Genomic DNA, 46538 nt, shown 5'->3' with positions numbered 1-46538 from the left:
GTGCAATCAGTGCCGAAGCTTCCTGTTGCGAGGTGGCGTATATTACGCTTTCCTCCTTCGGAGTCAACTTCTTTTTGAGAAGTTTTTTCCGGCGGTTCAGAACTTCCTGAACCTTTCAACACGCTGGCCTGTAAGCCGTTGTTCCGTGTCGATGGAGGCGCATTATAGGGAGCCGCTTCGGGAACGCAAGTGGAAATCTTAAATTATCTTCCACTTGCTTAAAGTTCACCCGCAATGCTGCATTTTAAGACTGTTTGATGCGTGCAGGCAGCTCTTTCAGGCTATTGAGCACCCAATCCGCTGCGCTTTCACCTTCTGCAGTGACCGGTTTACCGCTACGAACTAACACTTTTTTACCGACTCCGGCAGCAGCAGCGGCCTGCATGTCTTCAATTTTATCGCCAACCATATAAGAAGCCGCCATATCAATGTTCAGCTCTTGCTGCGCGGACAGCAACATGCCCGGCTGTGGCTTACGACATTCACACCGTTGACGCAGCTCTTCTACTATTGCTTCCGGGTGGTGCGGACAGAAAAAGATGCCATCCAGATCGACATCACGATCGGCCAGCGACCAGTCCATCCATTCGGTAAGCTGCATAAACTGATCTTCACTGAACATGCCGCGGGCAATACCGGACTGGTTCGTCACCAGCACCAGCGCAAAGCCCATCGCCTTCAGCTCACGCATGGCGTCGATAGCACCGTCGATAAACTCAAAGTTATCGATTTCAGAGACGTAACCGTGATCGACATTAATAGTGCCATCACGATCGAGAAAAACTGCCGGAACCTTATTAGCCACTGACTTACTCCTGATAAAGATTTGCCGTCGATTATCGCATGATTAACAGAATAAGGAGAATGGGCGTTTGGGCGACTGAGATTGATTTAGACGTCTGGATGCCTTAACATCCACATCAACACCCTTTTAGTGCGGATACACTAAACTGGACACCACGGACAACACCCACCGCGATAATAAATAAATCAATGATTAAACTTTCCCATATCACCAAAGTGTTCCAGCAGGGTACACGCACCATCACCGCGCTGACCGACGTCAGCCTTGAGGTGCCTGCCGGACAAATTTATGGCGTTATCGGCGCTTCTGGTGCCGGTAAAAGTACGCTGATTCGCTGCGTTAACCTGTTAGAACGCCCGACATCAGGCCAGGTGCTGGTTGATGGCCAGGACCTGACGCGCCTGTCCGCCGGTGAACTGACGCTGGCACGCCGCCAGATTGGCATGATCTTCCAGCACTTTAACCTGCTTAACTCGCGCACGGTGGCCGGTAACGTCGCGCTGCCGCTGGAGCTGGGCAACCTGTCCAAAGCCGATATCGCTCAGCGTGTGACTGAACTACTGGAACTGGTTGGCCTTGCGGATAAACGCGATGCCTGGCCCGCTAACCTCTCCGGCGGACAGAAACAGCGCGTGGCGATTGCCCGTGCGCTGGCCAGCAACCCGAAAGTGCTGCTGTGTGATGAAGCCACCAGCGCGCTGGACCCGGCAACCACCCGTTCGATCCTCGAGCTGCTTAAAGACATCAACCGGCGTCTGGGCATTACCATTCTGTTAATCACCCATGAGATGGACGTGGTGAAACGCATCTGCGATCGGGTGGCGGTGATCAGCAACGGCCAGCTGATCGAGCAGGACACGGTAAGCGAAGTGTTCTCTCACCCGAAAACCCCGCTGGCGCAGCAGTTTATCCAGTCAACGCTGCATCTGGACATTCCGGAAGACTATCTGCAGCGCCTGACCCCAACGGCAACCGGCGGCAAGGTGCCGCTGCTGCGCATGGAGTTCACCGGTCAGTCGGTGGATGCCCCGCTGCTGTCGGAGTCCGCGCGTCGGTTCAACGTTAATAACAACATTATCAGCGCGCAGATGGATTACGCCGGCGGCGTGAAGTTCGGCATTATGCTGGCCGAGATCCATGGAGAGCCGCAGGACACCGCAGCGGCCATCGCATTCCTGCATGAGCATCACGTAAAGGTAGAGGTATTAGGTTATGTCTGAGGCAATGATGTGGTTAATGGGCCGCGGCATTTGGGAAACCCTGATGATGACCTTTGTCTCCGGCTTCTTTGGTTTCGTACTCGGCCTGCCGGTCGGGGTGCTGCTGTACGTGACGCGTCCGGGGCAGATTATCGCCAACCCGGCGGTGTATCGCGTGCTTTCGGCAACGGTCAATATCTTCCGCTCTATTCCGTTTATCATCCTGCTGGTCTGGATGATTCCGTTTACCCGCGCCATTGTCGGTACCTCGATTGGCCTGCAGGCGGCGATCGTGCCGCTGACCGTGGGTGCCGCGCCCTTTATTGCGCGTATGGTGGAGAACGCGCTGCTGGAACTGCCGGGTGGCCTGATTGAGGCCTCACGCGCGATGGGTGCCACCCCGCTGCAGATCGTGCGCAAAGTTTTACTGCCGGAGGCGCTGCCGGGTCTGGTCAATGCCGCTACTATTACTCTGATTACTCTGGTGGGCTACTCGGCCATGGGCGGCGCGGTCGGTGCCGGCGGGCTCGGGCAGATTGGTTATCAGTACGGCTACATCGGTTACAATGCCACGGTGATGAACACGGTATTGGTTCTGCTGGTCATTTTGGTGTATTTAATTCAGCTCTGTGGCGATCGCATCGTTCGTGCGGTTACTCACAAGTAAACATAACGGTAAGTTCTCTCTATTTAAGGAAGGGATATGTCTTTTAATCTTAAAACGTTTGCCGCCGTTGGCGCGCTGATCGGCTCACTGGCACTGGTGGGTTGCGACCAGAAGGCCAAAGATCCAAACCACATTAAAGTGGGTGTGATCGTCGGTGCAGAGCAGCAGGTTGCTGAAGTGGCGCAGAAAGTGGCCAAAGATAAATACGGCCTCGACGTTGAGCTGGTGACCTTTAACGACTACGTGCTGCCAAACGAAGCGCTGAGCAAAGGTGACATCGACGTTAACGCCTTCCAGCACAAGCCTTACCTGGATCAGCAGATTAAAGACCGCGGCTATAAGCTGGTCTCCGTCGGTAACAGCTTCGTCTACCCGATCGCCGGTTATTCGAAGAAAATCAAATCGCTGGATGAACTGAAGGCCGGCGATCAGGTGGCTATCCCTAACGACCCGACTAACCTTGGCCGTTCACTGCTGCTGCTGCAGAAAGTAGGTCTGATCAAGCTGAAGGATGGCGTGGGCCTGCTGCCAACCTCGCTGGACGTGGTAGAGAACCCGAAAAACCTGAAGCTGGTTGAGCTGGAAGCCCCTCAGCTGCCGCGCTCGCTGGACGATCAGCAGATCGCCCTGGCGGTGATCAACACCACTTACGCCAGCCAGATTGGCCTGACTCCGGCAAAAGACGGCATCTTTGTTGAAGACAAAGACTCTCCGTACACCAACCTGATCGTGGCCCGCGAAGATAACAAAGACGCGGAAAACGTGAAGAAATTCGTGCAGGCCTATCAGTCTGACGAAGTGAACGACGCCGCGAACAAAGTGTTCAACGGCGGCGCAGTGAAAGGCTGGTAAGTTCAGCCGACGGGCGGCTCCGGTCGCCCGTTTCTCTTTCTCCTCTCCCCTTGCCTGACCGATTCCCTGCGACTCCTCCGCTCTCTGCTTGTTATTTCCCTGCTGGCTTGGTTCAATAACGCCACTTTTTACTGAACATAAGGATTCCCCATGCGTGCTTTGCCGCTTTGTCTGTTAGCGTTCGCGCTGACAGGGTGCTCACTGGTGCCTAAACCTTACAAACCGGTCACCCCGCTGCCGCCGTCAACGCAGGCAGAGCCGGAACGCACCAAAACGGCTCCGCGCCCTGCCCCGGTGAAGCTCTATACCGATGCTGCGGACCTGGTCAGCAAACCGTTCCGCGATCTGGGTGAAGTCTACGGGGAAGACTGCCAGAGCAGCGCCCAGGACTCGCCGCCGAACCTGGCGACCGCGCGTAAGCGGCTGCAGGTGCGTGCCTCCGGCATGAAGGCCAACGCGGTGCTGGTACACAAGTGTGAGATCGTCACCTCTGCTCCGGGTTGCTACCGCCAGGCGATTTGTCAGGGCTCAGCCCTCAACGTTGCCAAATAAACGCTCCTGCGCGGGCGACCTCTTTGCGTGGCCGGCCTCCTCTCTGGCAGGCCACTTCACCGCATTCAGCCATGACGAGTAAAGCCACTATGTCCACTTTTTCCTTCCAGCAGATCGGCACTATTCACTCCCCGTGGAAGGAGAAATTTGCCGTGCCCAGACAGCCCGGCCTGATTGCCGACGGCGGCGGCGAACTGCGTTTGCTGCCCCCCTATAATCAGCCGGATGCGGTCAGGGGGCTGGAGGCGTTCAGCCATCTGTGGCTGGTGTTTGTTTTCCACCAGACGATGGCCGGTGGCTGGCGACCGACCGTACGCCCGCCACGCCTCGGCGGCAACGCGCGCATGGGCGTGTTTGCCACCCGTTCCACCTTCCGGCCGAACCCGATCGGCATGTCGCTGGTCGAGCTGAAGGGCATCCGCTGCGAACAGCAGCAGGTGATCCTCGAACTGGGCAGCCTTGACCTGGTCGACGGCACGCCGGTGATCGACATCAAGCCCTACCTGCCGTTTGCCGAATCGGTGCCGGACGCGCGGGCCGGTTTTGCCCAGCAGGCACCCGCTGCCGATATGCCGGTCATCTTTACCCCGTCAGCACGCGAGCAGCTGCACGGGCAGCTGGCGCGCTACCCGCACCTTGAACGCTTTATCAGCCAGGTGCTGGCGCAGGATCCGCGTCCCGCTTACCGCAAGGGCGAAGAGCCCGACCGCGAATATGCCGCCTGGCTGCTGGACTTTAACGTGCGCTGGCGGGTGACCGCTGCGGGTACCGAAGTCACCGGCATCGATCCGCGTTAATTTTACCGGACATCTTTTGACTCACCGGTCACGCTGTTACACTAGCCGCCAGGATTTTGACACCCTATTTTACCCCCTGGTGAATTCAGCCAGCCTGCGGCCGGCCAAATGACCGATCGGGGGTAGTAGCTTTCCGTTTATATGGAACCTTAACTCATGCGTACTACTCAATACCTGCTCTCCACCCTTAAGGAGACCCCTGCCGACGCCGAAGTGATCAGCCACCAGCTGATGCTGCGCGCCGGGATGATCCGCAAACTGGCTTCCGGTCTCTATACCTGGCTGCCAACCGGCCTGCGCGTGCTGAAGAAAGTTGAAAACATCGTGCGCGAAGAGATGAACAACGCTGGCGCGATTGAAATCTCCATGCCGGTGGTTCAGCCTGCGGACCTGTGGCAGGAGAGCGGACGCTGGGAGCAGTACGGCCCGGAGCTGCTGCGCTTTGTCGATCGCGGCGAGCGCCCGTTTGTGCTTGGCCCGACGCATGAAGAAGTGGTCACCGATCTGATCCGTAACGAACTCAGCTCCTACAAGCAGCTGCCGCTGAACCTGTTCCAGATTCAGACCAAGTTCCGTGATGAGGTGCGCCCGCGCTTTGGCGTGATGCGTTCACGCGAATTCATCATGAAGGATGCGTATTCGTTCCATACCACCCAGGAATCTCTGCAGGAAACCTACGACGCGATGTACCGCGCCTACAGCCAGAGTTTCAGCCGCATGGGCCTCGACTTCCGCGCGGTGGATGCAGATACCGGCTCGATCGGCGGTAGCGCCTCGCATGAGTTCCAGGTGCTTGCCCAGAGCGGTGAAGATGACGTGGTGTTCTCAACCGGTTCCGACTATGCGGCCAACATTGAGAAAGCCGAAGCCGTCGCGCCGGCCGCAGGCCGCGCTGCTCCCGCGGAAGCGCTGAGCCAGTTCGCTACCCCGGACGCCAGAACCATCGCCGAACTGGTGGCCCAGTTTGGCCTGCCGGTGGAAAAAACCGTGAAAACGCTGATGGTGAAAGCCACCGCAGAGAGCGGCCATACGCTGGTTGCGCTGCTGGTACGCGGCGATCACGAGCTGAACGAAATCAAAGCTGAGAAGATTGAGATCGTTGCCGCCCCGTTAACCTTCGCCACCGAAGAAGAGATCCGTGCGCTGGTTAACGCGGGTCCGGGTTCACTCGGCCCGGTCAACCTGCCGATGCCAATCGTCGCCGACCGCACCGTTGCAGCGATGAGTGACTTCAGCGCTGGCGCCAACATCGACGGCCAGCACCTGCGCGGCATTAACTGGGAGCGTGACCTGCCGCTGCCGCAGGTTGCGGATATCCGTAACGTGGTGGAAGGCGACGCCAGCCCGGACGGTCAGGGTACCCTGCAGATTAAACGCGGTATCGAAGTGGGCCATATCTTCCAGCTCGGCACCAAATACTCGGAAGCGATGAAAGCCACAGTTCAGGGTGAAGATGGCCGCAACCAGGTGATGACCATGGGCTGCTACGGTATCGGGATCACCCGCGTAGTGGCGGCGGCCATTGAGCAGAACCACGACGAGCGCGGCATTATCTGGCCGGCGGCGCTGGCGCCGTTCCAGGTAGCGATCCTGCCGATGAACATGCACAAGTCGTTCCGCGTGAAAGACCTGGCCGAAGAGCTGTACGCTACCCTGCGGGCGAAAGGGATTGATGTGATCCTTGATGACCGTAAGGAGCGTCCGGGCGTGATGTTTGCCGATATGGAGCTGATTGGCGTGCCGCACAGCATCGTGATTGGCGAGCGCAACCTCGACAATGAAGAAGTTGAATACAAAGCGCGCCGCAGCGGCGACAAACGCATGCTGAAAACCAGCGAAATCGTTGATTTCCTGGCCGGCGAACTGGGCGTTTAAGCCCGTTCGCTACGCATCAGCCACCGCCTGAGGCGGTGGCTTTTTTTTGCCGCAAGCTAATCGCCCTTCACGCGCCCACGCAACGATTTAGTCGCTGACTGACGCGCTTTGCCTTCCAGCCGGCGTTTTTTCGACGCCAGGGTTGGCCGCGTTGCCCGCCGCGTTTTCTCCACTACCGTCAGCTCCTGAATCAGGTTCTCCAGCCGCTTCATCGCCGCCTCGCGGTTCATCTCCTGGCTGCGGTACTCCTGCGCTTTGATAATCACCACCCCGTCCGGGGTGATCAGATGGTGGCTGGCGGCCAGCAGGCGCTGCTGATAGAACTCGGGCAGGCTGGAGGCGCGGATATCAAAGCGCAGGTGGATAGCGGTTGAACTTTTATTCACGTGCTGACCACCGGCACCCTGCGCGCGGATCGCGGTAATCTCGATTTCGGCATCGGGAATGGTGACGCTACGTGACAAAATAATCATCTGAGCTTCCCGTTTTCCAGCCACTGCTCAAAGGTGATTTCCAGATGATGCGTGTCATCCGACAGCCAGATGGTGCCGTCCTGAATGGTGGCCTGCAGCGTCATGGAACGCGAAGCCAGCGTGGTCAGGGCGCTGAGCTGTTCATCGTTCAGGTAGCGTACCGTCAGGTTGTCGTGTTGCGTCAGCCTGTTCTGATGCTGCTGCCACCACGGCTGCGCCGCACGCCAGTTATAAGCATACAGCCAGACCTGCTGTGAGCGGCTACAGCCTTTTTTGATGCGACGCTCGTCCGGCAGGCCAAGGTCAATCCACACGTCAATGCCGTTGTGATCGTTAAGCTGCCAGAGTTCCGGCTCGTCTTCGGCGCTCAGGCCGCGGGTGAAGCTCAGCCGTTCGTTGGCGTGCACCAGCCAGGCCAGCAGCCGCAGCATCAGACGCTCTTCCGTTTCCGAGGGGTGACGGGCCAGCGTCAGGGTGTGATCGAGAAACACGTTGCGGTCCATATCCGCGACGTTAACCGTGGCTTTGTAAATCGTTGCTTTCAGTGCCATAAGGATCCTTATCGTCGTTGCCGGCTATTGTACCTGATGCACCCGTAAATCACCTGTCGGCTGGCTGATTTCCCATAAATGGCTGTGCTATAGTCGGAGAATAGCCAGAGAAAAAGCTGAAGGAGGTACCTGTGCAACAGTATTGTGAGTTAGTTCGCCGCAAATATGCCGAGATCGGCAGTGGCGCTCTGGGGTACGTGCCGGATCCGCTGGCGTGCGCTTTGAAAGCACTTGATGAGGTAGCGGCCAATCCTGAGCTACACTCTTCCATCAGGGAACAGGCAGCCTTTGCTGCCGCCAACTTATTGGTGAGCGACTATGTTGACGAATGAAGCCTACACCCCGATCAATTGCGATGATTACGACAACCTGGAGCTGGCCTGCCAGAATCAGTGGCTGCTGGCGCTGGAGCTGAAGGACGGTGAAAAGCTGAAGGCGAAAGCCAAAGATATGGTCTCGCGTAAAAACGTGGAATATCTCAGCGTTGAAGAGGCGGGGAGCCTGCGCGACCTGCGCCTCGATCATATCGCCAGCTTCAGCCACCCGGATCTGGGCACCATTGTGGTCAGCGAATCCGACTAACCTGTGCTGCACGGATAGCAACGGGGCGGATGATTATCCGCCCCGTCTGTTTTCAGGGCTGCAACCCGGCGTAATACGCGGCCAGGTCGGCCAGATCCTCATCACTTAATCCCGCCACAAACGCTTTCATCACTTCCGCCTGCCCGCCGCTGCGCCCGCCGGACTTATAGGCCTGTAACGCCAGCTCCAGATAGGGTGCCGGCTGTCCGGCCAGGTTCGGATAGATCGGCGCGACCGCCTTGCCCTGGGCTCCGTGGCAGGCCAGACAGCGCGCCGACTTCTCCTGCCCGCGGCTGGCGTCGCCAGCGGCCAGTGCCGGCAGGCTGGCGGCCAGCAGCAGGGTTAATATCATCTTCATCATTGCTCTCTTAAGGTTACCGGCGCCAGCGGATCTGCCAGGCCGTTGCGACGGACTGCGGCTCGGCTTCACGGGTAATAAACAGGCCCGCGGCGGCCATCAGGCAATCGCCATAAAAAATCAGCGGGATGCGTTCGCGCTGCCAGGGCGGCACCGCCAGCTCCTGCCACAGCTTTTTCAGCGGACGGCTGCCGTTGCGCCCGACGATATGAAAGCGCCCCTGCGCCTGAAAACGCACGCTGACCGCCTCACCAGGCAGCGGTGGGCGCAGGAGAAACAGCACGTCGCCCGGCGGCAGAATATTGCCCGCCGCATCTCCGGACGACAGTGAACCACAGGCATCTGCTGCGGCGAGTGCCGGCAACGTGCCACCACTACCTGACGCGGCCAGCCACGGCCTGGTTACGTCATCAACCGGCAGCAGCGCGATGTCTGTCTGCTGCGCTTCTGGCACCGGCTGGCCGTCCTGATTTAACTGGCTGCCATCCTGCGCCTCCGGCTGCGGGCCAGGCAGAAGCTCACCCAGCCCCCCCGGCAGCGGCAGCGGCTTCCAGGGTGCCGGCCACGGCAGCATCACGTCGCTCACGCTGGCGAGCAGCGGCAGCCAGTACAGCCGTTCGCGAAAGCGGCGCACTTCCGCCTTGCCGATACGCAGACGCGGCTCGGCGTCGGGACGGGCACAAACCACCTCCTGCCACAGTTTTTGCAGCCCGGCGCGCGACGGCATGCCGCCCTGGCAACGGGCAATCCAGCGCCGCATCAGCGCAGAGCGCCGCGCTTCGCTGAGCGATAGCAGCGGTACCACGTCGAGGCTGCCGTCGGCGGCCACCAGCGCCTGTAGCGACTCCGCCAGCAGCTCGTCCAGCAGTTGCTCCTGCTCGCCACATAAGGCCGCGCTGCGCGCGCTGGCGGCGGCGAAGTGCGGCCAGCGCGAGGCCAGCAGTGGCAGCACCTGCAGGCGTAAGAAGTTGCGATCGTAGCGCGGGTCCTGATTGCTCTCATCCTCAATCCAGCACAGCTGGTGCTCCGCCGCCCAGCGCTCCAGCTGACCACGACTTTGCGCCAGCAGCGGTCGCAGGTGACGATGTTCGCCCAGCCGGCCCTCCAGCGGCATCGCCGCCAGCCCGGCCGGGCCGCTGCCGCGCTTCAGCGCCAGCAGCAGCGTTTCGCTCTGATCGTCCTGATGCTGCGCGGTGAGCAGAGTTTCTCCAGGCTTAAGCCGCTGCCGCAACGCCTGATAGCGCGCCGCGCGCGCTGCCGCTTCCACCCCGCCTTCGCGGACGTCCAGCTGCACCCTGACCACCTCGAGCGCCACCTGCCACTGCGCACACTGCTGACGGCAGTGCTCTGCCCAGCCATCGGCATGCGGGCTAAGACCATGGTGGATATGCACCGCACGCAGCCGCAGTTCAGGCCGCTGCCGGCGCAGCAACACCAGCTGATGCAGCAGCACGCTGGAATCAAGGCCGCCGCTGTAGGCCAGCATCACAGCCTGTTCGGCCACCAGCAGCGGTTCAAGATGGGCAAGAGCGGACATGAGATTACCTGAACAGAGTGCGTGAATCGTCGGATGATTGCTTAACCCTCGCGGGGTGAGGGTTAAGGCGCTCTATTCTATGCCTGATACAGCTCTAACGGCAAACCGTCAGGGTCGCTGAAGAAGGTAAACAGCTTACCGGTGAGCGGATCGGTGCGCACCGGCTCACAGGACACCTGATGGGCGGTCAGGTGGGCAATGGCCGCATCCAGGTCGGTGACGCTGAAGGCCAGATGACGCAGGCCGCAGGCTTCCGGGTGAGACGGCCGCGCGGGCGGGAAAGGAAACGAGAACAGCTCAAGGGTATAGGCACCGTTCAGCGCCAGATCGCCTTTCCACGAGTCGCGCGCTTCGCGGTAAACCTCGCCCATCAGCGTGAAGCCAAGAATTTTGGTATAGAACACCTTACTGACGTGGTAATCGCTGGCGATAATCGCCACGTGGTGCACCTTCGTTAACGTTAAACCCGACATGTTAGCTCCTTACAACGGATAGTCAGCCCCCTGCCGCGCGCAGCGCCAGAGGGGCGGTATGACAGCATCTTACGCCAGCGGGCCCTGCCGCAGTACTCGCACCTGATACTCGCCCTCCTCCGTCAGGGTCGCACCGTGGATGTCGGTTTCAAAGCCCGGATACTGCTCGCCGATACTGCACAGCATTAACAGGAAATCGAGCACCGCGCGGCTCTCTTCGGTGATCGTCTCACCCGGCATCACCAGCGGCACCCCCGGCGGATAGGGCAGGATCATATTGGCCGACACCCGCCCGATCAGCTGGCCGATCGGCACCGTTTCCACGTTGCCCTTGATCTGCTGCTGGAACATCTGGTGTGGCGTAAGTCTCATTTCCGGCAGCATAGCGAAGGCCTTTAACATCAGGCGCGGCAAATCATGCTGGCGGATCAGGCCATGGATGCCCGCCGCCAGCGTCTGAATGCGCATGTTGCGGTAGAAGTCAGGGTCTTGCGCATAGAGATCCGGCAGCATGTTCTTCACCCGCAGGTTCAGGTCATAAGCACGTTTAAACTCGGTCAGGCCGCGCAGCAGGCTCATCGCTTTAGTTTTATCAATGCCGATGCTGAACAGGAACAGCAGATTATACGGGCCGGTTTTCTCCACCACGATGCCGCGCTCGTCGAGGAACTTCGCCACCAGCGCGGCCGGGATCCCCTCACCGCTCATCTCACCCAGCTCGCTCATGCCGGGGGTGAGGATCGTCACCTTGATCGGATCGAGGTACATATGATCGGCATCCGCATCGCGGAAGCCGTGCCACTCCTCCTCACCCGGCTGGATCGGCCAGCAGGCAGGCTGATCGATGCCGTCCGGCTGCCAGATATCGAAGAACCAGCCCTCTGACTCTTCACGCAGCCGCTGGACTTCGCGGCGGAAGTGCAGCGCCCGTTCCACCGAACGGTTAATCAGCCGCCGCCCCGGGTTGCCGCGCAGCATCGCGGCGGCGGTCTCAATCGACGCGACGATGGCATAGTTGGGCGAGGTGGTGGTATGCATCATATAGGCTTCATTAAAGGTCTGCTCGTCGTAATCCCCCTTAATGTGGATCAGCGAGGCCTGTGAAAATGCCGCCAGCAGCTTATGGGTCGACTGGGTTTCATAGATCACCTTACCCGGCGTGCGTTCGCCGCTCATGCCGCTGAGCCCCTGATAGATCGGATGAAAGTTGGTATAGGGCACCCAGGCCGAGTCAAAGTGGATCGAAGGCACCTCCAGCGTCTCTTTGATGTAGCGGGTGTTGTAGAGCAGCCCGTCATAGGTGGAATTAGTGATCACGGCGTGCACCGGCCAGCTGGCGCGCGGCGTTTCTGCAACCTTAAGCGCGATACTTTCTCGGGTAAATTCGCGTTTCGGAATGCCGCCGAGGATGCCCAGCGCGTTGCGGGTCGGTTTCAGCCAGATCGGCACAATATCGCTCATCATCAGCAGATGGGTCAGCGACTTATGGCAGTTCCTGTCCACCAGCACGGTGCTGCCCGCCGGGGCGGACACCATGCCGACGATCTTGTTTGAGGTCGAGGTACCGTTAGTCACCATATAGCTCTGCTCGGCGCCGAAGGTGCGGGCGATATACTCTTCCGCTTCCAGATGTGGCCCGGTGTGATCGAGCAGCGAACCGAGCTCGGTGACCGAGATCGAGATATCGGCCTTCAGCGTATTGGCACCGAAGAAGTCGTAAAACAGGCAGCCGACCGGGCTCTTCTGGAAGGCGGTGCCGGCCATATGTCCCGGCGTGCAGAAGGTGTATTTTCCCTCTTTGACGTAGTTAAACAGCGCCCGGGTCAGCGGCGGCGTAATGGTCTCCAGATACTCATCCGTATACTGACCAATGTGCTGGGCGATATCTTCGGCGGCGTTCAGCGCGTACTCAAAGAACCACAGCGTCATGCGCATCTCGTTGATGCTGACGTCCATCGTTGAATGGGTGTTGATAAAGGCGTAAAGCGGCAGGTACTCGTTCAGCTGGTTCAGTTCACTGCACAGCTCGAGGCTGTACTCATCCCAGTCGAAAATCACGCCGCAGATGCGGGGATTATGCTCAACCAGCTTAATCAGCCCGCTGGCCTCCTGCAGCCAGATGGTCTGAAAACCGCGGGCTTTTAACGCGGCGTCCAGTTCACGGATCGGTTCATCTTTATAGAATGCGTTATGCGGCCCGACGATCGCGATGATATTCAATGCTTACCTCCATGCGCCGCGGGCAAGCCCTGCCCGCGGCGATTAAAAAGGCTAAGCATAGCGGATCGTCGGTTGCTCTGCTCAGCCGTTGGGGTAGGCCTGGGCGATGCGCGTCTGGGCGGCCATCGACAGCTGTGCCGCCACGTCCTGCAGCACGTAGAGATCGCGGCGGCGCGTCCACGGCTGTGCCGATCGCCGATCATACCAGCGCGGCAGCGCGATCCCACGCGGGGCAAAGCCGTGGATCCGGCGCCCACGGCAGGTAATGATGCAGCGTTTAACGTGATCGTGATGGCCAATGATGGCAGCATTGCCCGCCAGCGTCGGATCGTTAGCAAAGTGGTTTTTCAGAATCGTCTCCACCACGCCGTCGGTGCTCAGATAGACCAGCGTGCCCTGCGCATCCCAGTACGGTTCGATAGAGATAATGGCATGGCGGGGGATATCCGCGAACTCCGGCGCCAGCAGGCAGCGGGCGATCTCCCACTGCAGGTACATCGGCAGCGCTTTTTTGCGATACACCGCCGCGCAGCAGTGCGCCAGCACCCTGTTCATCGGGCCGGGCAGCGCCAGCTTATTCGGGTCGTTCTGCGGATTGGGCCGATTGCCAAAGGCAAAGCCTATTACCAGGCTGGCTGCGGCAATCTCGTCTTTCGGTGGGGCCATCATAAAGCCGGCATCGACAATCGCGGGTGCCAGCAGTTCTGCGGTGGACCGATCCTCCAGCTCCAGCGCCAGCCGGTCCGTTGCCAGCGGCAGAAACTCCGACGGCCGTGGCGAGTGCGGCGGGACGGCACAGCCGTTCAGCGCCGCCGCCGCCGGCAGAGAGAGCAGCCCGAAGGCCAGCTTGCGTCGGTTAATATCCATGTTCACCTCGTCCTTTGCGTTATCAGAAACCGCAGACTAACCCAGTGGCCGCCGGGCCTCTATGCGATGAATGTTGAAAAAAAGGCATAAAAAAAGGGCCCCAGGGGCCCTTTCGTGTGCAAAGACGGTTAACGATTACGCGTAGCCGTAACTCATCAGGCGCTGGTAACGACGATCCAGCAGCTCGTCTTTGGTCAGCACGTCCAGTTCGGCAAGATCGGCCAGCAGCTGCGCTTTCAGCGATTCGCCAATCACCAGCGGATGGCGGTGCGCGCCACCCAGCGGTTCAGGGATCACCGTGTCAATCAGCTTAAGCTCTTTCAGACGCGGAGCGATGATGCCCATCGCTTCGGCGGCCAGCGGTGCCTTATCGGCGCTTTTCCACAGAATTGAGGCGCAGCCTTCCGGTGAAATCACCGAGTAGGTGCTGTACTGCAGCATATTCACTTTGTCGCCGACGCCGATGGCCAGTGCACCACCGGAACCGCCTTCACCGATTACCGTACAGATCACCGGCACGGTCAGGCCGGACATCTCACGCAGGTTACGGGCGATAGCTTCGGACTGGCCGCGCTCTTCCGCGCCAACGCCAGGGTAAGCGCCTGGGGTGTCGATAAAGGTGATAATCGGCATATTAAACCGCTCGGCCATCTCCATCAGACGCAGCGCTTTACGGTAACCTTCCGGCGCGGGCATACCAAAGTTACGACGGATCTTCTCTTTCGTTTCACGCCCTTTCTGATGACCAATGATCATCACCGGACGGCCGTTGAGACGCGCGGTACCGCCAACGATGGCTTTATCGTCGGCAAAAGCACGATCGCCGGCCAGTTCGTCGAAGTCGGTAAACACGTTACGGACATAGTCCAGCGTGTACGGTCGCAGCGGATGGCGCGCTAGCTGCGCGATCTGCCAGGCACCCAAATCTGAGAAGATTTTACGCGTCAGCTCAACGCTTTTATCGCGCAGACGCTGTATCTCTTCATCCAGATTAATATCCAGTTTTTCATCCTGACGGCCAACCGACTTAAGCGAATCAATTTTCGCTTCAAGCTCTGCGATTGGCTGTTCGAAATCCAGGTAATTAAGACTCATAATAATCCTGTTTTAGTCAAATTCCAGTTCCACCTGCTCCGATCCTATCAACGACCGAAGATCGTTTAACAAACGATCGCTCGGCGACACGCGCCAGGTTGCACCGAAGCGCAACTTCGCCCGCGCATCCTCTCTCTGATAGTAGAGATGTACCGGAATTGTCCCCGAACGATGGGGTTCCAGGGATTGACGGAGACGGTTCAAAAGCTGGTCATCAATTTGCCTGTCCGTCAGCGAGATAGCAAGCCCACGTGCATATTTTTCACGAGCTTCATCGATGTCCATCATATCGCGGGCCATCATTTTAAGCCCGCCGTTGAAGTCATCAAAGCTGACCTGTCCGCTGACGATCAGGATACGGTCTTTCTCCAGCATATGCTGGAACTTATCCAACGCATCTGTAAACAACATCACTTCCAGACGACCGGAGCGGTCGTCCAGGGTGCAGATGCCAATACGGTTACCGCGTTTTGTTACCATTACGCGGGCCGCCACCACCAGACCGGCCGCCGTGGTCATCTTGCCGCGATCGGTCGGGTGCATGTCTTTCAGGCGCTGTCCACCGACATAGCGCTCAATTTCTTTCAGATACTGGTTAATCGGATGCCCGGTTAAGTAAAGACCTAAAGTCTCCCTTTCGCCATCCAGCTGGATCTGCTCCGGCCACGGCGTCACGTCGGCATACGACTTCTCTACCTGCTCCGGCGCCTCGGCCAGCACGCCGAACATATCGGCCTGCCCTGTCGCCTCTGCTTTAGCGTGCTGATCGGCGGCCTTCAGCGCGTCCGGCAGCGCGCTCATCAGCGCGGCACGGTGCGGGCCAAGCCGGTCAAACGCGCCGGACATAATCAGTTTTTCCAGCACCCGCTTATTCAGCTTTTTGGTGTCGGTGCGTGCGCAGAGGTCAAACAACTCGCGGAAATAGCCGCCCTCGTTGCGTGACTCAATAATCGCTTCAATCGGGCCTTCGCCGACGCCCTTAATCGCGCCGATGCCGTAAACGATCTCACCGGCTTCGTTGACGTGGAACTGATAAAGGCCGGAGTTAATGTCCGGCGGCAGCACCTTCAGCCCCATCCGCCAGCACTCGTCCACCAGGCCAACCACTTTCTCGGTGTTATCCATATCAGCGGTCATTACTGCCGCCATAAACTCCGCCGGGTAGTGCGCCTTCAGCCACAGCGTCTGGTAGGAGACCAGCGCATAAGCGGCAGAGTGCGACTTGTTAAAGCCGTAACCGGCGAATTTTTCCACCAGGTCGAAAATTTTGATCGCCAGCTCGCCGTCAATGCCGCGCGATTTCGCACCATCCTCAAAGCCGCCGCGCTGCTTGGCCATCTCGACCGGGTTCTTTTTACCCATCGCACGGCGCAACATGTCCGCGCCGCCAAGACTGTAGCCCGCCAGCACCTGGGCAATCTGCATCACCTGTTCCTGATAGAGGATGATGCCATAGGTCGGTTCCAGAACCGGCTTCAGCGACTCATGCTGCCACTGAATATCCGGGTAGGAGATCGCCTCGCGCCCGTGCTTACGGTCAATAAAGTTGTCGACCATCCCCGACTGCAGCGGCCCCGGACGGAACAGCGCCACCAGGGCGATCATATCTTCGAAACAGTCCGGCTTCAGGCGCTTGATCAGATCCTTCATGCCGCGGGATTCCAGCTGGAATACGGCGGTGGTTTCCGAGCGCTGCAGCATATCGAAACTTTTCTGATCTTCAAGCGGGATCGTCGCAATATCGACAGGATCCAGCCCTTCTTTGGTGCGCCGGGCGTTGATCATCGCCAGCGCCCAGTCGATGATGGTCAGCGTGCGCAGGCCAAGGAAGTCGAACTTCACCAGGCCTGCGTACTCCACGTCGTTCTTATCGAACTGGGTGACCGGGAACTGGCCGTTCTCATCGCAGTATAGCGGCGCAAAATCGGTGATTTTAGTCGGCGCGATCACCACGCCACCGGCGTGTTTACCGGCGTTACGCGTCACGCCTTCCAGTTTGCGCGCCATATCGATCAGCGCCTTGACCTCTTCATCCGCCTCGTAGATTTCCGGCAGCTGCGGTTCGGCGGCAAAGGCTTTTTCCAGCGTCATGCCCGGGTCAGGCGGCACCAGCTTGGAGATGCGGTCAACGAAGCCGTACGGGTGGCCCAGCACGCGGCCAACGTCGCGGATCACCGCTTTGGCGGCCATGGTACCGAAAGTGATGATCTGCGAAACCGCTTCACGGCCGTACATTTCCGCCACGTGCTCAATCACGCTGTCGCGCTTCTCCATACAGAAGTCGATGTCGAAGTCGGGCATGGAAACACGTTCCGGGTTAAGGAAACGTTCGAACAGCAGGTCGAATTCCAGCGGATCGAGGTCGGTGATTTTCAATGCGTAGGCGACCAGCGACCCGGCACCGGAGCCGCGCCCCGGTCCGACCGGTACGTCGTTATCCTTCGACCACTGGATAAATTCCATAACGATCAGGAAGTAGCCCGGGAAGCCCATCTGGTTAATCACGTTGAGCTCAATATCCAGACGCTCGTCATACTCCGGGCGGCGGGCGGCGCGCACCTCAGGATCGGGGAACAGGAACTCAAGCCGCTCTTCCAGCCCCTCCTGCGACTTCAGCACCAGGAAATCTTCGGTGGTCATCTCACCGGTTGGAAACTGCGGCAGGAAGTACTCGCCCAGGCGGATGGTGACGTTGCAGCGGCGGGCGATCTCTACGCTGTTTTCCAGCGCTTCCGGGATGTCCGAAAACAGCTCACACATCTCCTCTTCGCTGCGCATATACTGCTGCGGGCTGTAGTTACGGGGACGTTTCGGATCGTCGAGGGTAAAACCGTCGTGAATGGCCACGCGAATTTCATGGGCGTCAAAGTCGGTTTCTTGCAGGAAACAGACCTCGTTGGTGGCCACCACCGGAATGCCCTCGGCAATCGCCAGTTCCACTGCCGCGTGCAGGTAACTCTCTTCATCCGGCCGCCCGGTGCGGATCAGCTCAAGGTAGTAGCGATCGGGAAAATGCTGCTGATAGAAGCCGAGACACTCGGCGACCATCGCGGCGTTGCCGCGCAACAGCATTTTACCGACGTCGCCACGGCGGCCGCCGGAGAGCAGGATAATCCCCTGCTGATGTTCGGCCAGCCAGTCGCGATCGATGGTCGGCCCTGCCGGGCCATAGCCGCGCTGATAGGCACGGGAGATCAGCAGCGTCAGATTCTGATAGCCATCATTATCGGCCGCCAGCACGGTGATCTGCGACAGTTCATCGCCCATTGCCACGCTGGCCACGTTAAAGTCAGCGCCGATAATCGGTTTCATCCCCTGACCGTGCGCGGTGCCGTAAAATTTCACCAGCCCGCACAGGTTGGTGAAATCGGTGATGCCGATGGCCGGCATATTCATCTTCGCCGCGTGTTTCACCAACGGGTTCGTCTTCGCCAGTCCATCGATCATGGAGTAGTCGCTGTGCACGCGTAAATGAATAAAACGGGGTTCGGCCATCGGTGATCCTGTTAACGCAGAAGAGAAGAATTACAGCGCGCGCGTCGCAGCAGCAGCGACGTCAGCGTCGATCAGCACGTTACGTACCGGGGCGAAGCTGCGGCGATGGTACGGCGTGGCGCCAAAGCGGGCGAGCTTTTCCAGGTGCAGCGCCGTCGGGTAGCCTTTATGCTGGGCAAATCCGTACTCCGGGTACTGCAGATCCAGCCCGGCCATCTCACGGTCGCGCGTGACCTTAGCGATAATCGACGCGGCGCTGATTTCACGCACCAGACTGTCGCCCTTAACGATCGCCTGCGCCGGCATCGCCAGCGCCGGGCAACGGTTACCGTCGATCAGCACAAAATCAGGCGTCAGGTGCAGGCCTGCCACCGCCCGCTGCATCGCCAGCATGGTGGCATGCAGGATATTGAGCCGGTCGATCTCATCCGGCTCAGCGCGCCCGAGGCTCCAGCTTAACGCCTTCTCTTTAATCTCATCGTATAACGCCAGGCGGCGTTTTTCCGACAATTTTTTTGAGTCGGCGAGGCCTGCGATCGGCCGGGCCGGGTCGAGGATCACCGCAGCGGTGACCACCGCACCGACCAGCGGGCCGCGGCCCACCTCGTCAACGCCGGCAATCAGCCGCGCGTCAGGGTAGATAAAGTCACTCATGGGCACAGCTCCAGTACTGCCGCAGCCGCCTGCTGGTCTGCATCCCAGCGGATCTGCTGATGCAGCTCTGCGAAGGTGGCCAGCAGGGCATCACGGGTATCACCGCCGCTGAGCAGCGGCTCCAGCGCCGCCGCCAGCCGATCGGGCTGGCACTCATCCTGCAGCAGCTCTGGCACCAGCTCTCGCCCGGCCAGCAGGTTAGGCAGCGAAACGTAGTCGGTTTTTACCAGCCGCTTCGCCAGCCAGAAGGTGAAGGGCTTCATACGATACCCCACCACCATCGGACATTTCGCCAGCATGCACTCCAGCGCGGCGGTGCCGGAGGCCAGCAGTGCCGCATCGCTGGCAACCATCGCCGCACGGCCCTGGCCATCCAGCAGGTGCATCGGCAGGTCCGGTGCCACCTGCGCTTTGATCAGCTCAAACTGTTCGCGGCGTTTCGGATTAACCAGCGGCACCACGATCTCCAGCGCCGGATGCTTGTCACGCAGCAGCATCGCGGTTTTCAGGAAGTCGGCGCTGAGCATCTCGACTTCCGCACCGCGGCTGCCAGGCAGCAGCGCCAGGCACAGCGCGTCCGGGGCGATGCCCAGTTCGCGGCGCGCGGCCTGCTTGTCGGCCACGATCGGCATCGCATCAGCCATCGTGTGGCCGATAAAACGGCACGGCACGTTGAAGCGATCGTAGAAGGCTTTCTCAAACGGCAGGAACGCCAGCACCAGATCGGTGTTGCGACCAATTTTGAACACCCGCTTCTGCCGCCACGCCCACACCGACGGGCTGACGTAGTGGATGGTGCGGATGCCCCGCTGCTTCAGGCGGCCTTCCAGGGTGATATTGAAATCCGGGGCGTCGATGCCGACAAACACGTCCGGCTTCAGCGCGCTGAAACGGCGGGTCAGGTCACGGCGGATCTGCAGCAGGCGACGCAGGCGGCCGAGCACCTCAACGATGCCCATTACCGCCAGCTCTTCCATCTCATACCAGGCTTCACAGCCCTCGGCCTGCATCAGCGGCCCGGCCACGCCGACAAAGCGCGCGTCAGGATGCTGCTGTTTCAGCGCGCGAATCAGGCCGGCACCAAGAATATCGCCGGAGGTTTCTCCGGCGACGAGGGCAATCGTTAAGGGACGCTTAGGCATGAGTTAACGAATCAGGCCCCGGGTGGATCGCGCAAAGAAGTCATAGAACGGCTGGACTTCAGGATGCACTTTCGCAATCTCGGCAATCTCAGGCTTCACTTCATCCAGCGTTTTACCGCTGCGGTAAAGTAGCTTGTAGGCAGCACGAATGGCGTGTAGCGCCTCTTTACTGAAGCCACGACGCTGCAGGCCCACCAGATTGATGCCGAACGGCGTCGCATGGTTACCCTGCGCAATCACGTAAGGCGGAACGTCCTGCGCCACGCCGGAGCAGCCGCCGACCATCACGTGCGCACCGATAATGCAGAACTGATGCACCGCCGTCATGCCGCCGATAATCGCATGATCGTCGACGACAACATGGCCGGCCAGCGTCGCATTGTTGGCCAGGATGCAGTGGTTACCCACCACACAGTCGTGCGCCACGTGGGTATTGACCATCAGCAGGTTATCACTACCCACTTTCGTCACGCCGTCAGCCTGCACGGTGCCACGGTGGATGGTCACGCTTTCACGAATGCGGTTACGATCGCCAATTTCAACGCGGGTTGGTTCGCCGGCGTATTTCAGATCCTGATTCGCTTCACCAATCGAGGCGAACTGATAGATGGTGTTGTCTTTACCGATGCGGGTATGGCCGTTGACCACCACATGCGATTTAAGAACGGTACCGTCGCCAATTTCGACGTTGGCACCCACCCAGCAGAACGGGCCAATCTGAACACCGGCACCAATAATGGCGCCCTCTTCAACGATCGCCCCTGGATGAATTACGGCGGTGCTGTCAATCACGAATTAAGCCTCCCGGCTGCGCGCACACATCATGGTTGCTTCGCAGACAATTTTACCGTCTACGGTCGCCACGCCTTTAAAGCGCGTCAACCCACGGCGGGTTTTCTCGAAGGTGACTTCCATGATCATCTGGTCGCCTGGCACGACCGGGCGCTTGAAGCGCGCTTCGTCGATACCGGCAAAGTAGTACAGCTCGCCCGGTTCCAGTTTACCCACGCTTTTAAACGCCAGGATACCGGTGGCCTGTGCCATCGCTTCCAGGATTAGCACACCCGGGAAAATCGGTTTACCAGGGAAATGGCCCTGGAAAAACGGTTCGTTGACCGAGACATTCTTTACCGCACGCAGGTATTTGTTCTCTTCGAACTCAATCACGCGATCGACCAGTAAAAACGGGTAACGGTGCGGTAAAAGTTCGATAATCTCTTCAATCTTCAGAGTATGAGTTTCAGTAGTCAAAATACTCTTCCTGTCCTAAAAATTCTGATGGTATCAATAACACGGCCTGCAACGATGGTTACATCGTTCGCAGGCCGCAAATCTTGTCTGTACGCAGCTTTCCCTGCTTAGCATGTTGTAATTATGAAAGCCGGTTAGCGTGCTGGTGTATGCGCTTAGTCGTTAGCAACCTTACGCTCGACGGCTTTTAAGCGTTTGCTTAACTCGTCGATGTTCATCACCAGCGCCGCAGTTTTGCGCCAGGTTTTATTGGGCTGCAGCGGGATCCCGGAGGAGTATACTCCAGGTTCAGTGATCGGTCGCATCACCATTCCCATCCCTGTAACGGTAACTTTGTCACAAATTTCCATATGACCATTGATCACGCTGGCACCGCCAATCATGCAATAGCGGCCGATTTTCAGGCTACCGGCCATGATCACACCGCCTGCAACTGCGGTATTGTCGCCGATTACTACGTTATGGGCAATCTGACACTGGTTATCTATGATAACACCATTCCCGATTTGGGTGTTATCCAGCGCACCGCGATCGATAGTGGTACAGGCACCGATTTCGACGCGATCGCCGATAATCACGCTGCCCAGCTGCGGAATTTTAACCCAATTGCCGCGATCGTTGGCATAACCGAAGCCATCTGAGCCGATCACCGTACCCGACTGAATCAGGCAGTCAGTACCGATCTGCACCTCATGATAGACAGAAACGTTGGCCCACAGACGGCTACCGGCGCCGATTCGGGTGTGTTTACCGACGAAACAGCCAGGTCCGATAACCACGTTATCGCCCAGCACCACGCCGGACTCAATCACCGCATTGGCCCCGATGGCAACGTTGTTACCCAGGGTAGCGGTGGCATCAATGACCGCGCTCGGCGCAATATGGCTGGCCGGCTGTGGGGTGGTATCCAGCAGCTGTGCCATACGAGCGTAGGTCAGGTAAGGGTTTTTCACCACCAGCACCGCACCGGTGAAAAATTCACGGTCGGCTTCCGTTAACACTACGGCAGAGGCCTGGCACTGGGCCAGCTGTTCGCGGTAACGGCTGTTGGCAAGAAAAGTGATCTGTCCCGATTGGGCGGATTGCATAGAAGCAATGCCGGAGATGGCGAGATCGCCATCTCCGTGCAATTCTGCATCCAACTGCTGGGCTAAATCAGCCAGTCGAATTGAAGACATGGTTTTATTTAACCTGTTTCAGAACATCAGCAGTGATGTCTTTAGATTTACCGGCGTAAGCCACAGCGTTCTGATCGATAACCACATCGTAGCCTTCGCTGTCAGCCACTTTCTGCACAGCATCCTGGATACGGCTCAGGATTTTGTTACGTTCTTCGGTCTGGCGACGACGGTTATCCTGCTCAAAAGCCTGCGCTTTGGTTGAGAACGCTTCACGCTGAGCCATCACGTCTTTTTCCGCGCGGCTGCGGTCAGCGGCCTTCATGGTTGACGCATCACGCTGCAGGCGCTGCATTTTAGTCTGCAGGTCGCGCTCCATGTTTTGCAGTTCGGTCGCACGGCCTTTGAACTCGTTCTCAAGCTGCTTCGCAACGGTCGCACGCGCTGGTAACTGTTGGAAAATGCTGGAAACGTTCACCACTGCAATTTTATCAGCAGCCTGAGCACCGGCGGAAACCGCCAGAGCAATACCCAGACCTGCGGCACACAACAACTTTTTCACTATAAACTCCTTACCATCAACGTTTGTGTCACGGACACATGTGTTGCGTAGTGACGGCGGGGCCAGATACGGCCCGCCGTGGCGCTACGCGATACTCTGAGCGCTTCCCTGCGAGGCCGACTTACCAGGTTTTACCAATGTTAAACTGGAACTGTTCGGCCTTGTCTCCATCATACTTTTTGAACGGCTGGGCGTAAGAGAACACCAGCGGTCCGAGAGGCGACATCCACTGCAGTGCCAGACCGGCTGACATGCGGATATTACTTGGGTCACTGTAATCCGGCACGCCTGCGGCACGGGTTTCAGCGGTGTTCTGCCATTTAGTATCCCAGACGGTACCGGCATCAACGAACAGCGAGGTACGCACCGAGTTCGAGTACTTCTCACTGATAAACGGCGTTGGGGTTATCAGCTCAAGGCTGGCCACCGCCATCGCGTTACCGCCGACCGCATCGTCTGAGTTACAGACTTTGTTCACGTCGGTGCCGGAGCAGTCAGACGAACCGTTGTTCAGGTAAGCCGCTTTTGGACCAATGTTATTGGAACGGAAACCACGAACGGTGCTGGAACCACCGGCATAGAAGTTTTCATAGAACGGCATCTCTTTGCCGTTCAGGCCATCACCGTAACCAACGCGACCACGGCCCAGCATCACCCAGGTATGATCCTGGTCGATCGGCAGATACTGTTGCGTATCCAGCGTTGCTTTGTAGAAGGCGTTAGTCGAGCCAGGAATGGTCACTTTACCGTTCAGGTTGGTACGGTTACCCGCCGTTGGGAAGAACCCACGGTCAAGCGTGTTGTAGGTCCAGCCGTAGTTAAAGGTGAAGTCATCCGCAGAGAAGTCTTCATCACCGGCAAGCGTCGGGTTCTGTCCGACCGAGCGCAGGTAACGCCACATAGCGATCTGCGGCTGCATGTTGGACAGGCTGTTATGCACATAACCCAGACCGGCGCGCAGGCTGTTGTTCTCGTTAATCGGGAAGCCCAGCGTACCGTCAACACCGTAACTCTTGTTGGTGTAGTCGGACAGATCGGCGTCATCGGCTTTAAAGTCGTTATAGAACACACGACCGCCGAGGCTGACGCCATCCACCGTAAAGTACGGATCGGTCAGAGAGAACTCGGCATAGGTCTGGTAGTCGTTTTTGGTGCCGCTGATACCGACGGTATTACCGGTACCCAGCCAGTTATCCTGGGTGACGCCCACCTGGAAGCTGACGCCGCTTTCGGTGCCGTAGCCGACGCCAAAGTTCAGCGTACCGGTGTTGCGCTCTTTCACCTTGTAGACCACGTCCACCTGATCGGGCGAACCCGGCACACGCTGGGTGTCGGTATCAACGGTTTCGAAATAGCCCAGACGGTTCAGACGTTCTTTGCCCTGCTCAACCAGATCGCTGCCCAACCAGGCACCTTCCATCTGGCGCATTTCACGGCGCAGTACTACGTCTTTCGAGGTATCGTTACCTTCGAAGCGGACCTTACGCACGTAGAAACGGTTACCGGCATCAACGTTCACGCGCAGCTTAACGGTTTTCGCCGCATCATCAATTTCAGGCTGGGTCTGCACGCGTGGATAGGCATAGCCATAACGACCCAACAGTTTCTTGATGTCGTCTTCCATGCGGGTCACTTTCGCGCCGTTATACAGCTCACCCGGGGTGATTTTAGTCAGCCCTTCGATCTCAGCAGAGTGCCCGGCCAGATTGCCGCTCACCGCCACGCCGGCGATCTTGTACTGCTCGCCTTCGGTGATGTTAACGGTGATGTAGATACCTTTTTTATCCGGCGTCAGGCTGACCTGGGTCGAATCGATATTGAAGCGCGCATAACCGCGGTCCAGATAGAAGCTGCGCAGCGTCTCGAGGTCACCGGCCAGTTTCTGTTTCTGGTACTTACGGTCACCCACCACGTTCCACCACGGCACATCATCACGCAGCTGGAAGCGGGAGATCAGCTCTTCAGAGCTGAACGCTTTGTTGCCCACCACGTTAATCTGCTGAATCTGCGCAGAGACGCCTTCGGTGAACACCAGTTTCAGATCGACGCGGTTACGCGGCAGCGGTGTCACCACCGCTTTAACGCTGGCGCTGTACTTACCGACGCTGTAGTAGAAGTCTTCCAGACCCTTCTCAATCGATGAGATGGTGGTGCGGTCAAGGGCTTCGCCCACGCGCACGCCGGAAGCCTCAAGGTTCTGCTTCAGCATGTCTTCCTTCACCGCTTTGTTACCGGAGAAGGTGATACTGGCAATCGTCGGACGTTCTTTCACCTGAACGATCAGCGTGTTGCCATCGCGCAGTACCTGAACGTCTTCAAAATTTCCGGTCGCAAACAGTGCTCGAATGGTGTTACCCAGATCTTCATCTGATACGGTATCTCCCACGCGAACAGGCATACTCAGCAGGGCCGCACCGACGGCGACTCGCTGCAGGCCTTCGAAATGAATATCCTTCACCACGAATCCGTCTGCACCGTATACGGTAGCGCTGCTAAGCAGCAGCGACGCTATGAGCAACTTTTTCATCGCCATCGTTGTTATGCATTCTTCCTAACTGGTTCTCGTCGCTTTCGGGGTAACCGCGTCGCGTTAATCATCCCGCAACGCCGTTCCTGAGCACCTAGAGGCGCGAGAAATCATTGAAAAGTGCAAGCCCCATTAACAGCACCAGCAAAATTGAGCCGATACGATAACTGAAGTCCTGAACTCGTTCGGACACCGGCCCCCCCTTAATCTTTTCGATCGCCAGGAACAGCAAATGCCCACCATCTAACACTGGCAGAGGAAACAGATTGATAATCCCTAAGTTCACGCTAATCAGCGCCAGGAACATCAGGTAGTAAATCAACCCATACTCCGCTGACATCCCAGCCCCCTGCGCGATCGAAATCGGCCCGCTGAGATTGTTCAACTTCACATCACCCACTATCAGCTTGCCCAGCATGCTCACCGTCAGCTTCATCAGCTGCCAGGTTTTCACGCTGGCTTCACCGAGGGCCGCAAACGGACCGTACTGGCGCACCGTGCGGTACTCATCGGCCAGCGGTATCACTCTCGGCACCACGCCGGCAAAGCCTTCCGCCTTATTCTGCGGATTGGCTTCGGGGATCAGCGTGATATCCACCAGACTTCCCTGCCGCTCAACTTCGATGGCAATCGGCTTGCCGGGGTTATCACGCACCGTGGTCACGAAACTGAGCCACTGCGACAGCGGTTTACCACCGACTTTAACGATCCTGTCGCCGGCTTGCAAACCGGCCTTACTGGCGGCGGAATCGCTCTGCACCTGCGCCAGCACCGATTCAATCTGCGGCCCGCGCGGCAGGATGCCCAGTGAAGTGACCGGATCCTGCTTATCCGGCTCAAAGTGCCAGTTGTGCAGCGAGACCCGCTTTTCGCTGGTTTGCGTAGTGCCAAACGGCGCGACGGTAAAGGTGGTTTCTTCATCACCGATCTTCGCCACCAGCGCCATGCGCACAGCATCCCAGTCAGGCGTTTCGATACCGTCGACGGCTTTAAGTTCCGTTCCTGGGGTAATTTGTGCGCTGGCGGCCGGCGAGCCGCTTACTATTTCAGCAACTACCGGGCGTACGCCGGGCACGCCGATGATAAACACCAGCCAGTAGGCAAGGATAGCAAAGATGAAGTTAGCGATCGGACCGGCGGCGATAATCGACGCCCGCTGCAGGACCGTTTTATTGTTGAAGGACTGGTGACGCAATTCGGGCGGCACGCTCTCGACGCGTTCGTCGAGCATTTTAACGTAGCCGCCGAGAGGGATCAGGGCAACAACATACTCGGTGCCCTGCTTGTCACGGCGGCGCCACAGCGCCTTACCAAAGCCGACGGAAAAGCGTTCGACCTTCACGCCGCAACGACGGGCCACCCAGAAGTGACCAAATTCGTGCACCGTGACCAGAATTCCCAGCGCGACGATAAAGGCCGCAAGACTCCAGAGTACGCTTAACATAGTGTTTCCCTACAGCGCGCCAAAAACTAACAGCAGCAGGCAGGCAAACACCGGTACCGCCGCCGTCAGGCTGTCAATGCGGTCCAGAATGCCACCGTGACCGGGGATCAGACTGCCGCTATCCTTAATACCCGCTTCGCGTTTGAACATACTTTCCGTCAGATCGCCCAGCACCGAGGCCAGCGCGGCGGCAATCGAGCAGATCAGCAGCGTGGAGAGATCCACCTGCAGCGGCGCGAACACGCTGAATAACCATGAGATCAGCGCCGAGGTCACCAGGCCGCCGAGAAAGCCTTCCCAGGTTTTACCCGGTGACACTTTCGGTGCCAGCTTGTGCTTACCGAACAGCTTGCCAAACATGTAGGCACCGGAATCAGCGCCCCAGACCAGCACCATCACGTACAGCAGCCACCAGGCTCCCGCGTAGTGATCGGTAGCGTAGTGATACTGGCGCAGCACCAGCATGCCGCAGAAGAATGGCACAATGGTCAGCAGGCCAAACAGCAGGCGCAGCGGTTTCGACGAACGCCAGAAGGCGGCGGAGCCAGGGTAGCGCAGCACCAGCAGCAGCGCCGCCAGCCACCATATCAGCGAGATCCACAGCGCGCCGCCGATCTGCGGCACGTCCAGCGCACTTTGCCAGGCCGGCAGCGTAAACAGCATCAGGGAGAGCAGCAAGCCACACAGCACTGCCAGCCAGATACGCTGAGAGCGCGCAGCAAAACCGGCGAACTGGCCCCATTCCCATGCGGCCAGCATGCAGATCGCTAAGATGACGATGGCAAAACCCAGAGGTGGCAGCAAAAACAGCGCCGCGATCACGATGGGAATCAAAATTAATGCGGTAATCAGGCGAGACTTCAGCAAGGATTACCCCCAGTGCGCTTATGCGCTGCCGGGTGCTGCGCCGCCAAAACGGCGCTCTCGTTGTGCAAACGCATTCAGTGCACCTTCAAAAACTTGTTCATCAAAATCAGGCCAGAGCGTTTCGGTAAACCAGAACTCTGCGTAGGCAACTTGCCACAGCAGGAAGTTACTGATGCGATGCTCTCCCCCGGTCCTTATTACCAGATCCACCGGAGCCAGTTCATTCATGCACAGATGAGAGGCCAGCGTCTCTTCTTCGATTTGATCGGGACGAAGAAGGCCTTCCTGTACCTGCTCTGCAATCTTTCTGACTCCGTGGATAATATCCCAACGACCGCCATAATTCGCGGCTATGTTGAGCGTCAGTCCATTATTTTGTTGAGTAAGTTCCTCAGCACGGCGGATACGCTCCTGTAAACGAGCGTTAAACCGGCTGACGTCACCGATAATTCGTAGTCTGACATTATGCTTATGGAGACTTTTGACTTCGCTATCGAGCGCCCAGACAAACAACTCCATCAACGCCAACACTTCCTGCTGCGGACGGTTCCAGTTTTCACTGCTGAACGCATACAGCGTCAGCGCATCGAGCTTATGGCTGACCGCAAAACTGACCGCGCGCCGTACCGACTTCACACCGGCCTTGTGGCCGGAAATGCGCAGTTTGCCCTGATTTTTCGCCCAGCGGCCGTTGCCATCCATAATGATGGCCACATGGCGAGGGCCGTGCCCTTTCTGGTCATCGATTTCTAATTGATTTTCGGACGACATAACGCGTATTTATTTCCTTATTCAGAAAGGCCAGGGCTTCTGAAATATCTTGTCTGCTCAGTTGCCAGCGCCCCGCCACCCCGGACAGCCATGCGGCAATGAGCCGGCAAGCTGCCTGAACAGTGGGCGAAGACTATATCATCTCCTCCCAAGGCTCACAAATGGCGGTGCGTTAAATCGCGTTATGCACGATCTAAGGCAAACCGCGGTAGCAGCGCCGTGGCACGCACCCGTGCTTCACCGTCGATGGCAATGACCGCTTCCACAGAGTCGGGCTCCGCCGTTGCCAGCCCCTCCAGCACCGCCACGTTCAGGGACGCAATGTCGGTGAAGCGGATGCCACCGGCCAGAAACGCCGCCACGGCCACTTCGTTGGCGGCGTTGAGCGTGGTGGTGGCGGCCTGCCCTGCCAGGCTGGCGTCGATCGCCAGTTTCAGGCAGGGATAGCGCGCGAAGTCCGGCTCGCAGAAGCTCAGCGCCTTCATGCGGGTAAAATCAAGCGCGGGTGCACCCGAGCTGACGCGCTCGGGCCAGGCCATCGCATGGGCAATCGGCGTACGCATATCCGGTGAGCCCAGCTGCGCAATCACGCTGCCATCGCGGTAGCGAACCATTGAATGAATCACCGATTGCGGATGCAGGATCACCTCCATCTGCTTATCGGTGGCATTAAACAGCCAGCGGGCTTCAATATATTCCAGGCCTTTATTCATCATGGTGGCCGAATCGACGGAGATTTTACGCCCCATTGACCAGTTTGGATGTGCACAAGCCTGGTCCGGCGTCACATGATGCAGGTCAGCCAGCGGCGTGTCACGGAAGGGGCCACCCGATCCGGTCAGGATAATGCTGTCAATGCCATTATCCTGCAACGAAGCGTAACCTAACTGCTGCTGGATGGCAGCAGGCATACTCTGAAAAATGGCGTTGTGTTCACTGTCGATCGGCAGCAGCTGCGCGCTGGAGGCACTTACCGCCTCCATAAACAGACGCCCGCAGGTGACCAGCGCCTCTTTATTGGCCAGCAACACCGTTTTACCGGCGCGGATAGCGGCCAGGGTCGGGGTTAATCCCGCCGCGCCAACGATCGCCGCCATCACCTGATCCACCTCGTCCAGCGCCGCCAGATCGCAGGCCGCCTGTTCGCCGCTGAGCACTTCTGTCGTGACGTTCAGGCCATGCAGCCGCGCCCGCAGTTCAGCGGCAGAGCCTTCATCAGCCATCGCGGCATAGCGCGGACGAAACGTCAGACACTGCTCGGCCATCAGCTCAACGTTACGCCCGGCCACCAGCGCCGTCACGGCAAAGCGTTCGGGGTTGGCGCGGACTACGGCCAGCGTGCTGGTGCCAATCGAGCCGGTGGAACCGAGAATGGTCAATTGTTTCATGAGGCTGCTCTGTATCGTGGCCTGGCGCGAAGGGAAACCGTGCCCGCCAGGAGGGTTAACAAATGCAAAACGCCGCCAGACCGCCCTGTCATTTAAAGGACCATCTGCACGGCGTTTCGTCACAGGGTGATCGACTTAGAAGTCCATCAGCTCCGCTTCTTTTTCAGCCAGGGAGGCATCAATTTTCTTGATGAACACGTCCGTCAGCTTCTGCACGTCATCCTGTGAACGACGATCTTCATCTTCACTGATCTCTTTGTCTTTCAGCAACGCTTTAACTTTATCGTTCGCGTCGCGGCGCACGTTACGCACAGAGACACGGCCCTGCTCGGCTTCACCACGGACGATTTTGATCAGATCTTTACGACGCTCTTCGGTCAGCGCAGGCAGCGGGACGCGAATATCGGTGCCGGCCGAGCTTGGGTTCAGGCCGAGGTCAGAGGTCATGATCGCTTTTTCTACCGCGCCGCTGATTGAACGGTCGAACACGTTCACTTTCAGGGTACGGGAGTCTTCAACGGTCACGCTGGCTAACTGCTTCAGCGGGGTCGGCGCGCCGTAGTACATCACCATGATGCCATCGAGGATCGCCGGAGAAGCGCGGCCGGTGCGGATTTTGCTGATGTTGCTTTTGAACGCTTCAACGCATTTATCCATGCGCGTTTCAGCATCTTTTCTGATTTCGTTAATCACGTTGGAACCCTTGGATTCTGTTTGATCGACCCGCTGCGGGCCACGGCCTGCAGCGATTCTGAATACTCTTCGATAATTCTGACGGGCAGAATATACCTTATTTTATGCGCTGACTGATATTAATGCGTAATCAACGTGCCTTCTTTTTCACCCATCACCACGCGACGCAGTGCGCCAGGCTTGTTCATATTGAATACGCGAATCGGCAGCTTGTGGTCACGGGCCAGCGTAAAGGCCGCCAGATCCATCACTTTCAGCTCCTGCTCCAGCACTTCCGCATAGGAGAGCTGTTCGTACAGCGTGGCATCCGGGTGCTTCACCGGGTCCGCAGAGTAAACGCCGTCCACTTTAGTCGCCTTCAGTACCACGTCGGCTTCAATCTCAATACCGCGCAGGCAGGCGGCAGAGTCGGTGGTAAAGAACGGGTTACCGGTACCGGCAGAGAAGATCACCACGCGGTTGTTACGCAGCAGGCTGATCGCTTCTGCCCAGCTGTAGTTATCACACACGCCGTTGAGCGGGATCGCCGACATCAGGCGGGCGTTCACATAGGCACGATGCAGTGCATCGCGCATTGCCAGACCGTTCATTACGGTCGCCAGCATGCCCATATGGTCGCCGACTACGCGGTTCATACCGGCCTGAGCCAGGCCAGCACCGCGGAACAGGTTCCCCCCGCCGATCACCACGCCCACCTGAATGCCCAGTTCTACCAGCTCTTTCACTTCCTGAGCCATACGATCCAGCACGCTGGCATCAATACCGAAGCCTTCAGCACCTTGCAGTGCTTCGCCACTCAGTTTCAGCAGGATACGTTGATATACGGGTTTTGCATTGGTCGCCATGGTGTTTTCTTCCTGGAGCTATCGTCGAAAAGGGGGGTTAACTGTGCGGTATCATCCGTCAAACGCCGTTAAAAAGCGATTGGGATGAGACTGAAAATGCGCTGCCCGGCAGGCAGGCAAAAAAGAACCGCCTTCCGGCGGCTCTCTTCAAACCATTAAGACTGTTTGGACATCGCCGCAACTTCTGCTGCGAAATCGGTCTCAACTTTCTCAATGCCTTCGCCCACTTCAAAGCGGATGAAGTTAACAACGTCAGCGTTGTGCTCTTTCAGAACCTGGCCCACGGTTTTGCTTGGGTCGATAACGAAAGGCTGGCCGGTCAGAGAAACTTCGCCGGTGAATTTCTTCATGCGGCCTTCAACCATTTTCTCTGCGATCTCTTTTGGCTTACCAGACTGCATCGCGATGTCCAGCTGAACCTGGTACTCTTTCTCTACCACTTCAGCAGACACGTCTTCTGGCTTAACGAATTCTGGCTTGCTGGCAGCAACGTGCATAGCAACCTGCTTAACCAGCTCTTCGTCAGCGCCTTTAGCAGAAACCAGTACGCCGATACGTGCGCCGTGCAGGTAGCTGCCCAGCACGTCGCCTTCCAGGGACGCTACGCGACGGATGTTGATGTTCTCACCGATTTTAGCAACCAGTGCAACGCGCTCTTCTTCGAACTGCGCTTTCAGAACTTCAACGTCGGTGATTTTACCGGCAGCAGCAGCTTCCAGCACTTTATCAGCGAAGGCCTGGAAACCGGCATCTTTAGCAACGAAGTCGGTCTGGCAGTTAACTTCCAGAATCACGCTGTAGTTGCCAACGATTTTGGTTTTGATCACGCCATCAGCAGCCACGTTGCCTGCTTTCTTAGCGGCTTTGATCGCGCCAGATTTACGCATGTTCTCGATCGCCAGCTCGATGTCGCCGTTGGCTTCGGTCAGTGCTTTCTTACAATCCATCATGCCAGCGCCAGTGCGCTCGCGCAGTTCTTTTACCAGAGCAGCGGTAATATCAGCCATTCTCTAATCCTCGGTTAGCGCAGCATTTGTGAGATGTGCCGGTCAACGGCCACAAATGCCTATTCTCGGGAGAAACATTCTGCCCCGCCGAATGTGACAAACGGCAAAGCGAAGTCGAAAAAATAAAGGGGCCGACAAGGCCCCTTACAGATTCACATCTGATTGATAAGGGCTCGGTAACGAGCAAGCCTTATTACTCAGCGTCGGCGAACTTTTCTTCAGCCTGCTGAGCCAGGTCCTGTGAACGACCTTCACGTACAGTGGTAGCCACTGCAGTCAGGTACAGGTTCACAGCACGGATCGCATCGTCATTACCTGGGATAATGAAGTCAACGCCGTCTGGATCAGAGTTGGTATCAACGATAGCAAATACCGGGATACCCAGGTTGTTTGCTTCTTTGATAGCGATGTGTTCGTGGTCTGCATCTACAACAAACAGTGCGTCTGGCAGGCCGCCCATGTCTTTGATACCACCCAGGCTGTTTTCCAGCTTGGCCAGTTCACGAGCGCGCATCAGCGCTTCTTTCTTGGTCAGTTTGTCGAAAGTACCGTCCTGAGACTGAATCTCCAGATCTTTCAGACGTTTGATAGACTGACGAACGGTTTTCCAGTTAGTCAGCATGCCACCCAACCAGCGGTGGTTAACGAAGAACTGGTCGCAGCTCAGAGCTTGCTCTTTTACCGCTTCGCTTGCAGCGCGCTTAGTACCAACAAACAGGATCTTACCTTTACGGGCAGAGATCTTGCTCAGCTCAGCCAGAGCGTCGTTGAACAGTGGTACTGTTTTTTCCAGGTTGATGATGTGAACTTTGTTACGAGCGCCGAAGATGAAAGGCTTCATTTTCGGGTTCCAGTAACGGGTCTGGTGACCAAAGTGTACACCGGCCTGGAGCATGTCGCGCATGGAAACAGTTGCCATGATTACCTCTAATAAAAGTGTTTGGGGTTAAGCCTCCATGTATCCCGTACAACCGACCCATCGATTTTTACAAATCATCCAGGCACCCCGGCGTAGGTGTCGATACATGTGTGTTATTTACACAAAATGAGATTTTGCGTCCCCCTGTCCGGCAACTATCACCACACAGAGAATCGTCGGCGCGCTTTATACCATAAACCGACCGGTGACGCCAACTTTTGTTGGCTTACTGAGCAGTACTGCCACGCTGACCTGCGGCCCGGCAACGCCTGCCACAAACTGCATTTGGCAGGGTCCGGGTGGACTGCTACCATTGCTGCACTTTGTTTAGTATTGTCGAAAATAGCGACAACCGCGGATCGAATGAATGGCAATCTCAATTAAAACCCAAGAAGAAATCGCAAAAATGCGCGTCGCCGGGCGTCTCGCCGCCGAGGTGCTGGAGATGATCGGACCCCACGTGCAGCCGGGCGTCAGCACCGCTGAGCTCGACCGCCTGTGCCACGATTATATCGTCAACCACCAGCAGGCGATCTCCGCCTGCCTCGGCTATCACGGCTTCCCGAAATCGGTCTGTATCTCGGTGAATGAAGTGGTGTGCCACGGTATTCCGAGCGAGGAGAAGATCCTCAAAGATGGCGATATCGTCAATATCGACGTCACGGTGATCAAAGACGAGTATCACGGCGATACCTCCACCATGTTTATCGCAGGCACACCCACCATCCAGGGCGAGCGGCTGTGCCGCGTCACCCAGGAGAGCCTCTACCTGGCGCTGCGTATGGTGAAGCCGGGCGTGCGGCTGCGCACTATCGGCCGTGAGATCCAGAAGTTTGTTGAAGCGCAGGATTTCTCCGTGGTGCGTGAATACTGCGGCCACGGCATCGGCAAAGGCTTCCACGAAGAGCCGCAGGTGCTGCACTATGATGCCGATGACGGCGGCGTGGTGCTGCAGGCGGGCATGGCCTTCACCATCGAACCGATGGTCAACGCCGGCGACTACCGCATTCGCAGCATGAAAGACGGCTGGACGGTGAAAACCAAAGACCGCAGCCTGTCAGCCCAGTATGAACACACGCTGGTGGTGACGGAAAACGGCTGTGAAATTATGACGCTGCGTAAAGATGACACCATTCCGGCGCTGCTTAACAACGCCGGTTAAGTAATAAGATAATCCTATGATTGCACGCTACAGTCGGCACGCCGGTCACGTGTAAGATAGCGCTAAGCCGGCAATCGCCGGCTTTTTTAATGGCTGTAGTCCCGGAGCGGGTGAGATGACAAAAGAGCTGACAGACGCAACCGTCCTGAAAAAATTAACCAAGTCGCCGGTTTACTGGCAGGACGAAGAACTCAATCGCGACGGCCTGCGCCAGCACCTGGACCACTTCCAGCGCTACCTGGCCGACGCCTTTGACGCCGGGCAGGACGCCGAAACGCTGATCGCCGCCCGCACCCTGTTTATTGACCGCCTGCTGCGGCGCCTGTGGCGCTTCTTTGGCTTCCCGGAGCAGGAGGGCGTGGCGCTGGTAGCGGTCGGGGGTTACGGGCGGGGTGAACTGCACCCGCTGTCGGATATCGACGTGCTGATCTTAAGCCGTCAGCCGCTGTCAGACGAAGATGCACGACGCACCAGCGAACTGCTGACGCTGATGTGGGACCTGCGGCTGGAAGTCGGCCACAGCGTGCGTACGCTGGAGGAGTGTCTGCTGGAGGGGCTGTCAGATCTGACCGTCGCCACCAACCTGATTGAGTCACGTATGCTGACCGGCGACCTGGCCCTGTTCCTTGAGCTGCAAAAAAACGTGTTCAGCGACGGCTTCTGGCCCTCCGACCGCTTTTTCGCCGCCAAAATTGCCGAGCAGCAGGAGCGCCACCAGCGCTACCACGGCACCAGCTACAATCTGGAGCCGGATATCAAAAGCAGCCCCGGCGGCCTGCGCGATATCCATACCCTGCTGTGGGTGGCGCGCCGCCACTTCGGGGCCACCTCGCTGGATGAGATGGTCGGCTTCGGCTTCCTGATGGAGACCGAGCGCAACGAGCTTAACGAGTGCCAGAGCTTCCTGTGGCGCATCCGCTTCGCCCTGCACCTGGCCCTGACCCGCTACGACAACCGGCTACTGTTTGACCGCCAGCTCAACGTCGCCCGCCGCCTTAACTATCAGGGCGAAGGCAACGAGCCGGTGGAACGCATGATGAAGGACTTCTTCCGCGTCACCCGGCGCATCGCCGAACTCAACCAGATGCTGCTGCAGCTGTTCGACGAGGCGATCCTCGCGCTGCCGACCGATGAAAAACCGCGTCCGCTGGACACGGAATTCCAGCTGCGCGGCACGCTGATCGACCTGCGTGACGACGATCTGTTCAGCCGCGATCCGATCGCTATCATGCGCCTGTTCCACACCATGGTGCGCACGCCGAAAATCACCGGCATCTACTCCTCCACGCTGCGCCACCTGCGCCACGCGCGACGCAGCCTGGCACAGCCGCTCTGCACCCTGCCGGCGGCGCGGGAGATGTTCCTGTCGATTCTGCGCCACCCCGGCGCGGTCAGCCGGGCGCTGGTGCCGATGCACCGGCACAGCGTGCTACAGGCCTACATGCCGCTGTGGAGCAACATCGTCGGCCAGATGCAGTTTGACCTGTTCCACGCCTACACCGTCGACGAGCACACCATACGCGTGCTGCAAAAGCTGGAGAGCTTCGCGGACGAAGCCACCCGCAGCCGCCACCCGCTGTGCGTTGAGCTGTGGCCACGGTTACCACAGTCAGAACTGTTGCTGATGGCCGCGCTGTTCCACGATATCGCCAAAGGTCGCCACGGCGATCACTCGATCCTCGGCGCGCAGGACGCGCTGGAGTTTGCCGAATTACACGGCCTTAACTCACGGGAAGCCCAGCTGGTCGCCTGGCTGGTGCGCCACCACCTGCTGATGTCGGTGACCGCCCAGCGGCGCGACATCCAGGACCCGACGGAGATCCAGCAGTTTGCCGAAGTGATGCAGAATGAGAACCGCCTGCGCTACCTGGTCTGCCTGACGGTGGCCGATATCTGTGCCACCAACGGCACCCTGTGGAACAGCTGGAAACAGAGCCTGCTGCGCGAGCTGTTCTTTGCCACCGAAAAACAGCTACGCCGGGGGATGGAAAACAGCCCGGACCTGCGCGAACGGGTGCGCCACCACCGGCTGCAGGCGCTGGCGCTGCTGCGGATGGACAACATCGACGAGCGGGCGCTGCACGACATCTGGAACCGCTGCCGCGCTGACTACTTCCTGCGCCACACGCCCAACCAGCTGGCGTGGCACGCGCGCCATCTGCTGATGCACGACCTCAGCCAGCCGCTGGTGCTGGTCAGCCCGCAGGCCACCCGCGGCGGAACGGAAATCTTTATCTGGAGCCCGGACCGCCCCTACCTGTTTGCCGCCGTGGCCGGGGAGCTGGATCGCCGTAACCTGAGCGTGCACGACGCGCAGGTTTTCACCAGCCGCGACGGCATGGCGATGGACACCTTTATCGTGCTGGAGCCGGACGGCAGCCCGCTGTCGGCGGATCGCCAGGAGTTTATCCGTATCGCGCTGGTGCAGGCCATCGGCCAGACGCACTGGCAGCCGCCGCGCATCCGCCGCCAGTCGGCGCGGCTGAAACATTTTAACGTCGATACCGAGGTCAACTTCCTGCCGACCCACACCGATCGCCGCACCTATCTGGAACTGGTGGCGCTCGATCAGCCCGGCCTGCTGGCGCGGGTCGGGGAAGTTTTCGCCGATCTCAACGTTTCGCTGCACGGCGCACGCATCAGCACCATCGGTGAACGGGTCGAAGATTTGTTTATTCTGGCCAACAGCGATCGCCGGGCGCTGGACGCTGATTTGCGCGAACGACTGCAACAACGGTTGACAGAGGCCCTTAATCCAAACGATAAAGTGTGACCCGGAACGACTTTTAACAGCGCCACCCGCCGAATCCGCCAGCGGATCCCTGTTTATCGCGGATGGCAAAACCAGGAAGAGACCAACATGCAACAGTTACAGAGTGTTATTGAAGCGGCCTTCGAGCGCCGTGCGGAGATCACCCCGGCCAACGCGGATACCGTTACCCGCGAAGCCGTTAACCAGGTGATCGGCCTGCTGGACAGCGGTGCCCTGCGCGTGGCAGAGAAGATTGACGGCCAGTGGGTCACCCACCAGTGGCTGAAGAAAGCGGTTCTGCTCTCTTTCCGCATCAATGACAATCAGGTAATTGATGGCGCAGAGAGCCGCTACTACGACAAAGTTCCGATGAAATTTGCCGACTACGACGACGCGCGCTTCAAAAAAGAGGGCTTCCGCGTGGTGCCACCGGCCGCCGTTCGCCAGGGCGCGTACATTGCCCGTAACACCGTGCTGATGCCGTCTTACGTTAACATCGGTGCGTACGTCGATGAAGGCTCGATGGTTGATACCTGGGCTACCGTGGGTTCCTGCGCGCAGATCGGTAAAAACGTCCACCTGTCAGGCGGCGTTGGCATCGGCGGCGTACTGGAGCCGCTGCAGGCTAACCCGACCATCATCGAAGACAACTGCTTTATCGGCGCACGTTCTGAGATCGTGGAAGGCGTCATCGTGGAAGAAGGCGCGGTAATCTCGATGGGCGTTTACATCGGTCAGAGCACCAAAATCTTCGACCGCGAAACCGGCGAAGTGACCTACGGCCGCGTGCCGGCGGGCTCGGTGGTCGTTTCCGGCAACCTGCCGTCAAAAGACGGCAGCTACAGCCTGTACTGTGCGGTTATCGTGAAGAAAGTCGACGCCAAAACCCTCGGCAAAGTGGGCATCAACGAACTGCTGCGCACCATCGACTAATTCCCCTGCGGGTCACCCCGGTGGCCCGTAATCTATTCTTTACACTTTCCCCGATTGCCGCCCTGCGCATAATTTCTCAACAGATAGTGATATTGCTCACAATTCAGGCGTATAATCCGCGCCATTCAGCGCACTCGCGATCCCCGATCTGATTTTACAGGCATAGATCACGGTAGTACGGGACGAGCGAGCTAAGCAAGTACAAGGCGTACAGCGCACAGCTACCGGAATGTACATAAGTACATGAGGATAGCGAGCACTGCACAACGCAGTAATTGCGACGCGCAGCCGTAACGACAAACTCCCGCATAAGGATCAAAAACCATGTACGACAATCTTAAAGGTTTGGGTATTGCTTCTCCTGAAGACATCGACCGCTACAGCCTGCGTCAGGAAGCCAGTAATGACATCCTGAAAATCTACTTCCGCAAAGACAAAGGTGAATTCTTCGCTAAAAGCGTCAAATTCAAATACCCGCGTCAGCGTAAAACCGTGGTCGCCGACAACGCCAGCCTCGGCTACAAAGAGATCCAGGAAATCAGCCCTAACCTGCGCTACGTGATCGACGAGCTGGACCTGATCTGCCAGCGCGACCAGGTGGAAGTTGACCTGAAACGCAAAATCCTCGACGACCTGCGTCACCTGGAAAGCGTGGTCTCCAACAAAATCGCCGAAATCGAATCCGATCTCGACAAGCTGACCCGCAACAGCCGCTAATACGACTGGCCTGCCCTTAACAAGCCCTCAAATAAAAACGGTGCCCATAATGAGCACCGTTTTTTTATCGACCCGTTAAAACTTACTGCATCAACAGATAGATACTGCTGTCACCACGCTGAATATTCAGCGCCAGCACCGATGGCTTGGTATCGAGGATCTTACGCAGCTCGCCCAGATTGGCGATCGGCTGCTGATTCACACCGAGGATCACATCACCTTTCTTCAGCCCGATACGCGCCGCCGCTGAACCGGCCTTCACGTTATCCACCTTCACGCCTTTGGCATCTTTAGTGTCCACGTTGCTCAGGTCAGCACCTTCAATACCGTTATAAATCGTCCCGGAATCGACCTTCGCCCCGGCGCTCTGCTGCAGCTCAACGTTAACCGTCAGCGGCTTACCGTCACGGATCAGCCCCAGTTCCATTTTGGTGCCTACCGGCAGCGATCCGACCTCAGCACGCAGTGCGGAGAAGCTGGAGATCGGCTTATTGTTAATCGACACGATCACATCACCGGCCTTCACCCCGGCCTGCGCCGCAGACGACTTCGGCACCACCTGGCTGACGAAAGCACCGCGCTGGGCATCCACCTTCATCGCCTTGGCCAGCTCTGAGTTCAGCTCGGTGCCCATGATACCCAGTTCGCCACGTTTGACCTGGCCGTACTCCACCATCTGACCGGTCAGGTTTCTCACCATATTACTCGGGATAGCAAAACCGATGCCGATATTGCCGCCGTCCGGTGCCAGAATCGCGGTATTAATCCCGATCAGCTCACCGTTCAGGTTCACCAGCGCGCCGCCGGAGTTACCGCGGTTAATCGCCGCATCGGTCTGGATAAAGTTCTCGTAGTTTTCCACGTTCAGCCCGCTGCGCCCCAGCGCAGAGACGATACCGGAGGTCACGGTTTCGCCCAGGCCATACGGGTTACCGATCGCTACGGTGTAATCGCCCACGCGCAGCGCATCGGAATCAGCAATCTTAATCGCCGTCAGATTTTTGGCATCCTTCAGCTGGATCAGTGCAATATCCGAACGCGGATCTTTACCGATCACCTTGGCGTCATATTTGCGGCCGTCGCTCAGCTGCACCTGAATTTTGGTAGCGTTATCCACCACGTGATTATTGGTCACCACGTAGCCCTTATCGGCGTTGATCACCACGCCGGAGCCCAGCGCACGGAATTTCTGCTGCTGGGCATCATCGCCCGCCGGGCCGCTGCCGCCCTGACACATCGGTGAGGACTGGAACGGTGAGCCCTCCTGGCAGAACGGAGAATTATCGCCAAAGAACTGCTGGAACTGCTGCGGCATCCGCGGCGTACGCACCGTGGTGCTGCCTTCAACGTTGATGCTGACCACCGACGGCATCACTTTTTCCAGCATCGGAGCCAGGCTTGGCAGCTGCTGGGTGGAAGAGGAAGATGCGGTTTCAGCAGCGCTGGCGGCTAACGGATTCAGCGCCAGACCCAGGCTCAGCGCAAGTGCGCTCAAAACTAATGTGGTTTTTTTCATGTTTCAGGCTCTCAAATAATTCGCGAAAGATAACCATTGCTGTGGTTGTGAAAGTGAGATTAATTTTTTAGCGGTAAGTTCATGTACGCGGTATCGGGTAAAGGTAAAAATTTATTGATTTCCTTTACAAAACTGCACGCAATACTGAATCACTCTACCGCCATCAGCCGCCGGTACTCATCCCACGCATAGAGGTCGGTCATGCCGCTGATATAATCCTGCAACAGGCGGGCACGGTAATAATACTCGAGGATATCACTGGCACCGTCGCCGTTATCCAGCGCCAGAACCGCTTCGCCATACGCCTGCCTGAAACGGCTGGAGAGTTTATGAAACAGGCGTGTTTCAATCGGATAACCTTTTAAATAGTCCTTCGCCAGCAACTCGCTAAATTCAGCACGGCTTAAGCGCAACAGCGGCTGATAGATGGTCAGCAAACCGCCAATTACCCGATAACCCTGCAGCTCCAGCTGTTCCACTTCGGGGTGGTTAAATACATGACTAAAGGCCACTTTTTTGAAAATGTCCAGCAGCTGGCTGTGCGGACTGCCGTCTTCCAGCAACGCTTCATTAAATGCCCCCTGATAGACCGCCGGCAGATGATCGATAAAGCGATCCGCCGCATGTGGTACCAGTCGGGCAACGGTATTAACGCGTAAATACATAAAGAACTGATCGTCGTTACAGGGGGCGCTGGCCGATATCCGCGACTTTTCCCGGGCGCTGGTCACCACGCTGGCAAACAGATCGTCCGGCTGGTGGTCGGGCCACAGCCGATATAAATAGTCGTACAGTTGCTCAACGCTGAAGATATTTTTCTCGACCGCATCTTCTAAATCCGCCACGCAGTAGGAGATATCATCCGCGGCTTCCATGATATAGGTCAGCGGGAAACGGCAGTACGGCTGTAAATCCAGCTGCTGGCGCAGAGATTCAACGTAGTGCTGTTCAGATAAATAGTAACCCGGCTTTTTCATCAGGTAGGCGTGGCTGGCCGGAATATCGCTGGTCTGCCACGCCGGCCGGGTATATTTCAGAATACAGCCGACCTGTGCCCAGGTAAGATTCATTTTCATCAGCGTGTGCACCATGCGTATCGCCTGCGCATTACCTTCAAAATGGCACAAGTCCTGCCGCACGCGGCCACGCAGCGCGTTCAGACCGTCCTCACGGTAGCGCAGCACCGCAGGTTCACAGCGGTCCTCACGCCCCGACTCGGGCTGCCAGCTGGCATCCAGCGTCTGGCGGAACCAGTCGTTAATCGCCGACTCGCCAAAGTGACCGAACGGCGGGTTGCCGATGTCATGCATCAGGCAGGCCATTTCGACAATGCTCTCAAACGGCCCGGTCAGTTCTGCCAGCCCCAGCGCTTCCAGCTGGCCCTGCTGCTCCAGCCGCGACAACACCTCACGGGCAATATAGCGCCCCACCTGTTGCACCTCCAGCGAGTGGGTCAGCCGGGTACGCACCGCCGCATTACGCTCCAGCGGAAACACCTGGGTTTTCTGCTGCAGGCGGCGAATGGCGGCAGAGTTAACGATACGCCCGCGATCGCTTTCAAAGATGCTCAGAATGGTATGCCGGTCAGGCGTGCCCGTCAGCGGGCGATAGCAGCGCTGCCAGTTGATTTTTTTGCGAAAGTCGATCCCGTGCATGCCTTGCTCCCTCAGATAAACGGCGGCCAGTGACGCAATTCAGTCTATCACCCCGTCAGCACAGGGCAACGCGGGCTTACGGATTATCTCCGCGCCGTCACCGTGGTAGACTGTGCGCCGAAATCAACGGCAAATTCCACAGATATAGCGAGTATCCCTATGAAAGCAGGCATTATTGGTGCAATGGAACAGGAAGTCACACTGCTGCGTGACAGGATCGAAAACCGTCAGACGCTGAGCCTGGCCGGGTGTGAAATCTATACCGGCACGCTGAATGGCGTGGAAGTAGCACTGCTGAAATCCGGCATTGGTAAAGTCTCGGCCGCGCTGGGCACCACCCTGCTGCTGCAGCTGTGCAAGCCGGACGTGGTGATCAACACCGGTTCCGCCGGTGGCCTGGCGCCTACGCTGAAGGTGGGCGATATCGTGGTATCGACCGAGGTCCGCTATCACGATGCCGACGTCACCGCGTTTGGCTATGAGCCGGGCCAGATGGCCGCCTGCCCGCCGGCCTTTATCGCCGACGACGCGCTGATCGCCGCCGCTGAAGCCTGCATCAGCGAGCTTAACCTCAACGCCGTGCGTGGCCTGGTGGTCAGCGGTGACGCCTTTATCAACGGCGCTGAACCGCTGGCACGCATCCGCAATACCTTCCCACAGGCGGTGGCGGTGGAGATGGAAGCCACCGCGATCGGCCACGTTTGCCATCAGTTTGGCACGCCTTTTGTGGTGGTGCGGGCGATCTCCGACGTTGCCGACCAGGAATCTCACCTCAGCTTTGACGAGTTCCTCAGCGTGGCCGCCGGGCAGTCGTCGCTGATGGTGGAAGCCCTGCTGAACCGGCTGCGTGCGTAACTACCGCACCGCGCTGCTGCTGTGGCTGACCCTTTTCAGCCTCAGCACGGCCGCCGCGCCACGGGTGGTGACGCTGGCACCCAACCTGACCGAGCTGGCCTTTGCTGCCGGCATCACGCCGGTCGGCGTCAGCGACTACTCCGACTTCCCACCTGCCGCCATGCAGGTAGTCCGGGTAGCGAACTGGCAGGGGATTAACAGTGAACGCCTGCTGCGGCTGAAGCCGGACGTGGTGGTGGCCTGGCGCGGCGGCACCCCGCAGCGCCAGATGGACCAGCTGCAGGCGCTGGGCATTAAGGTACTGTGGCTGGCCCCGGATTCGGTAAGCCAGCTGACCGCCAGCCTGCGCCAGCTGGCCCCGTACAGCCCGCACCCTGAGCAGGCTGAGCAGGCGGCACAACGGTTACAGCAGCAGTTCAGCGCGCTGAAACAGCGCTATGGGGCGAACGTGCCACAGCGGGTATTTCTGCAGTTTGGCAGCAAACCGCTGTTCACCGCCTCGGCGAGTACCCTGCAGAATGAGGTACTGCAGCTGTGCGGCGGCGAAAACATCTTTGCCGACAGCCGCGTCCCCTGGCCGCAGGTCAGCCGGGAACAGGTGCTGGCGCGCCAGCCGCAGGCCATCGTGACACCCGGCGATGCCGCACACGCGCAGCAGCTGGCCGCCTTCTGGCAGCCGCAGCTCAGCGTGCCGGTGATTGCCATCACTGATGACTGGCTCAGCCGCGCCGGACCGCGTATTATCTTAGCAGCACAACAATTGTGCAGTCAGCTGCAGCCGGATCGCTGATATCGCCGCCACGACGATTCAAGATCCAGACATAAAAGCCGATAAAGAGAGTCCATGGCCGTGCGAATTACCGCGCGGTCATTTCGGGAAATTGCCCGTTTTTGTTCCACCAGGAAAACACTATGAAAGCCGTTTATCTGGCCCTCGGGCTGATAATGACGGGATATGCCGGTGCCGCCACCACGGAAGGCAGCGTCAGCGTAACGCTAACAATTACCACGCGTTGCAGCGTGGACGGGAAGAGGCTCAACAGCGCCGTAAACCCGGATATCGCCTGTGGTCAGCAGAGTGACGCGCAGCCGAAAGTCACCCAGACGGTGACGGAGCCGGCTACGGCGTCGCAGGATGAACAGAGATTAGTGACCGTCGAATGGTAGTGAACAGACCCGGCAGCGGAGCTGCCGGGTTATGTCACATCAGATACTGAAGGAAGAACCACAGCCGCAGGTGGTTTTAGCATTCGGGTTAGTGACCACAAAACGTGACCCTTCCAGCCCCTCGGTGTAGTCCACCGAACCGCCCACCAGATACTGCAGGCTCATCGGATCCACCACCAGCGCCACGCCCGCTTTCTCAATGGTCATGTCGCCATCGTTAATTTTGTCGTCAAAGGTAAACCCGTACTGGAAACCGCTGCAACCGCCACCGGTGATATAAACGCGCAGTTTCAGATCCGGATTGTCTTCATCCGAAATCAGGTTTTTGACCTTGCTGGCCGCTGCTTCGGTAAATTGCAGAGGCAGTGCTACTTCATCGCTCATCAGAAATACTCCACTGTGCATGCAGGCCAGATGCCTGCCAGGTCATTATTCGACCATTGTTTGCGCTATTATCTTATACCCAGGTATCGCAAGCAAGCGCAGGCTGTACCCGCCTGTGCGGTGGTAGCGATCAATGCCACCACGACCAGGCGCTTTGGCGCTGTAAACGCACGCAATCCCGGGCAGTTAAGGCGATGCGTAAGCCACGGCCTTTGGAATCGCTGCCATGTTCCCTTAGAATAGCCGGGTTTTTTTATGAATGATCAGGAGCCGTCACATGAGTAAGTCTGAAAACCTGTACGCTCAGGCGCAGCAGTTAATTCCCGGTGGCGTAAATTCGCCGGTGCGAGCCTTTACCGGCGTTGGCGGCGTGCCGCTGTTTATCGAGCGTGCCAACGGCGCTTACCTGTATGATGCGGACGGCAAAGCCTACGTTGACTACGTCGGTTCCTGGGGGCCGATGGTGCTGGGCCACAACCACCCGGCGATCCGCAACGCGGTGATTGAAGCGGCCGAACGCGGCCTGAGCTTCGGCGCGCCGACCGAGATGGAAGTAAAAATGGCCGCTCTGGTCACCGAACTGGTGCCGACAATGGACATGGTGCGGATGGTCAACTCCGGCACCGAAGCCACCATGAGCGCCATTCGCCTGGCGCGCGGCTTTACCGGTCGCGACAAAATTATCAAATTCGAAGGCTGCTACCACGGCCACGCCGACTGTCTGCTGGTGAAAGCCGGCTCCGGCGCGCTGACCCTCGGCCAGCCCAACTCTCCGGGCGTACCGGCGGATTTCGCTAAGCACACTCTGACCTGCACCTATAACGATCTGACCAGCGTCCGTGCGGCCTTTGAACAGTACCCGCAGGAGATCGCCTGCATCATCGTTGAGCCGGTGGCCGGTAATATGAACTGCATCCCGCCGCTGCCGGACTTCCTGCCGGGCCTGCGCGCGCTGTGCGACGAGTTTGGCGCGCTGCTGATCATCGACGAAGTGATGACCGGCTTCCGCGTGGCGCTGGCCGGTGCTCAGGCACACTACGGCGTGAAGCCGGACCTGACCTGCCTAGGTAAAATCATCGGCGGCGGCATGCCGGTGGGAGCCTTCGGCGGCCGCCGCGAGGTGATGAACGCGCTGGCACCGACCGGACCGGTCTACCAGGCCGGTACGCTGTCCGGTAACCCGATCGCCATGGCGGCCGGCTTCGCCTGCCTGAGCGAAATCGCCAAACCCGGCAGCCACCAGACCCTGACCGAACTAACCACCCTGCTGGCAGAGGGCCTGCTGGCGGCGGCACAGGAAGAAAACATCCCGCTGGTGGTTAACCACGTCGGCGGCATGTTTGGCCTGTTCTTCACCGACGCGGAGACGGTCACCAGCTACGCCGACGTGACAAAGTGCGACGTGGAACGCTTTAAGCGTTTCTTCCACCTGATGCTGGAAGAAGGTATCTACCTTGCACCGTCCGCCTATGAGGCCGGCTTTATGTCGCTGGCGCACAGCCACGACGACATCCAGCGCACGATAGACGCCGCCCGCCGCAGCTTCGCGCAGCTGTAATAAAATCGCAGAAGGCCCGGGTGCCCGAGGTATCGGGTCTGTGTCGCCTGCTGAAGTCGCTGTGGACTCCGATGCCCGGCGTATCGGGTCTGTCCGGAACGCGGACACGCTATGAACACGTCCGTGTGCGCTCGGCAGCGCCCATCCCTGGGCGCTGACGGTCCGCTTATCCGGACAGACCCGATTGCCCGAAMTTTCTGGCGTCGCTGCCTGAGCCYGTCGATCACCGAAACACAGATGATGACACCTGCAG

44 protein-coding genes are annotated in these 46538 nt (G+C 58.3%); 16 read left to right on the top strand and 28 right to left on the bottom strand.

The window, feature by feature from the left end; translation table 11 throughout:
• Positions 1-244: 244 nt before the first annotated feature.
• Positions 245-805, bottom strand: coding sequence for a D-glycero-beta-D-manno-heptose 1,7-bisphosphate 7-phosphatase (gmhB, locus tag ASF13_RS11545; RefSeq protein WP_056236348.1), 561 nt, complete (start codon positions 803-805; stop codon positions 245-247).
• 188 nt (positions 806-993) lie between these two features.
• Here gmhB and metN point away from each other — a divergent pair, with 188 nt between their 5' ends.
• The 6 genes from metN (at position 994) to proS (ending at position 6747) form a co-directional block, all read left to right on the top strand.
• Complete coding sequence (gene metN / locus ASF13_RS11540) at positions 994-2025, top strand: methionine ABC transporter ATP-binding protein MetN (protein WP_056236346.1); 1032 nt, start codon at positions 994-996, stop codon at positions 2023-2025.
• Positions 2018-2671, top strand: a complete 654-nt coding sequence (locus ASF13_RS11535) for a methionine ABC transporter permease MetI (RefSeq protein WP_056236344.1) — start codon at positions 2018-2020, stop codon at positions 2669-2671. The genes metN and ASF13_RS11535 overlap by 8 nt, the downstream gene beginning before the upstream one ends.
• A 36-nt stretch (positions 2672-2707) precedes the next feature.
• Complete coding sequence (locus ASF13_RS11530) at positions 2708-3523, top strand: MetQ/NlpA family lipoprotein (protein ID WP_056236342.1); 816 nt, start codon at positions 2708-2710, stop codon at positions 3521-3523.
• A gap of 150 nt (positions 3524-3673) precedes the next feature.
• Entirely contained in the window at positions 3674-4075 is a 402-nt protein-coding gene (gene rcsF, locus ASF13_RS11525) for an Rcs stress response system protein RcsF (protein WP_056236340.1), read from the top strand.
• Between the two features lie 89 nt (positions 4076-4164).
• Positions 4165-4872 carry a tRNA (N6-threonylcarbamoyladenosine(37)-N6)-methyltransferase TrmO gene (gene tsaA / locus ASF13_RS11520; RefSeq protein WP_056236401.1) on the top strand — a complete coding sequence of 236 codons (708 nt, stop codon included), beginning with the start codon at positions 4165-4167 and terminating at the stop codon, positions 4870-4872.
• 156 nt (positions 4873-5028) lie between these two features.
• Positions 5029-6747 (top strand): proline--tRNA ligase, encoded by a 1719-nt coding sequence (proS, locus tag ASF13_RS11515; protein WP_056236338.1) that lies wholly within the window; start codon positions 5029-5031, stop codon positions 6745-6747.
• Between the two features lie 56 nt (positions 6748-6803).
• Here the strand turns inward: proS and arfB are convergent, their stop codons facing one another.
• Both arfB and ASF13_RS11505 read right to left on the bottom strand, forming a co-directional pair.
• A complete protein-coding gene (gene arfB / locus ASF13_RS11510) occupies positions 6804-7220 on the bottom strand; it encodes an alternative ribosome rescue aminoacyl-tRNA hydrolase ArfB (protein WP_056236336.1) in 417 nt (138 codons plus the stop codon).
• Positions 7217-7771 carry a YaeQ family protein gene (locus ASF13_RS11505; protein WP_056236335.1) on the bottom strand — a complete coding sequence of 185 codons (555 nt, stop codon included), beginning with the start codon at positions 7769-7771 and terminating at the stop codon, positions 7217-7219. Before ASF13_RS11505 ends, arfB begins: the two co-directional genes overlap by 4 nt.
• 131 nt (positions 7772-7902) lie before the next feature.
• Between ASF13_RS11505 and ASF13_RS11500 the strand changes: the two genes are divergently transcribed.
• On the top strand, positions 7903-8103 hold the full coding sequence (locus ASF13_RS11500) for a YaeP family protein (RefSeq protein WP_056236333.1): 201 nt from the start codon (positions 7903-7905) through the stop codon (positions 8101-8103).
• Positions 8090-8353: a Rho-binding antiterminator gene (gene rof, locus ASF13_RS11495; protein WP_056236331.1), complete on the top strand. Its 264-nt coding sequence runs from the start codon at positions 8090-8092 to the stop codon at positions 8351-8353. Before ASF13_RS11500 ends, rof begins: the two co-directional genes overlap by 14 nt.
• A 52-nt stretch (positions 8354-8405) precedes the next feature.
• Here the strand turns inward: rof and ASF13_RS11490 are convergent, their stop codons facing one another.
• The 22 genes from ASF13_RS11490 to rpsB form a co-directional block, all read right to left on the bottom strand.
• Positions 8406-8711, bottom strand: a complete 306-nt coding sequence (locus ASF13_RS11490) for a cytochrome c (RefSeq protein ID WP_056236400.1) — start codon at positions 8709-8711, stop codon at positions 8406-8408.
• Positions 8712-8727: 16 nt separating this feature from the next.
• Complete coding sequence (gene tilS / locus ASF13_RS11485; protein WP_056236329.1) at positions 8728-10248, bottom strand: tRNA lysidine(34) synthetase TilS; 1521 nt, start codon at positions 10246-10248, stop codon at positions 8728-8730.
• A 77-nt stretch (positions 10249-10325) separates the two neighbouring features.
• Entirely contained in the window at positions 10326-10721 is a 396-nt protein-coding gene (locus ASF13_RS11480) for a VOC family protein (RefSeq protein WP_056236327.1), read from the bottom strand.
• A 69-nt stretch (positions 10722-10790) separates the two neighbouring features.
• Positions 10791-12941, bottom strand: coding sequence for a lysine decarboxylase LdcC (locus ASF13_RS11475; RefSeq protein ID WP_056236326.1), 2151 nt, complete (start codon positions 12939-12941; stop codon positions 10791-10793).
• Between the two features lie 81 nt (positions 12942-13022).
• Positions 13023-13808, bottom strand: a complete 786-nt coding sequence (locus ASF13_RS11470; protein WP_056236324.1) for a hypothetical protein — start codon at positions 13806-13808, stop codon at positions 13023-13025.
• A gap of 135 nt (positions 13809-13943) precedes the next feature.
• Complete coding sequence (gene accA / locus ASF13_RS11465; RefSeq protein WP_056236322.1) at positions 13944-14903, bottom strand: acetyl-CoA carboxylase carboxyl transferase subunit alpha; 960 nt, start codon at positions 14901-14903, stop codon at positions 13944-13946.
• Between the two features lie 12 nt (positions 14904-14915).
• Positions 14916-18398, bottom strand: a complete 3483-nt coding sequence (dnaE, locus tag ASF13_RS11460) for a DNA polymerase III subunit alpha (protein ID WP_056236320.1) — start codon at positions 18396-18398, stop codon at positions 14916-14918.
• A 30-nt stretch (positions 18399-18428) separates the two neighbouring features.
• Positions 18429-19052 carry a ribonuclease HII gene (gene rnhB, locus ASF13_RS11455; RefSeq protein ID WP_056236319.1) on the bottom strand — a complete coding sequence of 208 codons (624 nt, stop codon included), beginning with the start codon at positions 19050-19052 and terminating at the stop codon, positions 18429-18431.
• Complete coding sequence (gene lpxB / locus ASF13_RS11450; RefSeq protein WP_056236317.1) at positions 19049-20194, bottom strand: lipid-A-disaccharide synthase; 1146 nt, start codon at positions 20192-20194, stop codon at positions 19049-19051. Before lpxB ends, rnhB begins: the two co-directional genes overlap by 4 nt.
• Before the next feature lie 3 nt (positions 20195-20197).
• Positions 20198-20986 (bottom strand): acyl-ACP--UDP-N-acetylglucosamine O-acyltransferase, encoded by a 789-nt coding sequence (gene lpxA, locus ASF13_RS11445; RefSeq protein ID WP_056236316.1) that lies wholly within the window; start codon positions 20984-20986, stop codon positions 20198-20200.
• Positions 20987-20989: 3 nt separating this feature from the next.
• Positions 20990-21445 carry a 3-hydroxyacyl-ACP dehydratase FabZ gene (fabZ, locus tag ASF13_RS11440; protein WP_056236314.1) on the bottom strand — a complete coding sequence of 152 codons (456 nt, stop codon included), beginning with the start codon at positions 21443-21445 and terminating at the stop codon, positions 20990-20992.
• Positions 21446-21600: 155 nt separating this feature from the next.
• Positions 21601-22623, bottom strand: coding sequence for a UDP-3-O-(3-hydroxymyristoyl)glucosamine N-acyltransferase (lpxD, locus tag ASF13_RS11435; protein WP_056236312.1), 1023 nt, complete (start codon positions 22621-22623; stop codon positions 21601-21603).
• Positions 22624-22627: 4 nt separating this feature from the next.
• Positions 22628-23125, bottom strand: a complete 498-nt coding sequence (gene skp / locus ASF13_RS11430) for a molecular chaperone Skp (RefSeq protein ID WP_056236310.1) — start codon at positions 23123-23125, stop codon at positions 22628-22630.
• A gap of 121 nt (positions 23126-23246) precedes the next feature.
• Entirely contained in the window at positions 23247-25658 is a 2412-nt protein-coding gene (gene bamA, locus ASF13_RS11425) for an outer membrane protein assembly factor BamA (protein ID WP_056236309.1), read from the bottom strand.
• Between the two features lie 88 nt (positions 25659-25746).
• Positions 25747-27096, bottom strand: coding sequence for a sigma E protease regulator RseP (gene rseP, locus ASF13_RS11420; RefSeq protein WP_056236307.1), 1350 nt, complete (start codon positions 27094-27096; stop codon positions 25747-25749).
• Positions 27097-27105: 9 nt separating this feature from the next.
• Positions 27106-27963: a phosphatidate cytidylyltransferase gene (gene cdsA / locus ASF13_RS11415; RefSeq protein WP_056236306.1), complete on the bottom strand. Its 858-nt coding sequence runs from the start codon at positions 27961-27963 to the stop codon at positions 27106-27108.
• A gap of 18 nt (positions 27964-27981) precedes the next feature.
• Complete coding sequence (ispU, locus tag ASF13_RS11410; RefSeq protein ID WP_056236304.1) at positions 27982-28734, bottom strand: (2E,6E)-farnesyl-diphosphate-specific ditrans,polycis-undecaprenyl-diphosphate synthase; 753 nt, start codon at positions 28732-28734, stop codon at positions 27982-27984.
• A 182-nt stretch (positions 28735-28916) separates the two neighbouring features.
• The gene (ispC, locus tag ASF13_RS11405) at positions 28917-30122 is read right to left on the bottom strand and encodes a 1-deoxy-D-xylulose-5-phosphate reductoisomerase (RefSeq protein WP_056236302.1); all 1206 of its coding nucleotides are present in this window, start codon (positions 30120-30122) and stop codon (positions 28917-28919) included.
• A 135-nt stretch (positions 30123-30257) separates the two neighbouring features.
• Complete coding sequence (gene frr, locus ASF13_RS11400) at positions 30258-30815, bottom strand: ribosome recycling factor (protein WP_056236300.1); 558 nt, start codon at positions 30813-30815, stop codon at positions 30258-30260.
• A 119-nt stretch (positions 30816-30934) separates the two neighbouring features.
• Entirely contained in the window at positions 30935-31660 is a 726-nt protein-coding gene (gene pyrH / locus ASF13_RS11395) for a UMP kinase (protein WP_056236298.1), read from the bottom strand.
• A 155-nt stretch (positions 31661-31815) separates the two neighbouring features.
• Positions 31816-32667, bottom strand: coding sequence for a translation elongation factor Ts (gene tsf / locus ASF13_RS11390; RefSeq protein WP_056236295.1), 852 nt, complete (start codon positions 32665-32667; stop codon positions 31816-31818).
• A 193-nt stretch (positions 32668-32860) separates the two neighbouring features.
• Entirely contained in the window at positions 32861-33586 is a 726-nt protein-coding gene (gene rpsB, locus ASF13_RS11385) for a 30S ribosomal protein S2 (protein ID WP_056236292.1), read from the bottom strand.
• Positions 33587-33953: 367 nt separating this feature from the next.
• Between rpsB and map the strand changes: the two genes are divergently transcribed.
• From map to ASF13_RS11365, 4 genes are all read left to right on the top strand, one after another.
• The gene (gene map / locus ASF13_RS11380) at positions 33954-34748 is read left to right on the top strand and encodes a type I methionyl aminopeptidase (RefSeq protein WP_056236291.1); all 795 of its coding nucleotides are present in this window, start codon (positions 33954-33956) and stop codon (positions 34746-34748) included.
• A 115-nt stretch (positions 34749-34863) separates the two neighbouring features.
• Positions 34864-37521, top strand: a complete 2658-nt coding sequence (gene glnD / locus ASF13_RS11375) for a bifunctional uridylyltransferase/uridylyl-removing protein GlnD (RefSeq protein WP_056236288.1) — start codon at positions 34864-34866, stop codon at positions 37519-37521.
• 87 nt (positions 37522-37608) lie between these two features.
• Positions 37609-38433 carry a 2,3,4,5-tetrahydropyridine-2,6-dicarboxylate N-succinyltransferase gene (gene dapD / locus ASF13_RS11370; RefSeq protein WP_056236285.1) on the top strand — a complete coding sequence of 275 codons (825 nt, stop codon included), beginning with the start codon at positions 37609-37611 and terminating at the stop codon, positions 38431-38433.
• Positions 38434-38757: 324 nt separating this feature from the next.
• The gene (locus ASF13_RS11365) at positions 38758-39150 is read left to right on the top strand and encodes a DUF3461 family protein (RefSeq protein WP_056236283.1); all 393 of its coding nucleotides are present in this window, start codon (positions 38758-38760) and stop codon (positions 39148-39150) included.
• Between the two features lie 82 nt (positions 39151-39232).
• On the opposite strand, the gene degP is transcribed toward ASF13_RS11365, so the two are convergent.
• Both degP and dgt read right to left on the bottom strand, forming a co-directional pair.
• Complete coding sequence (gene degP, locus ASF13_RS11360) at positions 39233-40666, bottom strand: serine endoprotease DegP (RefSeq protein ID WP_056236280.1); 1434 nt, start codon at positions 40664-40666, stop codon at positions 39233-39235.
• Between the two features lie 149 nt (positions 40667-40815).
• The gene (dgt, locus tag ASF13_RS11355) at positions 40816-42321 is read right to left on the bottom strand and encodes a dGTPase (RefSeq protein WP_056236278.1); all 1506 of its coding nucleotides are present in this window, start codon (positions 42319-42321) and stop codon (positions 40816-40818) included.
• A gap of 159 nt (positions 42322-42480) precedes the next feature.
• Here dgt and mtnN point away from each other — a divergent pair, with 159 nt between their 5' ends.
• From mtnN to ASF13_RS11340, 3 genes are all read left to right on the top strand, one after another.
• The gene (gene mtnN, locus ASF13_RS11350) at positions 42481-43176 is read left to right on the top strand and encodes a 5'-methylthioadenosine/S-adenosylhomocysteine nucleosidase (RefSeq protein ID WP_056236274.1); all 696 of its coding nucleotides are present in this window, start codon (positions 42481-42483) and stop codon (positions 43174-43176) included.
• Positions 43169-43966 (top strand): vitamin B12 ABC transporter substrate-binding protein BtuF, encoded by a 798-nt coding sequence (gene btuF, locus ASF13_RS11345; RefSeq protein ID WP_056236271.1) that lies wholly within the window; start codon positions 43169-43171, stop codon positions 43964-43966. The genes mtnN and btuF overlap by 8 nt, the downstream gene beginning before the upstream one ends.
• 122 nt (positions 43967-44088) lie before the next feature.
• Positions 44089-44343: a hypothetical protein gene (locus ASF13_RS11340; RefSeq protein ID WP_056236267.1), complete on the top strand. Its 255-nt coding sequence runs from the start codon at positions 44089-44091 to the stop codon at positions 44341-44343.
• Positions 44344-44382: 39 nt separating this feature from the next.
• On the opposite strand, the gene erpA is transcribed toward ASF13_RS11340, so the two are convergent.
• A complete protein-coding gene (erpA, locus tag ASF13_RS11335) occupies positions 44383-44727 on the bottom strand; it encodes an iron-sulfur cluster insertion protein ErpA (protein ID WP_056236265.1) in 345 nt (114 codons plus the stop codon).
• Positions 44728-45004: 277 nt separating this feature from the next.
• On the opposite strand from erpA, the gene hemL reads away from it, so the two are divergent.
• Positions 45005-46285, top strand: coding sequence for a glutamate-1-semialdehyde 2,1-aminomutase (gene hemL / locus ASF13_RS11330; protein WP_056236263.1), 1281 nt, complete (start codon positions 45005-45007; stop codon positions 46283-46285).
• The last annotated feature ends 253 nt before the right edge of the window (positions 46286-46538 follow it).

The organism is Erwinia sp. Leaf53, from assembly GCF_001422605.1.
Taxonomy (GTDB): domain Bacteria; phylum Pseudomonadota; class Gammaproteobacteria; order Enterobacterales; family Enterobacteriaceae; genus Erwinia.
The sequence above is the reverse complement of the archived record's forward strand: the minus strand, read 5'-3'. Positions and strand labels throughout refer to the sequence as shown.

What these genes read in the sequence shown, in the direction of transcription:
- metN (WP_056236346.1), top strand. Translation starts at nt 994, where the DNA reads ATGATTAAACTTTCCCATATCACCAAAGTGTTCCAGCAGGGTACACGC.
- ASF13_RS11535 (WP_056236344.1), top strand. Translation starts at nt 2,018, where the DNA reads ATGTCTGAGGCAATGATGTGGTTAATGGGCCGCGGCATTTGGGAAACC.
- ASF13_RS11530 (WP_056236342.1), top strand. Translation starts at nt 2,708, where the DNA reads ATGTCTTTTAATCTTAAAACGTTTGCCGCCGTTGGCGCGCTGATCGGC.
- rcsF (WP_056236340.1), top strand. Translation starts at nt 3,674, where the DNA reads ATGCGTGCTTTGCCGCTTTGTCTGTTAGCGTTCGCGCTGACAGGGTGC.
- tsaA (WP_056236401.1), top strand. Translation starts at nt 4,165, where the DNA reads ATGTCCACTTTTTCCTTCCAGCAGATCGGCACTATTCACTCCCCGTGG.
- proS (WP_056236338.1), top strand. Translation starts at nt 5,029, where the DNA reads ATGCGTACTACTCAATACCTGCTCTCCACCCTTAAGGAGACCCCTGCC.
- arfB (WP_056236336.1), bottom strand. Translation starts at nt 7,220, where the DNA reads ATGATTATTTTGTCACGTAGCGTCACCATTCCCGATGCCGAAATCGAG.
- ASF13_RS11505 (WP_056236335.1), bottom strand. Translation starts at nt 7,771, where the DNA reads ATGGCACTGAAAGCAACGATTTACAAAGCCACGGTTAACGTCGCGGAT.
- rof (WP_056236331.1), top strand. Translation starts at nt 8,090, where the DNA reads ATGTTGACGAATGAAGCCTACACCCCGATCAATTGCGATGATTACGAC.
- ASF13_RS11490 (WP_056236400.1), bottom strand. Translation starts at nt 8,711, where the DNA reads ATGAAGATGATATTAACCCTGCTGCTGGCCGCCAGCCTGCCGGCACTG.
- tilS (WP_056236329.1), bottom strand. Translation starts at nt 10,248, where the DNA reads ATGTCCGCTCTTGCCCATCTTGAACCGCTGCTGGTGGCCGAACAGGCT.
- ASF13_RS11480 (WP_056236327.1), bottom strand. Translation starts at nt 10,721, where the DNA reads ATGTCGGGTTTAACGTTAACGAAGGTGCACCACGTGGCGATTATCGCC.
- ASF13_RS11470 (WP_056236324.1), bottom strand. Translation starts at nt 13,808, where the DNA reads ATGGATATTAACCGACGCAAGCTGGCCTTCGGGCTGCTCTCTCTGCCG.
- accA (WP_056236322.1), bottom strand. Translation starts at nt 14,903, where the DNA reads ATGAGTCTTAATTACCTGGATTTCGAACAGCCAATCGCAGAGCTTGAA.
- dnaE (WP_056236320.1), bottom strand. Translation starts at nt 18,398, where the DNA reads ATGGCCGAACCCCGTTTTATTCATTTACGCGTGCACAGCGACTACTCC.
- rnhB (WP_056236319.1), bottom strand. Translation starts at nt 19,052, where the DNA reads ATGAGTGACTTTATCTACCCTGACGCGCGGCTGATTGCCGGCGTTGAC.
- lpxB (WP_056236317.1), bottom strand. Translation starts at nt 20,194, where the DNA reads ATGCCTAAGCGTCCCTTAACGATTGCCCTCGTCGCCGGAGAAACCTCC.
- lpxD (WP_056236312.1), bottom strand. Translation starts at nt 22,623, where the DNA reads ATGTCTTCAATTCGACTGGCTGATTTAGCCCAGCAGTTGGATGCAGAA.
- bamA (WP_056236309.1), bottom strand. Translation starts at nt 25,658, where the DNA reads ATGGCGATGAAAAAGTTGCTCATAGCGTCGCTGCTGCTTAGCAGCGCT.
- rseP (WP_056236307.1), bottom strand. Translation starts at nt 27,096, where the DNA reads ATGTTAAGCGTACTCTGGAGTCTTGCGGCCTTTATCGTCGCGCTGGGA.
- ispU (WP_056236304.1), bottom strand. Translation starts at nt 28,734, where the DNA reads ATGTCGTCCGAAAATCAATTAGAAATCGATGACCAGAAAGGGCACGGC.
- ispC (WP_056236302.1), bottom strand. Translation starts at nt 30,122, where the DNA reads ATGAAACAATTGACCATTCTCGGTTCCACCGGCTCGATTGGCACCAGC.
- pyrH (WP_056236298.1), bottom strand. Translation starts at nt 31,660, where the DNA reads ATGGCGACCAATGCAAAACCCGTATATCAACGTATCCTGCTGAAACTG.
- tsf (WP_056236295.1), bottom strand. Translation starts at nt 32,667, where the DNA reads ATGGCTGATATTACCGCTGCTCTGGTAAAAGAACTGCGCGAGCGCACT.
- rpsB (WP_056236292.1), bottom strand. Translation starts at nt 33,586, where the DNA reads ATGGCAACTGTTTCCATGCGCGACATGCTCCAGGCCGGTGTACACTTT.
- map (WP_056236291.1), top strand. Translation starts at nt 33,954, where the DNA reads ATGGCAATCTCAATTAAAACCCAAGAAGAAATCGCAAAAATGCGCGTC.
- glnD (WP_056236288.1), top strand. Translation starts at nt 34,864, where the DNA reads ATGACAAAAGAGCTGACAGACGCAACCGTCCTGAAAAAATTAACCAAG.
- dapD (WP_056236285.1), top strand. Translation starts at nt 37,609, where the DNA reads ATGCAACAGTTACAGAGTGTTATTGAAGCGGCCTTCGAGCGCCGTGCG.
- ASF13_RS11365 (WP_056236283.1), top strand. Translation starts at nt 38,758, where the DNA reads ATGTACGACAATCTTAAAGGTTTGGGTATTGCTTCTCCTGAAGACATC.
- degP (WP_056236280.1), bottom strand. Translation starts at nt 40,666, where the DNA reads ATGAAAAAAACCACATTAGTTTTGAGCGCACTTGCGCTGAGCCTGGGT.
- dgt (WP_056236278.1), bottom strand. Translation starts at nt 42,321, where the DNA reads ATGCACGGGATCGACTTTCGCAAAAAAATCAACTGGCAGCGCTGCTAT.
- mtnN (WP_056236274.1), top strand. Translation starts at nt 42,481, where the DNA reads ATGAAAGCAGGCATTATTGGTGCAATGGAACAGGAAGTCACACTGCTG.
- ASF13_RS11340 (WP_056236267.1), top strand. Translation starts at nt 44,089, where the DNA reads ATGAAAGCCGTTTATCTGGCCCTCGGGCTGATAATGACGGGATATGCC.
- erpA (WP_056236265.1), bottom strand. Translation starts at nt 44,727, where the DNA reads ATGAGCGATGAAGTAGCACTGCCTCTGCAATTTACCGAAGCAGCGGCC.
- hemL (WP_056236263.1), top strand. Translation starts at nt 45,005, where the DNA reads ATGAGTAAGTCTGAAAACCTGTACGCTCAGGCGCAGCAGTTAATTCCC.